The organism is Mucilaginibacter rigui (assembly GCF_014773275.1).
Classification (GTDB): Bacteria; Bacteroidota; Bacteroidia; order Sphingobacteriales; family Sphingobacteriaceae; genus Mucilaginibacter; species Mucilaginibacter rigui_A.
Map to the genome: position 1 here is coordinate 57,672 of NZ_JACWMW010000005.1, position 57,671 is coordinate 115,342.

Annotated in this window: 55 protein-coding genes and 2 tRNA genes (2 of these 57 cut by a window edge); 20 read left to right on the forward strand and 37 right to left on the reverse strand. The window is 42.8% G+C overall.

The window, feature by feature from the left end:
* The 4 genes in view from fbp to IDJ75_RS18730 are tightly spaced (at most 30 nt apart) and all read right to left on the reverse strand, a layout consistent with a single transcriptional unit that may run on beyond the window.
* Window positions 1-237: the 5' portion of a class 1 fructose-bisphosphatase gene (gene fbp / locus IDJ75_RS18715; protein ID WP_191177188.1), read on the reverse strand. The gene continues 813 nt to the left of window position 1, outside the view; only the first 237 of its 1,050 coding nucleotides appear in the window; it begins with the start codon at window positions 235-237; the stop codon falls past the left edge of the window.
* Window positions 238-261: 24 nt separating this feature from the next.
* The gene (locus IDJ75_RS18720) at window positions 262-753 is read right to left on the reverse strand and encodes a metallophosphoesterase family protein (RefSeq protein ID WP_191177189.1); all 492 of its coding nucleotides are present in this window, start codon (window positions 751-753) and stop codon (window positions 262-264) included.
* Between the two features lie 30 nt (window positions 754-783).
* On the reverse strand, window positions 784-1,500 hold the full coding sequence (locus IDJ75_RS18725; protein ID WP_191177190.1) for a tRNA1(Val) (adenine(37)-N6)-methyltransferase: 717 nt from the start codon (window positions 1,498-1,500) through the stop codon (window positions 784-786).
* The gene (locus IDJ75_RS18730; protein ID WP_191177191.1) at window positions 1,500-2,225 is read right to left on the reverse strand and encodes a glycosyltransferase family 2 protein; all 726 of its coding nucleotides are present in this window, start codon (window positions 2,223-2,225) and stop codon (window positions 1,500-1,502) included. The genes IDJ75_RS18725 and IDJ75_RS18730 overlap by 1 nt, the downstream gene beginning before the upstream one ends.
* A 112-nt stretch (window positions 2,226-2,337) precedes the next feature.
* Between IDJ75_RS18730 and pbpC the strand changes: the two genes are divergently transcribed.
* The 3 genes from pbpC to IDJ75_RS18745 all read left to right on the forward strand — a co-directional run bounded on the left by pbpC (window position 2,338) and on the right by IDJ75_RS18745 (window position 5,727).
* Window positions 2,338-4,722 (forward strand): penicillin-binding protein 1C, encoded by a 2,385-nt coding sequence (gene pbpC / locus IDJ75_RS18735; RefSeq protein WP_191177192.1) that lies wholly within the window; start codon window positions 2,338-2,340, stop codon window positions 4,720-4,722.
* A gap of 9 nt (window positions 4,723-4,731) precedes the next feature.
* Window positions 4,732-5,442: a 3'-5' exonuclease gene (locus IDJ75_RS18740; RefSeq protein ID WP_191177193.1), complete on the forward strand. Its 711-nt coding sequence runs from the start codon at window positions 4,732-4,734 to the stop codon at window positions 5,440-5,442.
* Window positions 5,443-5,529: 87 nt separating this feature from the next.
* Window positions 5,530-5,727 (forward strand): hypothetical protein, encoded by a 198-nt coding sequence (locus tag IDJ75_RS18745; RefSeq protein ID WP_191177194.1) that lies wholly within the window; start codon window positions 5,530-5,532, stop codon window positions 5,725-5,727.
* Between the two features lie 138 nt (window positions 5,728-5,865).
* On the opposite strand, the gene IDJ75_RS18750 is transcribed toward IDJ75_RS18745, so the two are convergent.
* Both IDJ75_RS18750 and IDJ75_RS18755 read right to left on the reverse strand, forming a co-directional pair.
* The gene (locus IDJ75_RS18750; RefSeq protein WP_191177195.1) at window positions 5,866-6,888 is read right to left on the reverse strand and encodes an LLM class flavin-dependent oxidoreductase; all 1,023 of its coding nucleotides are present in this window, start codon (window positions 6,886-6,888) and stop codon (window positions 5,866-5,868) included.
* A gap of 88 nt (window positions 6,889-6,976) precedes the next feature.
* Entirely contained in the window at window positions 6,977-7,669 is a 693-nt protein-coding gene (locus IDJ75_RS18755; RefSeq protein ID WP_191177196.1) for an adenylate/guanylate cyclase domain-containing protein, read from the reverse strand.
* Between the two features lie 204 nt (window positions 7,670-7,873).
* Here IDJ75_RS18755 and IDJ75_RS18760 point away from each other — a divergent pair, with 204 nt between their 5' ends.
* Both IDJ75_RS18760 and IDJ75_RS18765 read left to right on the forward strand, forming a co-directional pair.
* Window positions 7,874-8,131: a CHC2 zinc finger domain-containing protein gene (locus IDJ75_RS18760; RefSeq protein WP_191177197.1), complete on the forward strand. Its 258-nt coding sequence runs from the start codon at window positions 7,874-7,876 to the stop codon at window positions 8,129-8,131.
* A 94-nt stretch (window positions 8,132-8,225) separates the two neighbouring features.
* Entirely contained in the window at window positions 8,226-8,861 is a 636-nt protein-coding gene (locus IDJ75_RS18765; RefSeq protein WP_191177198.1) for a hypothetical protein, read from the forward strand.
* A 175-nt stretch (window positions 8,862-9,036) separates the two neighbouring features.
* Here the strand turns inward: IDJ75_RS18765 and IDJ75_RS18770 are convergent, their stop codons facing one another.
* The 4 genes from IDJ75_RS18770 to IDJ75_RS18785 all read right to left on the reverse strand — a co-directional run bounded on the left by IDJ75_RS18770 (window position 9,037) and on the right by IDJ75_RS18785 (window position 12,190).
* Window positions 9,037-9,852 carry a helix-turn-helix domain-containing protein gene (locus tag IDJ75_RS18770; RefSeq protein WP_191177199.1) on the reverse strand — a complete coding sequence of 272 codons (816 nt, stop codon included), beginning with the start codon at window positions 9,850-9,852 and terminating at the stop codon, window positions 9,037-9,039.
* Between the two features lie 54 nt (window positions 9,853-9,906).
* Entirely contained in the window at window positions 9,907-10,941 is a 1,035-nt protein-coding gene (locus IDJ75_RS18775) for an SDR family NAD(P)-dependent oxidoreductase (protein WP_191177200.1), read from the reverse strand.
* 296 nt (window positions 10,942-11,237) lie between these two features.
* A tRNA-Leu gene (locus tag IDJ75_RS18780) sits at window positions 11,238-11,319 on the reverse strand.
* Between the two features lie 82 nt (window positions 11,320-11,401).
* Window positions 11,402-12,190 (reverse strand): cobalamin-binding protein, encoded by a 789-nt coding sequence (locus IDJ75_RS18785; RefSeq protein ID WP_191177201.1) that lies wholly within the window; start codon window positions 12,188-12,190, stop codon window positions 11,402-11,404.
* A 62-nt stretch (window positions 12,191-12,252) separates the two neighbouring features.
* Between IDJ75_RS18785 and hscB the strand changes: the two genes are divergently transcribed.
* Window positions 12,253-12,777 carry a Fe-S protein assembly co-chaperone HscB gene (gene hscB / locus IDJ75_RS18790; RefSeq protein ID WP_191177202.1) on the forward strand — a complete coding sequence of 175 codons (525 nt, stop codon included), beginning with the start codon at window positions 12,253-12,255 and terminating at the stop codon, window positions 12,775-12,777.
* 22 nt (window positions 12,778-12,799) lie between these two features.
* Window positions 12,800-12,879: transfer RNA gene (locus tag IDJ75_RS18795), tRNA-Leu, on the forward strand.
* A 469-nt stretch (window positions 12,880-13,348) separates the two neighbouring features.
* On the opposite strand, the gene map is transcribed toward IDJ75_RS18795, so the two are convergent.
* Window positions 13,349-14,110 carry a type I methionyl aminopeptidase gene (map, locus tag IDJ75_RS18800; protein WP_191177203.1) on the reverse strand — a complete coding sequence of 254 codons (762 nt, stop codon included), beginning with the start codon at window positions 14,108-14,110 and terminating at the stop codon, window positions 13,349-13,351.
* A gap of 96 nt (window positions 14,111-14,206) precedes the next feature.
* Here map and IDJ75_RS18805 point away from each other — a divergent pair, with 96 nt between their 5' ends.
* A complete protein-coding gene (locus tag IDJ75_RS18805) occupies window positions 14,207-15,049 on the forward strand; it encodes a helix-turn-helix domain-containing protein (RefSeq protein WP_191177204.1) in 843 nt (280 codons plus the stop codon).
* 91 nt (window positions 15,050-15,140) lie between these two features.
* Window positions 15,141-15,875 (forward strand): AAA family ATPase, encoded by a 735-nt coding sequence (locus IDJ75_RS18810; protein WP_191177205.1) that lies wholly within the window; start codon window positions 15,141-15,143, stop codon window positions 15,873-15,875.
* 46 nt (window positions 15,876-15,921) lie between these two features.
* On the opposite strand, the gene IDJ75_RS21555 is transcribed toward IDJ75_RS18810, so the two are convergent.
* From IDJ75_RS21555 to IDJ75_RS18820, 3 genes are all read right to left on the reverse strand, one after another.
* The gene (locus IDJ75_RS21555; RefSeq protein ID WP_449560059.1) at window positions 15,922-16,140 is read right to left on the reverse strand and encodes a bacteriocin-like protein; all 219 of its coding nucleotides are present in this window, start codon (window positions 16,138-16,140) and stop codon (window positions 15,922-15,924) included.
* Window positions 16,141-16,266: 126 nt separating this feature from the next.
* Window positions 16,267-17,061 (reverse strand): phosphatase PAP2 family protein, encoded by a 795-nt coding sequence (locus IDJ75_RS18815; RefSeq protein ID WP_191177206.1) that lies wholly within the window; start codon window positions 17,059-17,061, stop codon window positions 16,267-16,269.
* Between the two features lie 61 nt (window positions 17,062-17,122).
* The gene (locus IDJ75_RS18820; protein ID WP_191177207.1) at window positions 17,123-17,875 is read right to left on the reverse strand and encodes a DUF481 domain-containing protein; all 753 of its coding nucleotides are present in this window, start codon (window positions 17,873-17,875) and stop codon (window positions 17,123-17,125) included.
* Between the two features lie 159 nt (window positions 17,876-18,034).
* On the opposite strand from IDJ75_RS18820, the gene IDJ75_RS18825 reads away from it, so the two are divergent.
* Window positions 18,035-18,883 (forward strand): hypothetical protein, encoded by an 849-nt coding sequence (locus IDJ75_RS18825; protein WP_224746674.1) that lies wholly within the window; start codon window positions 18,035-18,037, stop codon window positions 18,881-18,883.
* Between the two features lie 85 nt (window positions 18,884-18,968).
* Here IDJ75_RS18825 and IDJ75_RS18830 read toward each other — a convergent pair whose 3' ends face one another.
* From IDJ75_RS18830 to IDJ75_RS18865, 8 genes are all read right to left on the reverse strand, one after another.
* Window positions 18,969-21,440: a glutaminase family protein gene (locus IDJ75_RS18830; RefSeq protein ID WP_191177208.1), complete on the reverse strand. Its 2,472-nt coding sequence runs from the start codon at window positions 21,438-21,440 to the stop codon at window positions 18,969-18,971.
* 71 nt (window positions 21,441-21,511) lie between these two features.
* Window positions 21,512-22,927, reverse strand: coding sequence for a glycoside hydrolase family 125 protein (locus IDJ75_RS18835; RefSeq protein ID WP_191177209.1), 1,416 nt, complete (start codon window positions 22,925-22,927; stop codon window positions 21,512-21,514).
* A gap of 70 nt (window positions 22,928-22,997) precedes the next feature.
* Complete coding sequence (locus tag IDJ75_RS18840) at window positions 22,998-24,164, reverse strand: glycoside hydrolase family 76 protein (RefSeq protein ID WP_191177210.1); 1,167 nt, start codon at window positions 24,162-24,164, stop codon at window positions 22,998-23,000.
* A 68-nt stretch (window positions 24,165-24,232) separates the two neighbouring features.
* Window positions 24,233-25,369 carry a SusE domain-containing protein gene (locus IDJ75_RS18845; protein ID WP_191177211.1) on the reverse strand — a complete coding sequence of 379 codons (1,137 nt, stop codon included), beginning with the start codon at window positions 25,367-25,369 and terminating at the stop codon, window positions 24,233-24,235.
* 42 nt (window positions 25,370-25,411) lie between these two features.
* A complete protein-coding gene (locus IDJ75_RS18850) occupies window positions 25,412-27,052 on the reverse strand; it encodes a RagB/SusD family nutrient uptake outer membrane protein (protein WP_191177212.1) in 1,641 nt (546 codons plus the stop codon).
* A gap of 11 nt (window positions 27,053-27,063) precedes the next feature.
* On the reverse strand, window positions 27,064-30,414 hold the full coding sequence (locus IDJ75_RS18855; protein WP_191177213.1) for a TonB-dependent receptor: 3,351 nt from the start codon (window positions 30,412-30,414) through the stop codon (window positions 27,064-27,066).
* A gap of 263 nt (window positions 30,415-30,677) precedes the next feature.
* Window positions 30,678-31,628, reverse strand: a complete 951-nt coding sequence (locus tag IDJ75_RS18860) for a FecR family protein (protein ID WP_191177214.1) — start codon at window positions 31,626-31,628, stop codon at window positions 30,678-30,680.
* Between the two features lie 77 nt (window positions 31,629-31,705).
* Window positions 31,706-32,293, reverse strand: coding sequence for an RNA polymerase sigma-70 factor (locus tag IDJ75_RS18865; RefSeq protein ID WP_191177215.1), 588 nt, complete (start codon window positions 32,291-32,293; stop codon window positions 31,706-31,708).
* A 174-nt stretch (window positions 32,294-32,467) separates the two neighbouring features.
* Here IDJ75_RS18865 and IDJ75_RS18870 point away from each other — a divergent pair, with 174 nt between their 5' ends.
* Together IDJ75_RS18870 and IDJ75_RS18875 are read left to right on the forward strand one after the other, a co-directional pair.
* Complete coding sequence (locus IDJ75_RS18870; protein ID WP_191177216.1) at window positions 32,468-34,015, forward strand: DHA2 family efflux MFS transporter permease subunit; 1,548 nt, start codon at window positions 32,468-32,470, stop codon at window positions 34,013-34,015.
* An 86-nt stretch (window positions 34,016-34,101) separates the two neighbouring features.
* Window positions 34,102-35,025, forward strand: coding sequence for a hydroxypyruvate isomerase family protein (locus IDJ75_RS18875; RefSeq protein ID WP_191177217.1), 924 nt, complete (start codon window positions 34,102-34,104; stop codon window positions 35,023-35,025).
* A gap of 1 nt (window position 35,026) precedes the next feature.
* Here the strand turns inward: IDJ75_RS18875 and IDJ75_RS18880 are convergent, their stop codons facing one another.
* The 11 genes from IDJ75_RS18880 to IDJ75_RS18930 all read right to left on the reverse strand — a co-directional run bounded on the left by IDJ75_RS18880 (window position 35,027) and on the right by IDJ75_RS18930 (window position 49,149).
* Window positions 35,027-37,096 (reverse strand): T9SS type B sorting domain-containing protein, encoded by a 2,070-nt coding sequence (locus IDJ75_RS18880; protein WP_191177218.1) that lies wholly within the window; start codon window positions 37,094-37,096, stop codon window positions 35,027-35,029.
* A gap of 120 nt (window positions 37,097-37,216) precedes the next feature.
* Window positions 37,217-38,419 (reverse strand): hypothetical protein, encoded by a 1,203-nt coding sequence (locus IDJ75_RS18885; protein ID WP_224746675.1) that lies wholly within the window; start codon window positions 38,417-38,419, stop codon window positions 37,217-37,219.
* 73 nt (window positions 38,420-38,492) lie between these two features.
* Entirely contained in the window at window positions 38,493-39,299 is an 807-nt protein-coding gene (locus IDJ75_RS18890) for a helix-turn-helix domain-containing protein (RefSeq protein ID WP_191177219.1), read from the reverse strand.
* A 92-nt stretch (window positions 39,300-39,391) separates the two neighbouring features.
* Complete coding sequence (locus IDJ75_RS18895) at window positions 39,392-40,276, reverse strand: oxidoreductase (RefSeq protein WP_191177220.1); 885 nt, start codon at window positions 40,274-40,276, stop codon at window positions 39,392-39,394.
* Window positions 40,277-40,624: 348 nt separating this feature from the next.
* The gene (locus IDJ75_RS18900; protein WP_191177221.1) at window positions 40,625-42,793 is read right to left on the reverse strand and encodes an outer membrane protein assembly factor BamB family protein; all 2,169 of its coding nucleotides are present in this window, start codon (window positions 42,791-42,793) and stop codon (window positions 40,625-40,627) included.
* A gap of 276 nt (window positions 42,794-43,069) precedes the next feature.
* A complete protein-coding gene (locus IDJ75_RS18905; protein WP_191177222.1) occupies window positions 43,070-44,170 on the reverse strand; it encodes a hypothetical protein in 1,101 nt (366 codons plus the stop codon).
* A gap of 99 nt (window positions 44,171-44,269) precedes the next feature.
* Window positions 44,270-45,061 (reverse strand): hypothetical protein, encoded by a 792-nt coding sequence (locus IDJ75_RS18910; RefSeq protein ID WP_191177223.1) that lies wholly within the window; start codon window positions 45,059-45,061, stop codon window positions 44,270-44,272.
* Between the two features lie 13 nt (window positions 45,062-45,074).
* Window positions 45,075-46,628, reverse strand: coding sequence for a phosphatase PAP2 family protein (locus IDJ75_RS18915; protein WP_191177224.1), 1,554 nt, complete (start codon window positions 46,626-46,628; stop codon window positions 45,075-45,077).
* A 7-nt stretch (window positions 46,629-46,635) separates the two neighbouring features.
* The gene (locus tag IDJ75_RS18920) at window positions 46,636-47,577 is read right to left on the reverse strand and encodes a hypothetical protein (RefSeq protein ID WP_191177225.1); all 942 of its coding nucleotides are present in this window, start codon (window positions 47,575-47,577) and stop codon (window positions 46,636-46,638) included.
* A 182-nt stretch (window positions 47,578-47,759) separates the two neighbouring features.
* A complete protein-coding gene (locus IDJ75_RS18925; protein WP_191177226.1) occupies window positions 47,760-48,317 on the reverse strand; it encodes a hypothetical protein in 558 nt (185 codons plus the stop codon).
* A gap of 139 nt (window positions 48,318-48,456) precedes the next feature.
* The gene (locus IDJ75_RS18930; RefSeq protein ID WP_191177227.1) at window positions 48,457-49,149 is read right to left on the reverse strand and encodes a class I SAM-dependent methyltransferase; all 693 of its coding nucleotides are present in this window, start codon (window positions 49,147-49,149) and stop codon (window positions 48,457-48,459) included.
* 170 nt (window positions 49,150-49,319) lie between these two features.
* Here IDJ75_RS18930 and IDJ75_RS18935 point away from each other — a divergent pair, with 170 nt between their 5' ends.
* On the forward strand, window positions 49,320-49,700 hold the full coding sequence (locus IDJ75_RS18935) for a VOC family protein (protein WP_191177228.1): 381 nt from the start codon (window positions 49,320-49,322) through the stop codon (window positions 49,698-49,700).
* 176 nt (window positions 49,701-49,876) lie between these two features.
* On the opposite strand, the gene IDJ75_RS18940 is transcribed toward IDJ75_RS18935, so the two are convergent.
* Window positions 49,877-50,752 carry an SDR family oxidoreductase gene (locus tag IDJ75_RS18940; RefSeq protein ID WP_224746676.1) on the reverse strand — a complete coding sequence of 292 codons (876 nt, stop codon included), beginning with the start codon at window positions 50,750-50,752 and terminating at the stop codon, window positions 49,877-49,879.
* Window positions 50,743-51,906 carry a zinc-dependent alcohol dehydrogenase gene (locus tag IDJ75_RS18945; RefSeq protein ID WP_191177229.1) on the reverse strand — a complete coding sequence of 388 codons (1,164 nt, stop codon included), beginning with the start codon at window positions 51,904-51,906 and terminating at the stop codon, window positions 50,743-50,745. Before IDJ75_RS18945 ends, IDJ75_RS18940 begins: the two co-directional genes overlap by 10 nt.
* 244 nt (window positions 51,907-52,150) lie before the next feature.
* Here IDJ75_RS18945 and IDJ75_RS18950 point away from each other — a divergent pair, with 244 nt between their 5' ends.
* The gene (locus IDJ75_RS18950; RefSeq protein ID WP_191177230.1) at window positions 52,151-52,990 is read left to right on the forward strand and encodes an MBL fold metallo-hydrolase; all 840 of its coding nucleotides are present in this window, start codon (window positions 52,151-52,153) and stop codon (window positions 52,988-52,990) included.
* A 57-nt stretch (window positions 52,991-53,047) separates the two neighbouring features.
* On the opposite strand, the gene IDJ75_RS18955 is transcribed toward IDJ75_RS18950, so the two are convergent.
* Together IDJ75_RS18955 and IDJ75_RS18960 are read right to left on the reverse strand one after the other, a co-directional pair.
* A complete protein-coding gene (locus tag IDJ75_RS18955; protein WP_191177231.1) occupies window positions 53,048-53,251 on the reverse strand; it encodes a helix-turn-helix domain-containing protein in 204 nt (67 codons plus the stop codon).
* A gap of 2 nt (window positions 53,252-53,253) precedes the next feature.
* On the reverse strand, window positions 53,254-53,913 hold the full coding sequence (locus tag IDJ75_RS18960; protein WP_191177232.1) for a DUF2975 domain-containing protein: 660 nt from the start codon (window positions 53,911-53,913) through the stop codon (window positions 53,254-53,256).
* A gap of 221 nt (window positions 53,914-54,134) precedes the next feature.
* Between IDJ75_RS18960 and IDJ75_RS18965 the strand changes: the two genes are divergently transcribed.
* The 6 genes from IDJ75_RS18965 to smc form a co-directional block, all read left to right on the forward strand.
* Window positions 54,135-54,995, forward strand: coding sequence for a sigma-70 family RNA polymerase sigma factor (locus tag IDJ75_RS18965; protein ID WP_078348167.1), 861 nt, complete (start codon window positions 54,135-54,137; stop codon window positions 54,993-54,995).
* 63 nt (window positions 54,996-55,058) lie between these two features.
* On the forward strand, window positions 55,059-55,763 hold the full coding sequence (gene nfi / locus IDJ75_RS18970) for a deoxyribonuclease V (protein ID WP_191177233.1): 705 nt from the start codon (window positions 55,059-55,061) through the stop codon (window positions 55,761-55,763).
* 13 nt (window positions 55,764-55,776) lie between these two features.
* Complete coding sequence (locus IDJ75_RS18975) at window positions 55,777-56,118, forward strand: hypothetical protein (protein ID WP_191177234.1); 342 nt, start codon at window positions 55,777-55,779, stop codon at window positions 56,116-56,118.
* Window positions 56,096-56,752, forward strand: a complete 657-nt coding sequence (locus tag IDJ75_RS18980) for an ATP-binding cassette domain-containing protein (RefSeq protein ID WP_191177235.1) — start codon at window positions 56,096-56,098, stop codon at window positions 56,750-56,752. Before IDJ75_RS18975 ends, IDJ75_RS18980 begins: the two co-directional genes overlap by 23 nt.
* Window positions 56,753-56,764: 12 nt before the next feature.
* Window positions 56,765-57,556, forward strand: coding sequence for a PhzF family phenazine biosynthesis protein (locus IDJ75_RS18985; RefSeq protein ID WP_191177236.1), 792 nt, complete (start codon window positions 56,765-56,767; stop codon window positions 57,554-57,556).
* Window positions 57,557-57,667: 111 nt separating this feature from the next.
* Window positions 57,668-57,671 carry the start of a chromosome segregation protein SMC gene (gene smc / locus IDJ75_RS18990; protein WP_191177237.1) on the forward strand. Its footprint extends 3,539 nt past the window's final position, so the window shows 4 of its 3,543 coding nt (coding positions 1-4); it begins with the start codon at window positions 57,668-57,670; its stop codon lies off the right edge, out of view.

Here is a 57,671-nt window from a genome sequence, read left to right on the forward strand (position 1 = left end):
GGCAGATATAAATTGCTCATTGGCGTAAACGTCCAGTTTCTTTTGCCCTTCGCCCTGTATGTTCATGGTACCGGCATCTCCCAAAATGTCGGCAAGGCCGGCTTTGTTTACCTCGCGGTTCACAATTTTGGCGGCTATGCCAATGTCACGCAATAACCGCGACAACTCCCCTTTTGCGTATGGAAAATCGGCCTGTTTTTCAATAATAAATTGCCCTAAAGTTTTAACTGCCTTCATATAGCTTAGTGTAAAAACTACATATTATTTATGCAGTTCAATAACGTCTAAGGTATGAATTTTTTCATCAGTTATAGAAAATCTTATTAAAGTACGCACCTTGTGCCAACCCTGTTTGCCAGCTGCACCGGGGTTTAAATGCAAACAATTTATCTTTTTATCGTAAATCACTTTCAGGATATGTGAGTGCCCGCTAATAAATAACCCAGGAGGCTTAGTGTATATTTCACGCTTCACATCCGGCGCATATCTATCAGGATATCCGCCAATGTGCGTCATCCAAACATCTACCTTTTCGCACATAAAACGCAGGTGCTCCGGGTACACTTGTCGCACGTCAGCACCGTCGATATTGCCATATACACCCCTCAGTGGTTTAAAGGCCGCAAGCTTATCGGCCAGCCCAATGTTTCCAAAATCACCGGCATGCCAAATCTCGTCGCAATTCTCAAAATGTTTAAAAACGGCGTCGTCTAAAAAACCGTGGGTATCTGATATCAGGCCTATGCGGGTCATTTTTATTTCGAATATTAAATTTCGATTTTTTTAAAATATTGTCAGGAAATCGCCCAAAGCTAACTGGTACTCCAGTGAATAAACTTTTGGCGCATCATAAATTACAAACTCATCTTCAACAATACCTTTCTGCTCTTTGCCGAAGGTTAATATTTCGCGGTGCGGCACAGAATCGGCAAATGATTTTATAGAAATAACCCTTTGCAAATGCAGCTGATATTTGGGCAGCAGATCCTTCACTACCGATGCTGTTGGCAAAGGTAGTATCAACTGGCAGGTACCTGTATCCGTGAGGTATTCGTCTGTGCAGCGCAGCAGTTTCTTAAAAAAAGTGCCGTCGGTATGCCGCGCAAGTCGTTTTTGCTCATCGGCTGATGCAAGCGAATCTAAAAAGAACGGTGGGTTGGATACGATCAGGTCGTGCTTTTTCCAATGATAGTTTTTAAAATATCCCTCAAAAGTATTAAAGGTTGAGTATACCCTGTACAAAAATGGGGATGCTTTAAAATTCCTGTCGGCCACCTCTGCGGACTCCTCATCAATATCAACTCCATCAATATGGGCAACAGCAAACCTTTGGGCCAGCATCAGGGCAATTACGCCGGTGCCGGTACCAATATCAACAATACTTTGTGGGTTATTTGCAGTAGCCAATGCACCAAGCAAAACCCCGTCGGTATTTATCTTCATGGCGCAACCGCTTTGGTCAACCTCAAATTGTTTGAATTTAAAGATGTCTGCGCCCATTACCTGGTATTGAAAAGCCCATATTTAAGGATACAATAAATAGCGCGAACGCCATCCTTCCATCCTATTTTTTTACCATCATCATATGTACGGCCATAATATGAGATACCTACCTCATAGATGCGAATTTTGGGGATACGAGCAATTTTTTGAGTTATTTCCGGCTCAAAACCAAATCGCTGCTCACGTAATTTTATAGATTGCAGCAGTTTGGTATCAAACAGTTTATAGCAGGTTTCCATATCGGTAAGGTTAAGGTTGCTCATCATATTTGAGAGGAACGTTAACCACCTGTTACCTATTGTATGCCAAAAGAAAAGGATGCGGTGCGGGTTACTACCCATAAAGCGCGAACCGTAAACCACATCGGCAAAACCCTTGCAAATGGGCTTTAACAGGTCGTTGTATTCGGCAGGGTCATATTCCAGGTCGGCATCCTGGATGATGGTGTAGTCGCCTGTAGCCTGTGCAATACCTGTATGTAAAGCCGCCCCTTTTCCTAAATTGTGCGGGTGTTTAAAATACCTGATATCGATAGTAGTATTTTCTGCCTTATAATTAGCTACCGCTTGTTCGGTATTATCGGTAGAGCAGTCATCCACAATAATAATTTCCTTTTGGATGTCATCAATCAACTCAACAGCTTTTATCTTATTCAGAATGAGGTGAATGGTACTGCCTTCATTATATGCCGGGATAATTATTGATAATTTACCTATTTTCATCAGAATAATTTGTTTTTTTATGGTGATAAAGCAATCATGAGCCGTTTTATCATTCCGGTTTTGAGCTGGTTGCTCATGATGGTTTCATTGTGAATTATAAAATATCAATTTAATGCTATCGCGAATAAAGCAAGATCTTAAAAAGCCAAAAGTAATGATATTAACGGCTATTTTACTTGCTTTAGCGTTATGGTTTACCTTATGCCTGCCCAAACCACTGTTTAACACCCCAACATCGTTTGTTATTGACGATGATACCGGTCAGTTATTGGGGGCCTCCATAGCTACCGACGGACAATGGCGCTTCCCCTACAACGCGGAAGCCCCCTCAAAGTTCAGTAAATGTATTATTGCCTTTGAGGATAAACGCTTTGAAAGCCACTGGGGGTTTGACCCATTGGCATTTGGCAGGGCCATTAAACAAAACATCAAATCAAAAAGGGTAACCAGCGGGGGCAGCACGCTCACCATGCAGGTGATACGCCTGAGCACCCGCCACAACCGCACCGTTTGGAACAAACTGGGTGAAATATTCATGGCCCTGCGATTGGAGATCACCTACAGCAAAAAAGAAATAATGGCCCTGTACGCCAGTAACGCCCCATTCGGCAGTAACGTTATCGGGCTGGATGCGGCCTCATGGCGGTACTTTGGCCGCGGGCCCGAAAAGCTTTCATGGGGCGAAATGGCTGCGCTGGCTGTACTGCCCAACTCGCCATCATTAGTACACCCCGGCAAAAACAGGCAGATCCTTTTAAGAAAGCGCAACCTGCTGCTCGACAGGCTTTACAAACAGGGCACTATCGATAGCACCACCGCCGCGCTCGCCAAATTTGAGCCAGTGCCCGAAAAACCTATGCCTTTACCGCAGGCAGCGCCCCATCTTTTACAGCGCTTTAAAGCGGATTTTAAAAGTAATAAACAGGCTTTTACCCGCCTTAAAACGACCATAAAAAGTACGCTACAGGAACAGGTTGGCGATATACTGGAAAAGCACCACCAGGTTTTAAAAGCTAACGATATCAACAACATTGCGGCTGTAGTTTTAGATGTGGAAACCGGCGCTACGCTTGCCTATGCAGGCAACATAGCCCACCGCGAGGATCCTGAGATGGAAAGCGATGTAGACGTGGTGAATGCGCCGCGCAGCCCGGGTAGCACACTAAAGCCACTGCTTTACGCCAGTATCTTGCACGATGGCTTGATACTACCCAATAGTCTCATTCCCGATGTACCCACGCAGATAGCGGGTTACCATCCTGAGAATTTTGACCTGGGTTATGATGGCGCGGTGCCTGCTTCAAACGCTCTCTCTCGTTCGCTTAATGTGCCTGCGGTAAAACTGCTTCAGCAATACAAATACGAGCGCTTTTATGATAAGCTGCAAAAAATAGGCATCAGCACCCTGAAACAACCTGCCGACCATTATGGCCTATCACTCATACTGGGTGGCGGCGAAAACACCCTTTGGGAGCTTACCGGCGCATACGCAGATATGGCCCGTGTGCTAAACCACTATAACAAAAACGGGGGCAAATACAGCGTTGATGATTACCATTCGCCTGTGTACACTAAAACTACTGCGGAGAAACCCAAACTGGAGAAGAACGGCTTATTAGATGCGGGATCTATCTATTACACGCTGCAAGCCATGGAAGAAGTAATGCGCCCGGGCGAGGAAATGCTCTGGCAGCAGTTCAGCTCTACCCAGCGCATTGCCTGGAAAACCGGCACCAGCTTTGGCTTCAGGGATGGCTGGGCAATCGGCATTACCCCAAAATATGTGGTAGGTGTTTGGGTGGGTAATACTGATGGCGAAGGAAGGCCGGGTTTAACGGGAATCAGCACCGCCGCACCGGTATTGTTCGAGATCTTCCGCCTGCTGCCTGCCGCGCGCGAATGGTTTGATGAGCCTGCCGGCGAACTGGTTAAAATAAAGGTTTGCCGCGAAAGCGGTTACCGCGCCGGGCAATACTGCGATAATGCTGTGGAGCAATGGGTACCCAAAACAGGTTTAAAAGCGCCCGTATGTCCATGGCATAAGCTGGTGCATCTGTCTGCCGATCAGAAATACCAGATGACGGGTAACTGCACCTCGCCGGATAACATGGTCAATAAAAGCTGGTTTGTGCTGCCACCATCTATGGAATATTACTACAAGACCAAAAACTACCAGTATCACGTACTGCCCCCCTTTGCCCCGGGCTGCGATCAATCGGAAGCCAACCCGATGGAACTCATTTACCCAAAAGACGGCGCCAAAGTTTACGTACCACTGGAAGCCGACGGCAAGCGCGGTCGCATGATCTGTAACGCGGCGCATAGGCAGTCGGGCGCAAAGATATTCTGGCATCTGGATGGTAAGTATGTAGGCGAAAGCAGCGCGTTCCAGCAAATGGCGCTAAATCCGTCACCGGGTTTGCATAAACTTACTTTGGTTGATAACGCCGGCAACACCCTGCAAATAAATTTTGAGGTGCTGGATAAGAATAAATAACTTAGTGCTATGCTTGAACAATATGACCTGAGCAACCTGATGGTTTTAGATATTGAAACCGTACCGCAATACCCTACCTATGCCGAAGTGCCCGGGCACATGCAGGAACTTTGGGCTCAAAAAACCCGTAACGTACGCAACGAAGAAACCGCCGAGGCCTTTTATGAACGCGCCGGCATCTGGGCAGAATTTGGCAAGATAGTCTGCATCTCTGTAGGGATATTTACCAACAGCGGCGGCAACCACCCGGGGTTGCGTGTAAAATCATTCGCCGGGCATGATGAAAAGGAATTACTGGAAGATTTTAGCAGGATGCTGAGCGGCCAACCCCTAAGCCTGATCCTGTGCGCACATAACGGCAAGGAGTTCGATCTGCCCTACATTTGCCGCCGGATGCTGATTAACAGTGTACCGTTCCCGCCGCATTTACAGATCCAGGGTAAAAAGCCCTGGGAGATCCCCCATTTGGATACGATGGAACTTTGGAAATTCGGGGATTATAAAAACTACACCTCGCTGAGCCTGCTTACTGCAATTTTCAATATACCTACACCAAAAGATGACATAGACGGCAGCCAGGTTGGGCATGTTTACTGGGTAGATGATGCTTTAGAACGCATTTGCACCTATTGCCAAAAGGACGTGATCGCGACAGCGCAACTTATTCGCCGCTATCGCGGGGAGAGTTTGATTGAGGATGAATATGTGACGGTAGTTTAATTAATGCGCAGATAAAATAACAATCTGAAATATAGATTTCTTTTCCATTTTTAGTTAACTTGTGATAAACAATATAACTAAAAAATCATGAAAAAAATCAGTACCAAGTACAAGTTACTTACAAGAGAGGAAACAAAAAAAATTTTAGGTGGTAATCCAGTAGAACCACCCTGCCCGGACGGCAAAGTAAGGAAAAGTTGTTTTTCAGGTGGATACTTTGGTGGAATACCTGTTAATCACAACTACTGTCTATTGCCAGATGAGCCTTGTCCCCTAGGATCGTAACAGCCATAATTTTACAGCAGCTAAACTTCGCTTTATTAATAAGCGAAGTTTAGCTGCTGTTTCTGAGATTGCATTTCTTGCGAAGCTGTAATATTTACAGATTACTATAGGCGCAAAACTGACAATATTGTAATAACATTAATTCTTTTTAAGCAACGGAATCACCTTCGTACCGATCAGTTCTATCGAGCTCATCAGTTGCGCATGCGTTAACCCGGCATTATCCATCTGGAAGGTAAACCTGTCTACACCGCCTAAAGCCTCGCTGTGCCTTAATAACTTTTCGGCAACCTGCTGTGGCCCGCCAACAACTAAAACGCCTTTTGGCGCCACCAGGCTATCAAATTGCGGCCTGGTTACCGGCGGCCAACCCCGCTCCCGCCCTAATTTTGTCCATAGCTCGGCATAGCCGGGATAATAATCTGCAATGGCTTGTTCATCGGTAGCAGCTACATAGCCCGGAGAATGTAAACCTACCTTTAATTGGTCAGGCGTAAACCCTGCACGACTGCCAGCCTCACGGTAAATATCAACCAACGGGCGGAAGCGGTGAGTTTCGCCACCTATTACTGCTACCATTAAAGGTAAACCCAAGCTGCCCGCCCTCGCGAATGATTCAGGTGTACCGCCAACACCCAACCATATAGGCAATTTCTCTTGTAATGATCTTGGGTAAACAGGTTGGTTATCCAAAGGTGCCCTAAACCTGCCCGACCAGGTGATAAATTCGTTATCCCTTATATTGAGTAAAAGATCAAGCTTCTCCCGGAAAAGCGCGTCATAATCATTCAAACTAAAACCAAAAAGCGGATAGGCTTCCACAGACGAACCCCGGCCAACCACCATTTCGGCCCGGCCTTTAGAGATCAGATCCAGCGTTGCGAAGTTTTGATATGCCCGTACCGGGTCTGTCGCACTTAATACGGTAACTGCGCTGGTTAAACGGATGCGGCTGGTTTTAGCCGCTGCTGCTGCAAGAATAACATGCGGTGCCGAATCTAAAAACTCTTTTTTATGGTGCTCGCCTATACCAAAAACATCAAGGCCTACCTTATCAGCATGCTCTATCCTTTCTAATAACTGCGCCATAGCGTCAACACTGCTCAGCGAATTGCCTGTACCATACATGGCCGAAGCGAAACTATCAACTCCTACTTCCATATTTTTAATTTATATGTTTAAACATCAAATATCGGAAATTTGTTTCGCTTGTTATAACAGCTGTATATATTGTGACATTGAGGAAATATTAACCGGAAATGGCCAGCAGGTAATCCATATCCTGCCTTGTGCCTGAAATACTGTGGCCGGTGTTATATGGCTTACCGGCCAGGCGTACCTGCTGCCACTGAGTTATGCCCTGTAAGCGTACAGTTTGCTGTTCAAAAACGCCTTCATCATCAAGCAGGCGATAGGTATTTTCCGAAATCAACAGATCGTTGTTCAACTCTTTGGTTTTTAGCTGCAACCGTGACGCGATATTTACAGGTAAACCCATTACAGATAAGGCGGGTGGCCCATCAAGGGCAAATTCACCTACAAAAACCTTCCCGGTATTAATACCCACACCAATTTCAAGCGGGCCTCCGTAAAAAGGTTCGGCATAAGCGGTATTAAACAGGCCTACAGTTTTAAACATCATTTTAGCGGCCTGGTAAGCATTGTTTGCGGCCTCGCGCACGTTGGTTTGTAAGCCAAATACGGCATATAAATTATCACCGGCCATCTCTACTACTTTACCCTGGAAATTTTTTACGATTTGATTAAATGCTGTAAACAGGCGGCGGACTACCTGTATAACCGACTGACTCGACTGAACTTCCATCAGCCGGGTAAAATTGCGTATATCAAGAAATAAAACAGTTAGCTCCTGTTCGGTATCCGGTTTTATATCGGCTGCTATGGGGCAGCAAGTATTCAGCATCAGGTAATCGTTTTCCATAGTTGTAAAGTTTCTATAACGGTATAGACGACAAGGTGAGGAAAACATTTTAAACAAAATTCAAAAAATACAGTCGTGATAAATGGGTGACTTTATTTTAATCTCCGGATGACAATTTGGGCAAACATTCCCCTCCGCTATATACTTTTCCACAAGTGTTGCCCTTAAAAACGGCATTAGGTATGTTTGCGACCCAGATTTCATATGATGAACAGCTCGATGAACCTTGTTGATATTGCATCCAAATATATTTTACTGCAACCCAGCCGCAAAGCCTTAAAGGGCAAGTGCCCGTTTCATAAAGACGAGACTACCTCCCTGCTTATTATCCCGCAAAGCAATGTATTTAAATGTTTTGGCTGTGGCGCCGAAGGAGGGCCAATGGAGTTTTTGATGCGAATTGAAAATAAAAACCGCACTAAAGTAATTGCCGATATAGCAGAAAAGACTTTCCCGCAATAAGTGTTTGGATTATTCCCGGCAGTAGCACTATGCTTTAGTGTTTTTTAATAGTTTTATAAAGTACCTTAGATTCAAAAATTATTAAAAAACTCACATGGGAATATTTGACATCTTTAAAAAACAGAATAAGGACGTGTTAGAAAATTCGGTATACGAATTATTATTTTGCGACAACCCCGACCTTTATAAAAACAACAATCAGCAACCTGATAGTTATCCATGGAATATTTTATTTTCTGACACAACTGACAATGCTGACCTTGAAAAGATAATTGCAGATACCAACGCTGAATCGCGGGTTAAAATATTGGCTTATAACAAATTGCTTGATCGTGGCCAAAAGATTAATAAAAAAGAATTGCTTGGCGTAATTATAGAAATTGGACTTGATAACGGGCTTGATGTATTAGCTTCGTTCAGAGACGGGACTGCACGCTATATTAACCAGAGCGGGAAAATAATTATTTGGGAAACAACCGATACTACCTCAGCCAATTTAACTGACAAACTTTTTGATAATAGTTATGAAGTGGTTAATAAAATTGGCCCTTGGGATAAACCAAGGTTACCAAGACCGAAAAAAGGTGTTGTGCGTATTACCTTCTTGGTTTCGGATGGATTGTATTTTGGTGAAGGCCCAATAAATGTACTATTTAGTGACCCAATGGCAGCACCTGCATTATCATCGGCGGCAGAGTTAATGAAGTATTTAGTAGAAAAGGCTTCTTGAAACAGATACCTGTTGCATAAGTTTAAACCCAATCAAAATTTACCGGGTTTAAACTTATGCACCTAACGGTACAGAATTCGAACCATTTTTTAAAGGATCTAGCTATCCTATGCGAGTTATCTGCCATTTAAGAACTTTTAATAACACAAAGTATCCTAAGAACAGTTGTTTCAATTTATTTAGCTTTTGGCAATTTACTTGGCGTAAAACCAAATTGTTTTTTAAACGCATATGAAAAGTGCGAGAGGTTTTCAAAACCCGTTTCTAAATAAATTTCAGAAGGTTTGCGGTTCTTTTCAGCCAATTGGTATCGGGCAAGTTCAAGCCTTTTTTGTGTGAGCCATTTCTGAGGCGTTGTACCATACACTTTCTTAAAATCACGCTTAAAGGTCGTTAAACTTCGGCCTGTCAGATAACCGAATTTTTCTATGGGCATGTTAAACATATAGTTACGCTCCATAAACTCGACAAGGTTAATTTTATGCGGTTCAGAAAAATCGGACAAAATGTGATCTATATTGCTTTTTATAGATCTCAATATGGCTATCGCCTCCTGTATTTTCAACTCCGAAAGTTCGCGCGGCAATTTATACTCTAAGTCGAAGTAGGGAAGCATAGACGCGAAGAAACTATTCAGTAAAGGCCCTTTGGATAAAGGAATAATGACATCACTTTTATACCTTGTAACAGCATCAATTTTTTTATGCTCGTAAAACGCTTTCAGAACATCCTGGGTCAGCTTTACAATAATCGCCCTGTAGGGCAAACCGTCTTTTCCCGTTTTAATGAGCCGCGCTAACCGGTTCTTAGGGAATAAGAATGTTTCCCCTGATTCAAAGAAGTAAACTTTATTAGATTCGATTACTTTCAATTGACCTGATAAAACTCGAACTACAGAATGCTCTTCAGCAACCAGTTCACTATTTTGATGAACTGCTTCGCTACAGGTAAATACAATCTCTGCATAATTGTTTATTTGCCGTACTGCCATGCTACAAAAGTAAAAAATAAGGCCCAACAGTACAGGGCCCTACCTTTTTGTCTATTAAAAATTAAATTTTGTATTCGTCAGTTCCTCGCTCAAAGCCCAAAGCCTCTGTGCCGCATTCGGTTCCAGGGCAAATGGTGCCACACCGAATGTCCCGCCAGGGTTGCTCTTCCCTGCGTTACTATCATAGGCATCGGGATCGTAACCGGCAACTTCTACATCTTGCAAATAAACACCGCCTATATTTTGCAATTGTGGACTTGTTGCGGCCCATACTGTTGTGGCGGCGCCTTGCTCTTTAGTCTTAGACATTTTTTGCATTGCTGCCTGGGCTTCTTCATTTGGTGTGCCGTCAGCATTTACAGCACCCAGATTAACAAAATCTTCAAAGGTCAGGTGCCTGCTCAAATTGGTATCCAACATCAGACCGGGATGCAGTGAATAAGCGCGGACACCGAACGGACGTGCTTTTTTATCTAACTCTACAGTAAATAGCACGTTAGCTGTTTTAGATTGGCCGTAGGCCTCAAATTTGTTGTATTCTCTCGTATGATAATTAACATCATCAAAAAATACGGGAGAATAATGGTGTGCCGAAGAGGAAACCTTCACCACCCGTGCTCCTTCTGTCTTCTTAAGGGCTTCCCAAAGTTTTGCTGTCAGTTGAAAATGTCCTAAGTGGTTAGTAGAAAACTGTGCCTCATAACCTCGGCTGTCACGTTGTAAAGGTGTCCACATGATGCCCGCATTATTGATTAACATATGCAATTGCCTATCTGATGCCAGGAATTTTTCAGCAAACGAAGTAATAGAGGCAGGTTCCGTTAGGTTCATCGGCTCCACTTCTACATTGGCAACTCCATGAAGATTTAATTTTGCTTTTTCAATATCCCTGGCAGGTACAATTACTGTCGCACCTGCCTTAAACAACGTTTTGGTGATTTCCAGGCCAAGGCCTCCGTCGCCGCCTGTTACAATAGCAACTTTTCCATTAAGATCCACTCCTTTTATAACATCAGATGTTGTGGATGCTGCGTTGAAGCCTGAACCTACCGATTTTTGCAAAGCCCCATTATAATTATTTTGTTCCATTTTATTAAAATTTATGAAACCAAAATTAGCCGCTAAAGCATTAGGGTGTTTTGTTATAAAGGCCGAAAAACTTTGTTCAAAAGACCGTAAAGTTCCAATGTGATTTTTTAAGTCAGTGTGGGAGTAGAATTACGATTTATCAAAAAGATTTTTGAACTATTAGTAGTTGGGTTACCCGAAATCGAACCAATAAATCTCTAAAATACAACCATTTTAAAATGAAGCACTTTAAATAACAAATCTATCGAACCAAAAAGCCTTCAAAATCGTTGATTTTGAAGGCTTTTACTTTTAAGTGCGGAAGAAGGGACTCGAACCCCCACGCCTCGCGGCGCCAGATCCTAAGTCTGGTGCGGCTACCAATTACGCCACTTCCGCGTTTGGTTTTTAAGAGAGTGCAAAGATAGCTTTTAATAGCAAACTTTAAAACGGAATTTTACTTTTTTGTTTATCTGCCTCATTACTTTGCTGTTAATTTATCAATAAGTTTATTAAAGTACCCAGGCGAGTGCAATAACCTGCTCCCGTACCACGAAAACAGCTCACCATCTACTAATTCAATTTTTGCATCGGGCAGCATCTGTTTAAACTCATCAATGTGTTTTTGTGCGAATGGATAAGGTTCTGACGAAAGTAGTAATATATCGGGCTTTGCGGCTATTATTTCATCTACACTCAATTCAGGGTAGCGACCGGCCTGTATTACATTTTCAAAACCGCATAACTGCAGCATACTATCTATAAAAGTATGGTTACCTGCTGCCATATAGGGTTTGCGCCATATCAGATACATCACCCGCTGTTTAGGCTGTGCCGGTAATAACGATTGGAAATTGTTAGCAATTTTATCAACAAGCTCTTCTGCTTTACTTTCCGCACCCGTTATTTGCCCTACTTTAGTTATCATATCAAGCGCTGTAGGCAGGTTGTGGATGTTGCTTATCCAAACCGGGTAATGCTTTATCAGTTCTTCTACCTGGCTTTGCTCGTTCTCTTCTTTATTAGCGATGATCAGATCGGGCTGCAGGTTATGTATAGCTTCGATATTTAATTGCTTGGTGCCCCCTATTTTGGCTATGCGCTTTACCTTATCTGCCGGGTGGATGCAAAATTTGGTTACGCCTACCACACGTTCGTCCAAACCAAGGTAAAACAACAGTTCGGTTTGTGAGGGCACAACAGATATGATCCTTTTGGGCGTTTGCTGCACATGTACAGCCTTATTCATCTGATCGTAAAATACCGGCATACTTTATAGTTAGGCTAAGGTAAAGTAAATTTTGGCCACCAAAAATTCGTATTTTTGCACCGATGAATTATTTTGAATTTTACGGGATAGCCGAAACATTTAAGCCGGATGCTGCGCTGCTTAAAAAGCAATTCTACGCTTTCAGCAAGCAATATCATCCCGATTTTTTCGCCAATGAGGATGATGCCAAACAGCAGGAAATACTGGAGCTATCGACCCTGAACAATAAGGCCTACCAAACGCTTAGCGACCCAAATAAACTGCTCGATTATATTTTAAGGCTGCATAACCTGGTTAGCGAAGGTGCAAAACCACAGCTTCCGGCAGATTTTTTAATGGAGATGATGGACATTAACGAACGATTGATGGACATTGAAACTGCCGACCAATTTGGCCATATTGGCGCGGAAGTAGCTGCCATTGAGGGCGATATGACCGAAGAGCTTAACGCACTTACAAAAGATTACGAAACACTTAACGATACTGCTAAAGAAAGCAGGCTAAATGATATTGCAAATATTTATTACAGACAAAAATATCTGTTGCGAATTAAAGAGAGTTTAGATACATTTGCAGCCCGCTTCTAAGCAAATGTCGCTTAAATAGCATGCCCAGCTGGCGGAATTGGTAGACGCGCTGGTCTCAAACACCTGTGGGAAACCGTGCCGGTTCGACTCCGGCGCTGGGTACAAAGCCTGATACGAAAGTATCGGGCTTTGTTATTGTTTACTTTCCCGCTATGACGCAAAGTCATTAACCGATAAAAAGCCAACAGTAACTGAAATCCTGTCAAAACATGAAGGTAGTAAAGGAATGATATTTGGAATTTTAGAAGCTAATGATGGAAGTATTTGGTTTGGCACAATGGTGGATGGAGTGTGCCGTTATGATGGAAAGACCATTACAAACTTTAAAAGTAAAGAGGATCAGAAATAATATGTGTTGCAATTAGACCTTATCCTGCATTACCACGTATCTCAGGATCACTTAAAACAGCTGTACGCTTTAATCATCTATAAACTGGTTCGGCATTAGTGGGGCTTTGATATAAATATCAATCAAAAAAATACCTTACAATTTACCATCTTCCAGATAATTATTCCCAGATCAGTGTGAAGTTACTCAGCAGATTATTGTCCAACTTTATTTCAGCATCAGTTATATCGCATTAGCTGCAGTTAAAATTATTGGTTTGCCTGCTGTTATCAATATAGTGTGTTCATGCTGGGCTACAAATCCGCCTTTGCTGCCTGTTAACCCCCAATTATCTGCCGCCGTTTCAATAAATTCAGATTTGGTGGAGATAAACGTTTCAATAGCAACAACCGAGTCTTTTCTAAATCGCCGGGTTTTATCATAACGGTCGTAATAATTCATTATAGCCTCTGGCTCTTCATGTAAACTTTTCCCAACACCATGGCCGCCCAGATCTTTAATAACCGTATACCCCGCTTTTTTTGCTTTGGTTTCTATTAGTTTACCAATATCACAGATTCTTACACCCCCACTAATTTCAGAAATGGCATCAAGTAATATTTCTTTTGAAGTATCTATCAGGCGTTGTAAACCCTGTATATCTTCCCCAATAATAAACGAGCACCCATTATCAGCCCAAAAGCCACCTAATTCTGCTGATACATCAATGTTAATAATATCTCCATTTTTCAGGACTACTTTGTCTGAAGGAACGCCATGAGCAAACTCCTTGTTCACGCTAATACAGCTATAACCCGGGAAACCATAGGTTTCAAACGGGGCCGACTTTGCACCAAGCGTTTCCAGTAGCTCCCTTCCATATTCGTCTATATCTTTTGTGGACATGCCTATCTTGGTATATTCCCTCATTTTTTGTAAGGTAAGCGCAACAGCCTCACTTACCTTTTTCATCCCCAGCAACTCTTCTTCCGTTTTTATGATCATAATTGTGCAAAGCTATGGGTATCTAAATTGCGCCCATAGTAAATATTAGACATCTTAATATTCTCCTGCAATTAACAATTCCCATAAATTTGCAGCATGCCAATAAATTATCTGAAAAAGATACAGTTAGGTGAATTTAATGCAGACGGATACAGATTATCTCCTTCAAAAGAGCTTGAATCTGTTATAGAGGGATTTTATGTTTTCTCCCGAGACCCAAAAGATACTACACATCTTATTTTTAATGATGGGTTCCCGGTGCTTATATTTTTACAAAATTGCCAGGATACAGTAACTGTTACAGCCGAAAATGACACCTTCGAAATTAAAGCCGCATGGGCAAGTGCCGGTACCATTAAGAATGTTTATTTAAAGTATAATAGCCATACCAGCCCAATTTTTATAGTCCGTTTCTACCCTGGTGCTTTCTATCAGTTGTTTGGTTTAAACGTTCAGCATTTTAGATATAACCCGGTTACCCCATTTGAGTATATTGCTACTAACAACAATTTTAGTTTAGAAGAATTTTTTGGGCACAATTCTATTGAAGAAAAGATAGCATTTATCAGCACGTATGTTCAGAATTCCTCTACAGCAATAAGCCGCCCTCAAAGCTTACATAAAACACTGGATTACATCCATAAAATAAAAGGCAACAGCACTGTACGAAATGTAACCAATGATGCCGGCGTAAACTATAAATGGCTGGAAAGGAGTTTTTTGCAACACATTGGGCTTTTACCAAAGGAGTACATTCAACTGCAACGCTTTATGCACGCTTACCTTGAGTTGGTTAGAAGCAAGGATGTTGATTTGATGCAAATTGCAATATCAAACGGATATTATGATGCAAACCACTTTTTGAAAGACTTTAAGGCCTATACCGGTAAAACACCTATGGAATATATCAGGTTTCAATCACAGCCTTACAGCTGTTAAATAAGTTTAACGCAGGCTTTTAAGCTTCATTATTAAATTATACTGCCAAAAGCGCTATAAGAATTGTAAGTTCGTTTTAAAACAATTACTTATGCCATTTTTATCAGGCGTACTACTCCCCCCTTTGCAGGATAACAGTTACCTGCAGCACATCCCAAGCCTTAACAAGGGTTTACAACTCACATTAACAAGTAATGTGACATTTTTTGTTGGCGAGAACGGATCAGGCAAATCTACTTTGTTGGAAGGAATTGCGGAACAGTGCGGTTTTAGCCTGCGCGGAGGTAACCGCAACCATAACCTCAATACCGGGTACAGGTTTAATGGCTATGAATCTGCATTGGCATCACATATACAGCTATCATGGACACCCAGAAGAGTAAACGAAGGATTTTTTATGCGTGCCGAAAGTTTTTTCAACTTCGCTTCTTATATTGATGAGCTGGCCACAGAAGATAGCCGCATTTTAAAAGCATACGGCGGACGCTCGCTTCATGAGCAATCGCACGGGGAATCGTTTCTCGCATTATTTAATAATCAGTTTGAATCGGGCATTTATATTCTTGACGAGCCTGAAGCAGCCCTCTCACCTGCCCGTATCCTGGCTTTCATATCGGTTATACACCAGCTTGAACAAAGCGGCAGGGCCCAGTTCCTGATAGCCACTCATTCGCCTATGCTGATCTGTTATCCCGGTGCTACTATTTACCAGTTTGATGAAGATGGCGTGCGCGAAACCGGTTATGAGGATACCGAGCATTTCCAGCTTACCAAATCATTTCTGGATAACCCTGCATTATATCTGCACCATTTGATGAGAGGCTAACAAAAAGCCCCTGAAAATTCAGAGGCTTCCTGTTAAATTATTTATTTTAGTTCAGCGGATGAGGAACGCCGCAATCTGCAGCGGTACCACCCGGAGGAAGGGAGTCTACACCTGGGATAGCACCATCAGGACAAAAAGTACTACACGAGTGGCTGGACTTAACAGCACCAATAACACAAAAGCAACTACAACCCGCAGGTGGTATTTTTGTTCCGCCTTTAATGTTTTTCAAATCTTGCCTTGATAGCTTTTGAAAATTTTTCATAAATATTTGTTTTTAGGTTAATAATTTAGCTCGTGTATTTAATATACACTTAAATCAAATATATCAAAAACAAATAATTATAAATAATCTATCATAAATTAATCTAAAGTTAATTAACCAAACAATCTACAACTGTTTTGTAAATGCAAACCCAACAGTACCGTTGCCAAAGCTTGGCATCAGGGAGGTAGTTTTATTGGAATTTTTATCGTGGAAAAGTTTATTCCTGAATAAGGGATAAATAAGATAAGCCGCCTTTGTTGACAAAATACCGAACCCCGCCCCTGCTATAATATCGCTGAACCAGTGGTCGCGGTTGTACACACGCAATATAGCTGTTGCTGTTGCAAACGAATAACCGGCAATACCATACCAGGGCGATTTTTCGCTGTACTCCTGTGCCATAAACTCGGCCGCTGCAAAAGCATTACCCGTATGGCCTGATGGGAAAGAGTAACGATTAGAGCCATCGGGCCTGAGCCTGTGGGTTACCTTTTTAAGCGAGAAAGTGGTTAACGCCATTATCCCTTCAGACATGCCGTATAATATAGTCCTGTCTATAAATGTATTTTTACCGTGTACTCCCGCTAAATTCAACCCATAAACCATTACCGCCGGGGCGTACTGAAGGTAATTTTCGATATGGTAATTAAAGTTTGGGTGATCTTCCATCATGTCCTCATATACATGGATATCAATATTGCGAATAGCTTTAACCTTTAGCGATAGCAACCCATAGGTAACGAATACGGCCGGGGCAATGTACGATGCGGTCTTACTTTGCAGGTGGCGAACGGTATCGGGCAAGGCCAAAATACTGGATGAATCTACTTTTGCAGTGTATTTTTTAGCAGTATCTGCATTTTGTGCGTGAGTTGTAAACCAGGTAATACAAAAAAGCAGGGCGAGTAATTTCTTCAATTGATCTTATTAAATATTAAGATACTGTAACGTTTATATTTAAATAAAGTTATTTTAATATTTAAAACCATTTTTCGGCTGTTAATCCGTAAGTGAATAAAAGATTTTCGCTGTTGGTTCTGTTTACACGATTGTAATTGAGTGATGTAGTAAGGCTAAGCCATTTTTGCACTTTAAAAGACAGGTTGGTAACCGAGTGGATAATAAAATCGCTTTGCCGTTGCATGGAGTTTTGAAGAAAATTAGATCCATCTATCACTACCCTGTCTTTTATATTAAACCTGAACGACAGGCGTAACGAGTTGCGATAAGTTTCATATTTATCGCGTATGTTATTTGCCAGCATCAGGTCGCTGGAATCAAATAGTATACCATCGCTTATATTCAGATAGGTATTGGGGGTATCAAAAAAACTATAAGCAACGCCAGCTCCTGCCAGTAACTGGTTATTTATTTTTAACGAATAGCTGGTGTTGTAATTGGCCAGGCCCCAGTAAAAAAAGTGAGGAAAGGTTTTATAGAGGTTAAAATCAAGCGAGGTAGAAAAATCGTTATTGCTTACGTTACCGTTCTGTTTACCATAGATCCAGTTATTATTAAAGTTCAGGGAGATATCCTTCTTTTTAACATTAAACCTGAAGGCATTATTCAGCAGGTAAGCAGTACCGTCATTGGTTTTGTTGATCGATCCTGACGACTGAAAGGCAGTATGAAAAAAAGTAGTATCATTAAACTGCGAATACGCGCTACCCCATACACCGGTAAGTATTGCTGCTAATAGTAAACTTTTAATACAGGTCTGTATTTTCTTCATAGGCATTAAAATTCAACAAACTTTGTAGTTCCTGGTTTTAACAAACAATTTATCTCATCGGGCAGGCACTTTCGCTAACTCAAACGCACCGCTCACTCAGTGGGGCAAAACGGCAACTCTAAAGTCATCATATTGTGATCACTATCAAACAAAAACAATATGAAAGCTTTAAAACTATTTACAAAACCGTTACTGTTATTGGTAATAACAGGCGTAATGTTTGGCTCATGCTCAAAAGAAGCAGGCCCAAAAGGTGATACAGGTATACAGGGCGAACAGGGCAAACAAGGTATTGCCGGCCCCGACGGTAGCACGATATTGAACGGCACGGTTGAACCAGCTAATTCCCTGGGCAAAAATGGCGATTTTTATATCAACACCGCCACCAGCGTTATTTACGGGCCAAAAACTGCTGCAGGCTGGGGAGCCGGTAAATCTATATTGGGCGCTAAAGGCACTGCCGGTAGTAAAATATTAAGCGGTACGGTTACCCCTGCCGCTACTGTTGGCGCAGTAGGCGATTACTACCTTGATAAAACCAGCTATTCGCTGTACGGGCCAAAACTAAGCACCGGCTGGGGCACAGCTATATCCTTAAAAGGTACGGCAAATGTGATCTATTCAGGCTGGAATTATGCGGTAAACTTTAGGGATACCACAGCAGATAATTCGGCAGTGAAAGCCGCCGATCTCCTTGCCCCGACCCTTAGCACAGATATTTTAAACAAAGGTACGGTGCAGGTATATTTCGATTTTGGGGGTGGAGTGTACGCCTTACCATATACCAGCAATGCAGGTGGTAAATTAAACACTATGGCTTACTGGCCAAGGCTTAAACATTTTATTATTACCCGCTTTACCGCCGATAACTCAAACTCTGTAGCATTATCAAGCATTCTGCAATACCGTTATGTAATTATACCGGGTGGCACCGCAGTATCTGTTGCCAAAAAGGTTGACATCAACAATTATGAAGCGGTTAAAAGAGCCTACAATATTCCTGACTGATAGATCGGTTTGTGAGTTAATTAGAAAGCCCGGCGCTGTAATAGCGTCCGGGCTTTTCTTATTGATTTTTTGGGGGATTTGCTTTTTACTTCTTCAACCATTGCTGCTCAAGCACTTTCATAAAATAACCCCCAACCACGCTGCGTGCCTGGAAACCAACCTGCTTGCCGTTGGTAGTTTCGTGCCAGTCGCTGATAGGTACCCGAGACGAGGTTTCAGTAGCATATTTGTAAATCGGGTCGGTAAGGGCTTTAAAGTCGCTAGCATTATCGGCTAAGGTAGCTGTCCATATTATCCAGTCGGATTTTGTGTATGTTTTACGGCTATCCAACGGTAAACCAAATTCGTTTTGTTTGGTCAGGTAGTATTTAATCTCCTTCTCATAAACCGATTTCGGGAACAGGTTAAGGCCTAATAATTTATCCCAAACCAGGTTATATTTCTGGCTCCAGGTATCAGGTTTTTCAAATACTAATGAGTAATGGTCGCCGGCATCAGCCATTTGCATCCATTTAGCAACAAAATCTTTTGCTACGGTGTGGTATTTTGTTGCGGTTACTTTGTCGCCCAGCATATCTGCCAGCATAGCGTAAGCACCAATGCCGTTTATAGCTTTTAAAGATAAGTTAGCATTACGCGCCAGGTGGCCCGCAAAATCATCTGTACAAAGCTGGTTGGCCGGGTCAAGGCCTTCTTTTATAAGGTAGTTTGTCCAGGTTGTTAAGGTTTCCCAATGCTTTTTAGCAAAGTTTGCGTTACCCTCAGCTTTCGCGATAGCAGCTACAAGCAACAGCATATTACCCGATTCTTCAACCGGCATACCTTCGCCATAAGTTTGGCCGTTGGCAAACGGATAGGTACCCAGATCGTGCGCAGCAAACGGGTGTTTGAACTTGCCAGTTTCGCTAAACTCGAAAATACCATTCAGCATACCTTCGGCAAGTTTTGGGTTGTAAATTAAAAACAAAGGTGCCGATGGGTAAGTCACATCAACTGTGTTGATGAAGCCACCGCTAAAGTTCTCTTTTGATAACCACAGGATCTCGCCTTTAGGGCTCTGAGCTAAAATATGGGCCGCTATAGCCTGGCGATAAGCAATAGCGCAAAGTTTTGCATATTCCAAACCACCCGCTGCTGATGTTTTAACATTCATGGCATCATCAAACGCTTTACATTTAGCAATGATGCTTTTGTAATCGGTAGCGGCTTGTTTCAATTCGCCAACAATAGTTTTGTTACCGTCTTTATTCCACCATGGCCGTAGGTTTTTACCAAAATACTGTACCGAATAGCCTTCATCGTATCCTACTTCAATAAACTTCTCTACAGCGGCATTACCAATTTTACCAAAAGGGATAACGGTATTTAAAAACGCAGCCTCGCCACCGGCTGTAGTAGCCGGTGTTGGCGCGCCTGTAAATGAACCAACTGCCTGGCTGTTGTTACTAATAAATTGTGTTGCTTTAGCAGATGCCGGTGCAGCTACATACAGGTAACCCCAATCTATCCGCAGGTCATCACCCTTCTTTTGTAATAAGGGTTGTTCTTTTGTACCAACCTTTAAAATAGATAGCTGGTTCTGTATATATTTTTGAGCGATAACGGGCTGGTTTGATTTATTACGCGCCAAATCTGCCGATGCGCCAAAGTAAACCTTTACATCGTGCGTTTTACTATCGTTCGCTTTTACGCTGTAACTGATATAAGTAACCGGCCTTGATAACAAGTTAAGGTTATCCATCAGCAAGGGCGATGTAAATGTTACCTGCAAGTCGGTTTTACCTGCGGTAAAATTATAGATGGTTTGCGTAGCGTTAATAGTAACCCCAGTTTGTTTGGCCAATTTAAGGCCCTTGTTTATAACCGGTTTTAACTCATCAGCAAAGCCTGCATCCAGCCAGGCGCCACCACCAGTATTTACGCAATGCATGGCCAGTACGTTCTCGCCATCTTTTAGCTTTTCTGCAACATCTCCTTTTATTTCAACAGGCAGTAAGTCGCCGTTAGCACCAGAACTAACATTTATTTTCTCGCCGTTCAGGTAAACTTCCGCGTCATCATCATGATGCAGCTTTAAGATCAGTTTATTTATGGGTGTTGATTTTTTGTAAGTGAAAGTTCGGCGAACCCAAAGGTCGCGGCTTTTCCAAACTGTTTTAACCATTTTGGGGTCATCGCCAAACGGTGCGGTACCAGTTTTCCAGCCTTTATCATTAAAGTTTGCTGCTTGCCAACCATCGGCAGGTTTGGTTTCGCTGTATTTTACGGTATAAGGTTTGGTTTCACCATCGGCCACTACTGTACGGTAGGTAACGGGCTCTTTTCCCATAAAGCGGTATGTTTCGCCATCTACTTTGATCAATCCTAACAAGGATTGGTTTTTACCTGTCCAGTGGCGGGTGGTAGATTCATTCAGATCATCAGAAAACGACCATACGCTAAAATAGGTATTATGCGTAATCAGCGGGTAAGCAGGTGCCTTGGTAGCCTGTGCATTAGCCAGGCTATTAGCAAACACCCCTGCCAGCAGGCAAGCTGTTTTTAAAATGTTTTTCATGGATAGATGTTAAAATTACAGTTATAAAAATTCAGGTAAATATACAAACTAAACCAATTTAGCATGCCAAATTAGCCTAATAATTGGGGTTTTTGTGTATATGTTTCCCAAAGTAATTCGCCAAACAGGGTATTAGCCCAGGCAAACCATTTACGCGTAAATTTCGTCGGGTCGTTTTTATGGAAGGACTCGTGCATAAAGCCCGTACCCCCATGTGTTTTTCTAAGCGTTTCTATACATTCTTTTATCTCGGCATCATCATTACTGGTGATAGCACGAATAATGATACTGATTGGCCATATCATATCCTTACCAATATGCGGGCCGCCTATGCCCTCGCCTGCTGTACCTTTAAAAAAGAACGGGTTATTTAACGATAAAAGCATTTTACGGGTGTTTATGTAAACAGGGTCAGTATTTTTTACGGCATCAAGGTAAGGCATACCTAACAGGCTGGGCACGTTGGCATCGTCCATCAGGTTAAAACTACCGAAACCGTTAACCTCGTAAGCGTAAACCTTGCCATAATCGGCATGGTCAATTACCGCGTGTTTTTGCAAGGCGGCATCAACCTCATTGGCTAACGCAAGCAATTCAGCAGCTAAAGCATCATCCTTAACAATTGTTTTTACCATTTCTGATACCTGCTTTAAGCTGGTCACGGCAAAAAAGTTAGACGGGATGAGGTACGAATAAATAGTGGCGTCATCACTCGGGCGGAAGGCCGAGCAGATCAACCCTACCGGTTTTATCGGGTAGCCAAAGCCGTTCATAGGTACACCATCGGTAGCCCAGGCGGTTTTGCGCTGGAAGGAGTACGGCCCGTCGTTTTCTTTACGTTGTTGTTCTTTAAATGTTTTCAGGATGTTTTGTACAGCGGCTTTCCACTGTGCATCAAACGGTGATGTATCGCCGGTAAGTTTCCAGTATTTATAAGCCAAACGGATAGGGTAGCAAAGCGAATCTATCTCCCATTTGCGTTCGTGCAGGCCGGGTTTCATATCGGTAACATCGTCCTTCCACTCGCCTACTTTGTTTGGGTCATCATAAAATGCATTGGCGTATGGGTCGCGCAGGATACAAACCACCTGGCGGTTTATTACGCCGGCTACCAGTTTTTTCAGGTCAGCATCTTTATTAATAAAGGCAATGTACGGCCAAACCTGCGCGCTGCTGTCGCGCAGCCACATGGCGTCAATATCACCGGTTATAACGTAAGTATCAGGCTTGTTATTGGTTAGCTTATAGGTAACGGTGGTATCAAGCGTGTTAGGGAAACAGTTCTCGAAAAGCCAGCCCAGTTCAGGGTTCTTTACTTTCGATTTAAATTCGGCTATCGCTTTCTCAACCGATACACTTTTAAACTTTCGCTCCGCTAAAGGTACCCTTACTACAGGAAAAGTGGGTTTAGCCGCTAACGAAAATTTACTCATCAAAACTCCTGCACCTAATAGTGTGGTGCTGCCAATAAATTGCCTTCTCTTCATACTCTTAAATAGGTAAATAAAAAAAAATCTTCCGGGCAAATATAACCCGGAAGATCCATCTCTCAAATGTTTAAAATTTGCCGGCTGCTTTTAACGTGGCTGCGGCTTCCAGCGTAGTTAACCCGCTTATTTGCGTGGTTAGGTCGGTGCCATTGTTTGCTTTTGGCATTGTTTTCCAATCCGGACCAACAACAAAGTCGGGCCTGAGGATACCTTTAGCGAACAAAGTTTCGGCGTTATATTTTAAGAACTTGGCGTAAGCGTCACGATCTGTTGATGATACATCTTCTTTTAGGGTTAAAAGCGTTAGGTACCTAACTAAAATCCCTTTAAATAAGCCACCATCACCATCGCCTTCGCTTTTTAATAAGCCACCCGGCGATATGTCCAGATCTTTTATAGTAGCTGATGCTGTGCGTACTGCATCGGCCAGGTAACCGGCATCACCCGTAGCATTATAAAGTTCAAGCGCGGCACCAATAAATGTGCCCTGGTTGTATGTGAATTTATTGTAGCTTATTTTACCATCACCATCGCCGTTTATACCATCATAAACAATACCGCTTGATGGGTCAACAAGTTTACCTTTTAACCATGTGTACAATTCTTTCGCCAATGTTAAATCGGCTTCATTTTTTTGCAGGATATAAAGGCGCGCAGCGAAAATTATTGCAGGTGCGTTTGCCGGGGTGTTCTTATAATCCAGTTGTGATTTGCGCCAGGCTATACCACCGCCCTGGTTGCTGTTTACGCCCGTTTTGATATCCGTCCATAGCGTATTGACTGCCGTAAGGTAATCGGCATCGTTTGTTGCCTGGTATGCGCGCAAAGTAGCTAAAGCCAGCCACTCCATATCATCATAGTATTCGTTTTGCAATTTATTGCCGTTTGATATGCGGGTACCATTTAATAACGATTTCATGCGTTGTTTATAGATATCGTTTTTAGTGCGCAGGTAAGCATCTATAAATGCATCCATGGTATGCGCCTGCGGCCAATAATTGTAGTTGGTACTGCCGGTGTTGTTTTGTTTAAAATAGTTGCCGTTGGCTGATATAAAGGCGGCGTAGGTTTTTTCCTGCATTGTATCGGCTGTGGCAGCAAAAGTGTAATTTATTACTGCCGATGGTTTGTTACCATAAAGCGGGAAAGGGTTATCCTTAAAACATGCGGTAAGCATAACAGGGATAAGCCCCGCCAATGCCACCTTTTTTATATGTTGGGTTATGCTGTTCATAAACTAAAGTTTGATGATTTAAAGTTTGCAAAACCTTATAAGGCTTTGCAAACCAATGTTAACGCAAGTTAGTTAGCTGTTACAGTGTGCGTATATTCAGGCACTGTTGAATTAAACATCACTTTTATATCAGCCGATTTGTTATCGAAATCGTGATTGAACTTAAAGCAAAAGTCGTACTGCGAATCATTCTGCGGATACATATAAAAATACGACGGATCGGTACTTCCGTTAGCAGCATTATTATCTGAGTTTTTGCTACCGTAGAATTGAACAGTTGTTTTACCTGCTGCATCCTTAAACGTAAATTTAAATTTGTAACGCTCGTCGCGTCCCCATGATTCCTGGTGGAATACGATAGGTTTAACACCTGATTCCCATGTACCATTGCTGGTGTAAGGCAAATCAAACCAGATCTTGTTATCTGCCGCAAACCATAAACCTACCGATGTAACCTCAGTTGTTTTAAATAAGGCATCAGCGAAGCTCACATTTATCTTTACAACCTTTTTATCGCCGGTAACAGTGGTTTGGCCACCTTCAACCAGTTTGGTACCATCGTAAGAAAATACTAAAAGGTTACCGGTTGTGCCATCAACAAGGTGGTACGTACCAGCTTTTAATGAAGTGAATATCTCAAATTTACCATCGGCTGTTTTTTTGAACTTAACCGCTTTAGTTATATCATCACCGCCTTCAGTTGCGCTACCTGTAAGGTAAACCGCATCCGGCACTTCAAAACCTGCAGGGCGTTCAACTTCAAATACACGTACGAGGTCGGTTTTTTGCACGTTAACGCCTTTTGATGACATAACTGTCCACTTAATTTTGCCCGATTCCTGCGGTTTGATGCCATTAAGAGTTGCTATCTTATTCAGGTCGCTATACGATAGGGTAAGTTTATTGTATAAACCGTTACCATCTGACGGTATCGAATAAAGAGGCTTTGAAAAATCGCCGCCCTCTTTATCAAATACCACTTCATATAAAACCAACCCATTATCCTCGGCACGTGCCTGCTCCCATTCAAAAGAAAGAGAACCTGATGCACCCGAAGGGATCTTAACGTACTTGCCATCCTCTGGCAAAAACAAATTAGTAACAGGCGACACTTTTGTGCTACCTAATGTTTTATCCTTTTTGCAGCCTGTTATTACAACCAGCGCTACGATACCTGCAAGCAGGCTATAAAAAATATTTTTCATGATCTTAATTGATTATAATTTTTTTATAAATAATTAGTGCTTTTACCAACCGGGGTTTTGTGAAAGGTTAGGGTTAATAGCCCTCTCATCCCTTGGTATTGGCCATAAATAATTTTTGCTTTTATCAAACGTGCGCAGGTTGGCGCGTATGTAACCACCATCAACACTGGCATCGGCAAATTTGGCGCCATGTGCCCAGCCGCTTAATACAGTTTCGGCAGTTTTCCAACGGCGGATATCAAATATACGCAGGCCTTCCATAGCAAATTCGGTGCGGCGTTCGTTACGTACTATTTCGCGCATATCAGTTACACCAACTGCCGGGAAGTTAAGCGCGGCTGCATCAGTAAAACCTGCGCGGCTGCGTATTGGCCTGATTGTTTGGCCCCATACGGTAGCATCCATCTGGCCTAATTCCATTTTGGCTTCAGCATACATCAATAACACATCTGCATAACGTATCAGTATCAGGTTTAAGCCCGAACCAAAATCAGCAACGTTAGAAGTTGGATCGAAATATTTACGTGTGTAATACCCTGTTGGCGATGATGTAGCACCAGGTGCATACTCATCAAAACGAGAGTCATTAGGGTCAGTACCCGGTTTGGTGTAAATAACTTTGATGCTGTTATCCCGCTGTTTCCAATTGTACAAATGGTAAACCACTGTATTAGTTAAACGTGGGTCGCGGTTAACATATGGGTTATTCTCATCATAGCCAGATCCGGTATCGCCGGGCTTTTTACCATTCAACATCAGATAACTATCAACAAGCTCTTGTGTTGGGGCAATAGCGTTAAGCCTGCCACCTACAGATATTGGCGCCATGTCCCTAAAGTCGGAATACGACCTGCTGCCAGCTGAAGGCGGTAAGTATTCAAGATCAAGCATTACCTCACTGTTGTACTCGTTCTGCGGCAAAAATAAACCCTCGTACGAGTTAAAAAGCGCATAGGTGCCATAGTCGGTTTTACCAATGAGTTTCTCACATTCGGTAACTACATCGCCCCATCTGTTATCATTAAGTAATACCCTTGCCTTTAATGCGATAGCGGCACCTTTAGTAATACGCCCGCGGTCGGCATCAGCTAAAGCAGTGTTTACCGGCAAAGCAGCGGCAGCTTCATCAAGCTCACTTAAAATAAAAGCCACTACTTCGGCCTTAGGACTACGTGCTATTACCTTGGCTTCATCAATCGTCAGATCTTTTTTCACTAATGGCACATCGCCCCACCAGGTTTCTAACAAAAAATAATGCCATGCACGTATAAACTTCGCTTCGGCTTTCATCCGGGCTTTTAATGTGGCATCCATAGAAGTAACCTTATCAACATTCTCTAAAAAGATGTTACAAGTTTTTATACCCGAATAATGATCGCGCCACTCTTGCTTAAAGCGCCCCAAGGATGGGTCATAAGTACCGGCTGCAATTGACGCTGCACCGTTGTTATCTCCACGGCCATTGTAAGCGTTATCTGAAAGCGCTTCCTGCGAAAAGAAGTAACCGCTATTTGATATCTGCTGGTATGCCCTGTTTAAAACCGTATTTGCTTTTTCAGTTGTTGTCCAATAGTTGCCATCAGTGAAAGCATCAGTTGGATATAGGTCGAGCTTTTTACAGGCCGATAACGCCAGGAGCATTACCAGCGCAAAAGCCGATTTTTTGATATTATTTTTTTTCATGTCCGTGTAGATTAAAGTGATATATCAATACCAAAACCATAATAAATTGGCAACGGGTATGACCTTGCGCTATTTGCACCGCCACCATTCGGGATGTTTGAACTACCGTTTAGCTCGGATGATTCAGGATCGATAAACTTCATGGGCGAAAAAGTAAGTATGTTTTGCCCTGTGAGATAAACCCTTACTTTGCGCATACCTGCCTTTTTGGAAATATCTGTAGGTATTGTATAGCCTATCTGTAAGTTTTTTACCCTTAGATATTTGCCATCGAAAATATACATATCAGACCCCTTACGGAAGTTGTTTGTGTTAGACTGGCTACCACTTGCTGCAAGGCGTGGGAATCGTGCGTTAGGGTTCTCCGGCGTCCAATAATCTAACTGGTGCTGATATATAACCTGCGAATAGTTTACGTGGAACGGTTCAACCTGCTCGCCGCGTACATACATATCGCGTTTACCCACGCCCTGTAAAAACAAACTCAGGTCAAAGTTTTTTACGTTTAGGTTATAGTTGAAGCCAAATGTTAAGCGAGGGAAACCGCTGCCAAAAACAAAAAGGTCGTTATCGTCAATGATGCCGTCTTTGTTAACGTCAACATAACGGTTATCACCGGGCTGTACATTTATACCTGCCGGTTTAGGCCCATTGGTCACATCATCCAGATTTTGGAAATAACCATCACGTTTTAAACCAACATACGAACCAATTGGCAACCCAACTTTATTTAAAAGCTGCATCTCGTCAAATGATCTTAGCTGATCGCCCCCCTCAAGTTTAAGTACCTTGTTTTTGGTATCGCCAACGTTAAAACCGAATGTATGATTAAACGCGCCTGTTCTTAAGCGATAATTAACATTTAACTCCCAGCCGCGGTTTTGTACTTCGCCCGCGTTATAATCTGATGCTGATGCACCATAAACACCCGGCACAACCGGCGGCAACAATATATCCCTGGTTATTTTGTTAAAGTAATCTACACTAACGGTTAAAGCGCTCTTGAAGAAATTAAGATCGGCACCAACGTTAAAGGTAGATGCGCGTTCCCAACGGATATCGGGGTTGGCAAATTGTATATCAATTACGCTGACTTGCTGGTTGTTAAAACCATAATAATCATTCTGAGAAACCCGGTAGTTGTTGAGAAACTGGTAGTTACCTACGTTTTGGTTACCCAAAATACCGTATGAAGCGCGTAGCTTTACGTCGCCCACCTTGTCGCGGTAGTTTTGCATAAAACCCTCTTCTGTAAGGCGGTAACCGGCGGTTAATGATGGAAAGAAAGCATTGCGGTTGTTTTTAGCAAACTTTGATGATGCATCTATCCTGAAATCGGCCTCGCCATAATACTTGTTTTTATACGAATACGAGGCCCTGCCAAATACAGAGTTAAGGCTGCTCTCCTGGGTGTGGCTGTTAGTACCTGTAGATGATGTTTCAATCACCGTACCTGTTATAGGCGTACCCAACTCCGGATCGGTATATTTTAAACGTAAATAATTTTGCTCATCGGTGCTCGACTCATTTGCTACGCCAATTAATATGTCTACGTTATGGTTTTTAGCAAATGTTTTGGTGTATTGCGCTAAAAATTGTGTGTTAACAAAAAGGTTCTTAACATTTTCGTCATTTGTGTTCCTGTCTGAGCCATAAGAGCCTTTAGGCAAAAAGTTAACCTGTATAACACGCCCAAACATATGGTCAGATCGCAGCGTACCACCAAATACACCTTTTATTTTAAAATCTTTTGTGATACCTAACTCGGCAGTAAGGTTACCGAATATATTATCATTATCGCGCTTGCGGTAACCACCTTTTTCAAGTATACCAAGCGGATTGAACTCGGCCAGTACATCATTGGTTAAATAATTACCCTGATCGTCTTTAATCTTATAATAAGTTGGCGTTCTGCCGGCATCTACTATTAGCGTACCGGTATTAAAAGAATGTTCTTTTATCTCGGTTCGTGAGTATGCCAGTATGCTGGTTAACTTCAATTTACCAAACTCGCTGCTCAGGTTCATACGGTAGTTATAACGCCTTAAACCATAGTTGGGGCCAACCAGGTTGTTACGTTGGTCCGTAACACCCGCCGATACCAAATATGTTGAAGTATTACTGCCACCAGATAAGCTTAGGTTATGATTTTGCTGTACCGCGTTTTGCAATATGGCATCCAAAAACCATTGCTGATCGCCCTGATCCTGGAATTGCCTTATTTGCGCGGGGCTGTAAATGGGTGTTAAACCTGAATTTACAACAGCTTCGTTACGTAAAATAGCATTCTCATATGCATGAACCGGCTTATAACCCACATGCGGTACCTGCACGCCGCCCTGCCCGTTATAAGTAAGCACGGCGCCAGCGTTTTTGCTACCTTTTTTGGTAGTAACTAATATTACCCCGTTTGCCGAACGCGACCCGTATATGGCTGCGCTACCAGCATCCTTTAATACAGATACACTTTCGATATCCTGAGGGTTTAACAAGTTAAGATCCCCCCCTGTAATACCATCAATTACAATAAGCGGACTGTTATTACCAAATGTACTCACACCACGGATGTTAACCGTTTGATAAGCCCCCGGCTCGTTGCTGGTTTGCTGGATAATTAAATTTGGCGATGTACCCTGTAAAGCCTGTGTAAGGTTCACAGCGGGCTTGCCCTCAATAGCTTTTGAAGTTACCTGGTCAATAGCGCCAATTACGTTTACACGTTTTTGCGTACCATAACCCACTACTACAACTTCGTTAAGCGAGCTTTGCATAGGCACCAACTGTACATTAATACCGCTGGTTTGGCCGTTAAGCGGCACTTCTTTTGGGGTAAAGCCAATAAAGCTGAACACCAAAGTGCCATCGGCAGCAGGCAGGTCTATCACAAATTTACCGTTAACATCCGTAACAGTACCCAGGTTAGTTCCTTTTAACTTTACGTTTACGCCCGGTAATGGTATATTGGTATCATCAACTACGGTACCTGTTACCTTTACAGCTTGCGCGGCTGTTTGTCTGGTACTGGTGAGGGTTGTAGCTTCGGCCCTTTCGCTGATAACTATAACATCATCAATAATTTTGTAATCAAGGTTAAATGGAGTTAAAACCTCATCAAGCACCTCTTTGATGCTTTTGTTACTTACATTTAAGTTTACCCTGAATGACGGCTTCAGTAAATTATCTGCATAGGCAAATTTCACTCTGTTATTGGCCGATAATTTATCAAGCGTTTCGGTAAGTTTCTGATTTTTCAGCTTAAGCGTTACCTGTTGCTCTAAAAATTTCTGGCCATAAGAATTGTTTGCAACAGCAGTAAAGCACATTAAGCAAACAATAAAGCAGGCAAGCGAGGTATATTTCATTAATATTAATACATAACGAACTACTCCATTTGAAAATAGAGATATATTCATAGATTTGAATAAATTAAAGTGTTTGAAATTCAAGTGCAGCGTTCTCTGAATTCGACCTCTGAAACGTACACTTAATAATAACCCGGCATTTTAATCGCCCTGTTTCAAATCCCATTGAACAGGGTTTTTTATGTATTTATGTTCTCATATATCTTTTAATTTAGGTTAGTTGATAATTGGTTATCTATTTAAAATTGGTTTCTTATTTTTATTTAACAGCCTTTGCCTTTTAGCTGGTAGTCGGTGCCATCGGGCGTTACTTTACCCTTTACCAGTTTGGCTATTATCTTCATAATATTCTGCAGGGATACATTGGTAAAATTGGCAGATATAGAGCACTTGGTTAAGTTGGCATCAGCCTTTATCAGCACATTAAAGCGGTGCTTAACAGCATTCAGCACTTCGGGCAAAGGCATGTTCTTCACAATAAAATCGCCATCTTTCCAGCCGCTAAGCGCGGCAACATCAATACTTTTAGCTATAATAGCGCTGTGGTTTTTCTTAACAATGGTAACCCCCTGGGCAGGTGTTAAAAAAACTGTAGGGGCAGCTGATGAAACAACACCAACTTTACCCGTAACTACATCAACCTTTACAAAGCTGTCTTCAGGGTAAGCCTTTACATTAAAGCTTGTACCCAATACCTGTGTGCGAATATTGCCTGTGTGTACAATGAATGCTTTTGTAGCATTATGTGCTACGTCTAAAAATGCCTCACCTGTTAAGGTTATCTCTCTTTTATCGCCACGGAAAGCCTCAGGATAACTTAATTTACTACCTCCGTTCAGCCAAATCTTTGTACCATCGGCAAGGGTTAAGCTGGCAACCTGGCCGTTAACCGTACTAAATTGTTTTTGGGCAATGGGAGATACAATGTCCAATATCCTGATACGATTGTAAAAGCCTAATACCGATAAGGATGCAACAGCAAACAAAGAGGCAGCTACCATCCATTTTTTACCTGCCCCAACGCGCTTAACCGGCATTGCATCAATATTATTGATGATGCGGTTATAAACTTCCTTACTATCAAAACCTGCATTTTCGCCGGCCTCCGGCTGTTGGTTCAGCTGTAAGTCGTCAAAATAATGATGCACAAGTTTTTCCTGCAAAGCGCGGTCTTTGGCCTGTATTTTTTTTCTCAGAAAAGTAAACTTTCTCATGGTTTATATATGTAAGATGCAATTGTGAGTACTACCCCCCAAGTAAAATGAAAATATTTTTAAAGGACTACCCAGAATTAAAAAAGTGGGGTTAACAGGGCGGCAATTATCAACGGGAGGTAGTCGGTAAGACCGGTACGCAGGTAGCGCAGGGCAATGGTAATTTGGTTCTCAACTGTTTTAGTTGAAATATTTAAGCGGGATGCGATCTCTTTATTCGAAAGATATTCCTTACGGCTCAGTTTAAAGATCTGGCGGCATTTTTCGGGCAGGCGTTCAACATTGTTTTCCAGTATCGTGCTGATGTCGTTTTGCATCAGCTTGCTATCAGCAGTGTATTTTTCAGTAAGTGTTGCAATAGCGCTTAGGTCAAGCGTGGCTTTTTGAGTACGGATGTACATCAGCACACGGTTCTTTATAGCCACCTTTAGGTACCACTCCAGCGAGGTAATGTTCAAATGGTTTCTTTTTGCCCACAGATCAATAAATAACTCCTGTACCAGGTCCTCACAAACATCCCTATCCCTGAAAAGATTATAGGCAACCTGGTATATTTTGGATGAATATCTGTTGTACAGCAACTCAAACGCCTTACGGTCGTCTGCCCGCAACATGGCTATAAGCTCTGTATCGGGCCACATTTGGTATTCCTTATCTGGAAGCATAAATGAGACGGTAAATGGTTTGAATAATTGGTAGGGCATAATTACAAAGTTTATTTTAAATAAAAAACAATTACTTGCATTTCTATACACTAAGTAGGTTTAAACGCAACTATTACAAACCCATTATGGCATTAGCCGTTGGTTATTTGTAAGTTTACTTTATAAACCTATGGTATGGCAACAGTTGCGTTAGGCAGTAAGGCGGGCAAATGGATCATGGCATCCTCTATCATGGCATCGGCTATGGCATTTATTGATGCAACAGCATTGAATGTGGTGCTGCCATCGCTCCAAAAAAACCTCAATGCCAGCGGCACAGATCTCTTTTGGATCCTGAACGCCTACCTGCTGATGTTGGCCGCACTCATCCTTATTGGTGGTTCACTGGGCGATAAGCTTGGCCGCAAAAAGGTGTTTATGGTGGGGATACTCATTTTTATAGTAGGATCTGCCGCCTGCGGCTTTGCCTCGAGTGTTACCACGCTCGTTATGTTCCGGATGCTACAAGGCATCGGCGGGGCATTGATGATACCCGGCAGCTTGTCGCTCATCTCCTCTTCCATCAACCCAAATGAACGTGGAAAAGCCATTGGAACCTGGAGCGCATTTACCACCGTAGTTACCATGGGTGGCCCTGTTTTGGGTGGAGCCTTCGGCGATGCGGGCCTTTGGCGATACATATTTTTTATAAACATACCAATTGGTATCTTCGCACTCATCATCCTTGCGAAACAGGTAAAAGAGATCAAAGATGAAGACACTAAGCAAAGCCTTGACCTTGCCGGAGCTGTTGCCATAGCGCTTGGTTTGGCGGCCGTTACCTTTGGCTTTTTACGCACACCGGCGGTGGGTTTAAGCAGCTGGCAGGTATATACGTCATTAATTACCGGCGCATTGTTGTTAGTGGTTTTCGTAGTTATAGAAAAGAAGAGCAAATCGCCTATGATGCCCTTGCAACTTTTCAGCAACCTAACCTTTAGCGGCGCAAACCTTCTTACGTTTTTCCTGTATGCAGGGCTTGGCGCGGGTATGTTGTTTTTAGGGTTGAATATGGTGCAGGTACAGGGATACAGTCAGCTGCAGTCGGGCTTAACATTTTTGCCATTTACAGTATTAATGATCTCTATTGCCCGGTTCGCGGGCGCATTGGCAGATAAACACGGCCCGCGGCTATTATTAATTGCCGGGCCAGCACTGGCGGGTTTAGGCTTGCTGATACTATCATTCGTAAAACAAACCGCCGGGCCATCTGGCTACTGGACAACCTTTTTCCCGGGCATTGTGGTATTCGGACTTGGCATGTCGTTCACCGTAGCGCCGCTTACGGCAGCGGTTATGGGTTCGGTAAGTGATCATTTTTCAGGAACCGCATCGGGCGTTAACAACGCACTTACACGCATAGCCAATGTTTTTGCTAATGCGATATTGGGTGCATTGGCGGTACTGTTCTTCACCGGAGCCTTGCAGGGCGAGATCAAAAACATAAAACTGAACAATAAGCAAAAGCAGGAAGTTATAAAACAAAGCGTAAACCTGGGCAACGCCAAAGTGCCCGATACCCTCACCGGGCAGGATAAGATTACTATCCAAACAGCCTATAAAAACAGCTTTATAACCGCCTATGGTAAAATCATGCGCATCTCGGCTGGGTTGGGCTTTTTAGGTTCGTTAATGGCTGTGTTCTTCATCAAAAACAGTGCGGTAAAAAAAGGGAAAGGATAACCCATTCCCAATAAATCATATTACCGCCTTAATAATTACCGCAAAAAAATAAGATATTGCAGATTCCAATATCATAACCTATTACCATGAACAGAAACAGCTTTCTAAAAAACAGCTCATTATTAGCCGGTACCCTTTTAACCGGCACAGCAGTTATTGCCAATTCACAGCTTAAAAATACGGACAGTGCAGCAGGCAAGCCGTTTAACCTGAACTATGCCCCGCACGACGGGATGTTCAAGAACCTGGCCGGCAACAACTTCCTTGATCAGATCCAGTTCATGTACGACCAGGGTTTCCGCAGCATTGAAGATAACGGTATGGCTGGACGAAGTCCTGTCGAGCAGGAGAAAATAGGCAACCTGTTGGCTAAACTGGGCATGCAAATGGGTGTGTTTGTGGTTGATAAAGGCGGCAACGGTCAAAACACACTGACTGCAAACAAGCAGGAACATATCGACATATTTTTAAAGGGTTGCAAACAAGCCGTTGAGGTATCAAAACGCTGCGGCGGTAAACTGGCTACCGTGGTACCCGGAGATTTCACCCGTAACCTTCCGCTGGACATCCAGAACGCGAACGTAATAACCGCCCTACGCAAAGGCGCCGAAATATTAGAGCCTCACGGTATTGTAATGGTGCTTGAGCCCCTGAGCGATACGCCCGACCTGTACCTGCGTACATCGGCACAAACCTATATGATATGCAAAGGTGTTAACAGCCCAAGCTGCAAAATACTGTACGATATGTACCACATGGCCAAAAACGAGGGTAATATGATCAATAATATTAAACTTACGTGGGATGAGATAGCCTACTTCCAAATAGGTGATAACCCCGGCCGTAACGAGCCTACCACCGGCGAGGTGAACTACAAGAACATCTTTAAATTCCTGCACGAAAAAGGCTACAAGGGCGTTTTAGGTATGGAACACGGCAACTCCCGCCCAGGCAAAGAAGGCGAGCAACGCGTTATTGAAGCTTACAGGGAAAGCGATAATTTCTTGTAGATCATCTTAAAATTGTGACATTACCGCTTAAAACGGTACGATCATATAATGTAATAATATAATAATAAGTACCTACTGGCAATGGTTTGCCATTGCGGGTGCCGTTCCAGTTATTTTTATAATTTTTCATGCTGTAAACCCGGGCGCCGTTCCTGTTAAACACTTGTGTAAAGTTATCAAGCACATCCATGTTTTTAATTACCCAATAATCATTAACGCCGTCGGCATTAGGGGTAAATGTATTGGGCACCTTAATGTCCGATCGCACTATTATTTCAACAGCAGTTTCGGCTGTACAACCATCAGCATTTGTAACCACAAGCTTGTAAGTGGTATTTACAGCCGGTGTACTCATTACCGTTTTGGTATCGGTTGCGGTTAAAAAAGCTGTAGGGCTGCTCCATTGGTATAATTTTGCATCATTAGCGGTAAGAACAACAGTTTCGCCCTGATTAATAATTGTATTTGATGCGGTAATAAGAGCGGTAGCCTTGGCGTATTTAATATCTATTCGCACCCTCTCGCCTTCGCACCCTCCGTTACTTATAGCCACATAAAATGATGTACTGGCTGTTAAAACCGGAGTTTGATATATCCCATTGTTTGCTACTATAAAATTTTGGCTGGCATCATACCAGTTATAAACTCCGGCCCCGGCCGCACCATGCGCTATAATATTTACCACCCCGTCATCACACAATATTGGCTTATCGGCAGCGACATCATGCAGCGCACCGTCCGGAGAAGCAAAAATGTCTATTTGTTTAGTTTCGGTATTTATTATCCCATTATACAATGTAGTAACTTTAACAGTATACGTACCGGGCTGACTGAACTGATGCGAGGGATTACGTTGATCTGATACATTATCCGCCCCTGACGCGGGGTCTCCAAAGCCCCAGGTAATGCTGTCAAAATTATTGATAGGCGATACCAGATTAAACGATGTAGCCCCGCCAAAACAAATACCTGTAGTATTAATAGTTATACCGGTACTTGTAGTAACATAAGCAGGTGGCAAACCCAATTTGGCTCGTTTGCCATTAAGATAAACGGCTTCGGCAACAAAATCACAGCCTGGGCCTTCTGTATTGGGGGAATTTATAACATGCAGATAATTCTGGTCAAATTGGCTTAAATATATTTTATTATCTGGCGCCAACTGTAATGCGCCATATCCCGCAGATATAGATAAAACTATTCCCTTATCACTAACCTGCCCGTTAGTAAAAGGCAGTTTTACCTGGTAAAGTTTGCATCCTACAGATATTTGGTATTCGGTTATATACAGCAATTTACCATCAGGCGAAAACTCTATACCATAAGGGTTGGTATTGGATGTAAAGCCCCTTAAAGTATGCGCATTGCTTATATACCCCAGGCTGGTATCAAAACTAAAAGTTTCAACAAAGCCTTCATTTTCATCATAACTTGCCAATGCAAGGGTTTTCCCGTCGGGTGATGCTTTTAAGTAGCCAATCCCACTGGTTAAATCACCTTTATTAAGTGTACCAATTGATGTGGAAGACGAAGGGGTGGTAGGGATTCCATTAGCAGTAATTAACCACGTTACAAAAGTATTATTGTTTGCTTCGTGCGCTATTAACCAAATATCTTTACCATTGGCATGCCTTACAGCAGCAATTTTTTCTGTGGAAAAGGTTAATAAAAATTGATTTTTTTGAGTGATTTCCCCCAATCCCCCATCTTTTGCAATATCAACTGTTGAGTAATCTAACTCGCCGTTATTTGTTTTGGTAGTAAAAATATAGTAAATATCGTCACTCCCCGGCTTTTGCACTATAAGTGTTTGGGTAGCGGACACCTCGCCACTTAAACCGGAGCCATTAAGCATAATAGCATTTTGTTTATTCCAAACTGTTATGCCATCGGTATAAAATAAAATATTTCCATTATTATCGGCCACACTGGCGCAAGCTTCAATTGCAGATAATTGTCCATTAGTTAATGAAACGGGAGCTCCCTGGTTAAAGTCGAGCCCGGCATATTCACCAAAATACCATATATTATTGCTTTTTTGTGCAAACGATCTGTTAATGCATAACAGCATTACAATTGTTAGTAGTAATGTTTTAGTAAAAACGCAGAGGCATTTATAGTGCATTATAAGTCTATTCCGTAATACTACCAGAAATGAAGTTACTAAATTTGATTATAAAAGCAGGTTTTTTTATAACTTATTTAAAGGTTCATAAGCATATACCACATGATAGGGCGTATTTTTCAGCTTGGCAGACATCTGCCCGATGCCCAGATTTTCGGCCTGCGGGGTTGGCTCGCAAACGGAGTAGGTTTTGCCGTTATAAACAATTGGGTCGCCAATGGGTTTGCTAAATTCTACTGCCATAGTTATGTGGGTTGGATATAACAGGGCTATCATGGGTAGGTTATAGATCTCTTTCACCAGATAAAAGAATAAAGCGGCCCGGTCATCGCAGTCGCTATAGTTTGAGGCCAACGTTTCGCCCGGCGACAGACGTTTCTCCTTGCCGAAATTATCGTTATCGTTCTCATACAAAAAAGCATAACGCGTAAAACGCATCAGGTAATCCACACCTTTTTTCTCATCCATCCCTTTCATGTTCCTTTTTAACAATGGGATAAGTGAGCCATAGGTTTCTTTACTCAGTGGGATGTTAAAATACGTTTCAAAACTAACGCCCGGGTAATTGGTGAACGCCTTTTGCTGGTCGGTATTCAGTTTTACTTTAAAATGGTACTGTTTCCTGTCGTAAACAAATGATACGTCCTTTTCAATAGCATTCTCGGGTTTAAAGTCGGGCATTAAAGTAACCTTGTATGAAAATGCTTTTGTTGCCGCCGCAATGGGGATACTTACCGGCACCGGTGGGTCGTCGTTAAGGTTTGTGTTGGCGTAATCATGTATATTCAGGCATACAAACTGTTTACCATCTACCATAAAATAAGGGATATCGCTAATATCCTCGTTATTGTACACATAAAAAATAACCTTTTGGTGGGATATGGCCAACCGGGCATCATAACCCGATTTACTTAGCATAAACCATTTGTAAAAGGTGTATTGGCCGTAATTATCTTCCTTAGGGCTTATTTGCTGCGCCACCCTGCGGATAAGCTGGTAATACAGCCAGTCGTTAAGCTGATGCTCTGCCTTGTAGGCCAAAAGAGAATCGATAACAGGCTGATATTTTGCGGCGCTGAGATCTGTGTATCCCTTTTTAAAGCTTGCGGCGGTAAATTGCTGCGGTATATCAACAGCAACAGATCTATCAACCGTAACCAGGAATGGATCTTTATAAAAATCAACACGTACCTGTTGCCCCTGCCCTTTTACGGCAGTAAAACACACTGCAAAATACAGTGTAAGCAAAAAGCCGGAAAGCGCACGCATCAGCTTAACAATTTGGTTATATTAAATGTACGCATAATTAACGTTCAATTAACACAAAAAGTTATTTTTTTGCCTATAATTTTGATGGTGCAATGCCGTATTTATTCTTAAACGCGAAGGAAAAGTGCGACAGATCCTCAAAACCCAGTTCCAGGTAAACATCTGACGGGGCTTTGCCTTTTTCTTTTATCAAATAATGCGCTTCCTGTAACCTGCGCTGCTGTAACCAGCGGCTGGGTGTAAGTTTAAAAACCTTCTCAAAATCGCGCTTAAAGGTTGCCAGGCTGCGGCCGGTTAAGTAGGCAAACCTTTTTAGCTGCACATTAAAGTGGAAGTTTTTTTCCATAAAGCCTTCCAGGTCAATTTTACCGGGTTCGCTAAAATCAAAAAGGATGTCTTTTAGTTCGGGTTGCATCTGTAATAGCAATAATATGGCTTCGCGCAGCTTTAAGTCCTGCAGTTTATCGTTCATCACAACATCATCCTGCTGGTACGGCAGCAACGATTGCATAAAACTTTTATATAATCCGTTACTTTTAAGCATAATAACAGCATCGCCTTCATAATGCCCGGCAGCCTTGTAGCCATACTCTATACTAAAATTGCGCAGTGTTTGCTGGTCGAGATAAACAGATACGGATTTAAACTCGCCGTTTGTAGGTGGTTGTTTTACAAATTTAACCAACTGGTTGCGCCTGATAAACCTGAAATCCCCCTCATTAAAAACCATTTGTTTTTCACCCGCAGTCATCGTAAATACACCCGAAACCTGATAACTAAATACATGCTCGGGTACAAACTGCTCGCCCTCCCTGTTACGGGTAAAATAGCAAGAGTATGCTATTTTGGGCTTTTCGGATACATATGTTTTAAGGGGCATTGTTTTTTGGTTAGTAGTGAGTGGCTGATTGTGTGAGTAGTTGCCGCTTTTACATCTATTTAACCACTCACACAATCAACTATTCACCAAATTTACTTCTTCAAATTCAAATATCTTTTACCATGCTCGGTTTCCAGAAAATTCTCGGCATCGTCGGCATCTGTAGATATGCTGATGCTTTCCCATTTCTCCAACTCCCTAAGCTTAGCCGCTTCCGAATGTTTTACAATAGCAACGGCTTCGCTGCCCAACAGTAAATGCAAAGGCGGCTCGGGGTTGTTTACAATATCTATCATTACCTTGGCAGCTTTAGCGGGGTCGCCAATAGGTTTGAATGAGCCGCTTTTGAATGCGTTTACCCTTGTATCCACCGTAGTTTCGTAACCCTCAACCTGTGGCGCATAGGTCATCGAATCGCCGGCCCAATCGGTACGGAAACCACCCGGCTCAACACAAGTTACTTTGATGCCTAAGGAAGCAATCTCAACCGCCAAACCTTCGCTAAAGCCACTAAGGCCAAATTTAGCTGCCTGGTAAATGCTCACGCCACCGCTACCCACCCTTCCACCTATCGAACTGATCTGCAATATATGGCCATTGCGTCGCTTACGCATATAGGGTAATACAGCGCGGGTTATTTCTATCGGTGCATACAGGTTTGTTTCTAACTGACTGCGCACCTGCTCATCGGTGTAGGCTTCAACTGCACCGGTAATTCCAAAACCGGCGTTATTTACCAGTACATCAATCTTTCCAAAATGGTTAACGGTGTCGGCAATGGCCTTATGCACCTGTTTGTAATCGGTTACATCTAATTTTACCGGGTAAACCTGTCCGGGATATTTAGCAGCCAGTTCTTGTAAACTATCAGTATTACGGGCTGTTGCTGCTACTTTATCTCCAGTGGCAAGTACTGCTTCTGTAAGGCTGCGCCCTAATCCACGGGAACTGCCTGTTATAAACCAAACTTTTGTCATTGTTATATTGTTAATTTTTTATACAAAAGTAGTCTTGATTAATCACTTCCGCTTTGTTGAAAAGCTCAAGATACTTTGTTAAAACGTTCACTGGTTTATTATATTTCTTTCACCGTCCGGACATCCTACCCTGTTTACGACTATCTAAAAGCGCTTAAAGCTTTTAAACCGGTTTACATTTGCGACTCCCTGCCACTCCTTTAACATTAATATTTTGGTATTGAAAACAAAACGGGCAATAAGCTCCATTTCATCATTAACTTTAGTGAGCAGCCGCAGAGATCAACGTCGATGGCTTTGAGGCTAAATTGGTTATACCCGCAACACCCATCACCCGTAAAATAAGCCTTACTTTGACGGCAGCGCGAAAGCCACATAACTATCGCCCGATGGGGTATTCATTTTACCCCCGCCGCAGGCTATTACAATATACTGCCTGCAATTCAGCTCATAAACCGATGGTGTGGCGTAACCCGGTGCAGGCAAGGAAACTTCCCAAAGCAGTTTGCCGGTTTTTTTATTAAAAGCGCGGAATTTACCATCCTTTGTAGCCGCAATAAACAACAGCCCTCCTTTGGTTATTACAGATGCCCCATAGTTTTCAGTACCGGAGTCGTCCTTACCATGCGGAAACACCGGATCGTTACCCAGGGTTGTTCTCCAAACCAGTTTACCCGTATTCAGGTTAATAGCGTTCAGCGTTCCCCATGGTGGTGCAATTGCAGGATAGCCTTCCTTACTCAGGAATTTATTATAACCCACTATAGAATAAGGCACTTTAAACATGTCATCTTTATGGCTATCGGCATTTATAAACGGCTTTAGCTGTTCTGCGCTGATATTTAAAACATAGGATGCAATAGCCTTACGCTCAGCAGCTTTTAGCTGCCTGAATGCTGGCATCATCCGCCTGCCCGATTGCAACAGGGTATCAAACGCTGCCGGTTTATATTTCCTCTCGATGTTGATAAGCGATGGGAATGTACCCGATCCCTTACGGTCGGCCCCGTGACAGGTCATGCAATTGGCTTTAAACAAGCGCTGACCTGCCTGCAGGTTGGTTTCATTTGCTTTTTCCTTATTATTATTTAAGGGGATGGCCTGTATGATCCAGGCCGTTTGATTGGCATTAACATATAAAATGCCACTTTCAGGATCGTAGGACGGGCCACCCCATTCGGCACCGCCATCTAAACCCGGATATACTACCGTGCCCTGTAAGGATATGGAATTGAACATATGATCTGTCTTATAATTCCTGAACGCCTTTAACACCTGTTGTTTGGACGAATCGGGCAAATACGGGTTTATATCGCTCTCGTTAAAACGTTGGCTCATAAAAGGTGCTGGCAAGGTTGGATATGGCTGCGTTTTAGAAAGCTTCTCTCCTGCCAGGTCGGTAAAAGTGGGTACAGGTTTTTCTACAATGTCATATACAGGCTTACCGGTAACCCTGTCAAAAGTAAATATAAAGCCTGTTTTGGTGGCGATAGCCACAGCCTCAATATCCTTTCCATCCTTTTTTATGGTAACCAGCGCCGGTGCCGATGGGATATCTTTATCCCAAACATCATGATGGATATCCTGAAAATGCCATATCAGTTTCCCGGTTTTGGCATCAAGCGCCAGCAGGCAATCGGCATAAAGGTTATTGCCCAAACGGTTGCCGCCATACCAATCGTAGCTGGCAGAGCCTGTGCAACCGTAAACTATACCCCGTTTTTCATCCAAACTAAAGCCGCTCCAAACATTAGCGCCGCCAATAAATTTATAGGCGTTGGGGTCTTCCCATGTTTCATAACCCGGTTCGCCGGGATGCGGGATGGTATGGAAGATCCAAAACTGTTTACCGGTGCGTACGTTATAGGCACGGATATGCCCGGGTGCTGCATGCGAACCTTCGTCAACCCGGGTGCCCATGATCATGATATCGCCATAAATAATAGGTGGAGAACTGGCCGTAACAAACAGATCTGCAACATCACGGCCAAGGCCATCGTGCAGATCAATTTTACCCTTATCCCCAAAGCTGTTAACCGTTTTACCGGTGGCAGCATTAATACAATACAAATATGGCCCTGCCGCGTAAAACACCCGTTTATCATCCCCACTACTCCAATAAGCCACCCCTCTTGAGTTGTTCATAATAAAAAACATACGCTTATCGCTGGCCAATGAATCAAAGGGGTTAAACTGCCACTTCTCATGCCCGGTAGCGGCATCAATAGCAAAAAGTTTCATTTTTGGCGTGGTGCCATACATCACGCCGTCTATTACGATGGGGTTGCACTGGATCTGCGAATGGTTTGCCGAATCAGCATCACGGGTGTGGTACGTCCAAGCTACCTGCAATTGCTTTACATTGCTGGTATCTACCTGTTTTAATGATGAGTAATGGATGTTCTCGTTAGAGCCTTTATACTGCGGCCAGCCTTTGTAGTCCTTTTTTTGAGTACAGCCAAAGGTAAATATGGCAACAACAGCCACCAATGTTGATCCGGCGAATATCTTCCTCATGTATAATTGGTTGAGGCATTTAAGTTACGCCATTATTTTCTTTTTATGCAATTACTGCGGACAGATCGCTTTTAAAATATTTGGATATAACGAGGCTTCGATGGATACTGCTATTATAACATATGGATTTTCAGCTTCAGCAAAGCCATCTAACGATCCTCCTAATTTTAAAACGCTCTTGTCTCTGCGGCTCTCTGTTAAAAACTCCGTCACCTCTGTGGTTAAATGATAAAGGCCGGGAACCACCCCGACCTTCACTTACATAACCATTATATATTAAAGCTTAAACGATACACCTACGTTTACGGCGTAATCTGCAAAGGCAGCATCGCCCTGGGTGTAAACGCCCGTTAACTGTGTGCTGATCTTATCAGGAGTGCTCTGGATCCTGTCGCGTACCATGGCGATAGGCACGTAAGTATAAACCGAGAATCTCTTTAACCTGTATGTTACGCCCGGCTCGGCAGATATGATATAACCAGGCCTGCGGAAACCATTGCTGCCGCCTATCAGATCTTTTGCGGGCAGGCACTCTTCGCGTACACCTGCCGAGAAGTTGAATTTGCCCACGCCATAGTTGGCGCCAACCCTTATCATAAACTGATCGGGCACGCTCATCACATCGCTGCCGTTTGCAATGGATTTAGCTGATGGCACGCCGCCACGTGCAGACGATACACCGTTTTGCTCGCGCGGGTTCATCATGTAGTAAAACGTACCATACAAACCAAAGTTGTGTGTAAAGTTGTAGTACCCGTTCAATTCAGTGATGATACCTGTACCGCCATCACCCAATTGGATAGACTGATCTACAGGGCCTAATAGCTTTGTACCGCCCGGGCCGGTATTCTGAAAATAATCCTGGTAGTTGTAGCTGCCTGTAGGCAATTTTAAACCTAAGCCGGCCTGTATATTTCCTTTACGTGCTTTTTCGGGATTTAACAACCATGCATATACTTTAACACTCACATCGCCAATGCCGAACGATTTTGTTTCGTGCCTTTCTTTACCACCATGCTCATATAATGATGAACGGGTGTTGTTTAGTACAGGCACATCTACCGCAAACGACCAGCGGTTATTGAATATACGGGTAAGGGTAAAATCCTGCGCGAAGGAGTGGTTGATAACATTGGTACCTAAGGCAATACGTTGTTTTTGTTCTTCTTTCCCTACAAAGTGCTTGTATGAACGGTAATACCTGCTGTTGGCGTTAAAAAGCCATGCACCGCCTGATGTAGTGCTATCAGGGTGTTCGTCCATAGCGCACAGGCCACCGGTACTGCGAATAGCCACGCAGCCTTGTGCGTTAACTGTTGTATTATTAAAAAGCAGGTATATAGCAATACTGATAAGGAATTTGTAAGTAAATTTCATGTTTGTGTGATATGTTATAAGTAAATATTTAATACAGCTAACCTTTCGGTTAGCTAACCTGTAACACAGGGTTTATAATTGGTTGAAAGCCTCTTCTGATTAATGTGTTTTTTGGAACGACTGTATAGTGATATTTGAGGATACTTGCTTAATTGCGAACCACAATGCTATAAGGGTGCCGTAGCTACCGCCACGTTCTATAAATTCAAACACCTCATAATGCGGATACAGTAACTCGCTTGCAATTTTCCAGATGATGAATATGAGCAGCACGCTACGGATAGGTTTGATCAATACAACCAGAGCTGATGCAATTTCAAAAACACCAATAAATTGGGCAACCCTGCCAGGGTTTGAAAACCCGACAGATGCATACTGACCAAGCAAACCTTTCTTCTGGATAAGGTTTAACCAGCCATGGCCCATTAGTAGTAAAAAACCTACAACCTTTAAACAAGTAAATACATTTTTAATGGTTTTGGCGTCGACTGCCGCATTAGGATCAATGCGCGCAAACAACTGCCTGAAGTTTTTAATACCGCCCGAAAGGATAAGCATGGCAAGCGGGGCACCAAAGTTACCCGCACGCTCAATAAATTCAGCAAATGGCTCGCCTGATGCCGGGCGTAAAAATGCTGTAACAGCACCCCACATAACCAGCCATAAAGCAATAGCGCGCATAGGGTAAGCAAGCATTATAATGCCCAGCAAAATATCAGCCATACCAACCCATGGCATTAAACTATAGGCCGTATCAGTATCAATTCCAAACACGGCGAAGTAATTGCACCATATTTGTTTGGTAATGATGCCAAACATACCATGCCCTATAAAGCACATAGCTATTGCTATACGCAAAACGTAATGTATTTTTTGTTCGGTCTTAAGCATAATCCATCGCCTCTTAGTTTCCTGCCCCGTCTGCTTTACCCCTGTTAACGGCATATTCGCCAACCTTTATACCTGTTTGCAAACCAACTTCACAATCGCTGCGGTAGTGGATAGCGCCGTACAAACGCGACATAGCCGCTTCATTTGCCATGTCCATAAAGGCTTTCGCTTTTTCGGGCACTATGTACCCCAAAACAGTTGCCGCAGCACCGCTAAAGTTTGAGTGGCCCGATGTGTACGACGGGAAGTTAGGTATGCCTGTTAATGTTTTTATATTCATTACCATTTGTGTTGGGCGCGGGTTAAAGTAAAAGTACTTGGCATCCCAGCATACAATAGCGGCGTCCATTTCGGCCATGTTTAATAAGGCAAGGTTACGCGCCCAGCGTACTTCGCTGTAGTTGTGTTTAACAAACTCATCGGCGGCAATATTATTCCAGTGTCCCGGAGGGGTTACTGTACCAACGCCATCAGCCCAAAACGCAACAATGCGCTCATGCTCGCGGCTATGATCATTGCTCATGGCCAACACCTCGTCAGATTCTTTTTTAAATTCAGGGGTGTTAGTTCCGTATGGCGGTGCCGGGCGTAAAGCCACTACGGTTGCCGTTGGGAACAGAAATGGGGTAACCTTTGTAAACAATGGCAACATTGGCGGGCGTTTTGGTAGTTCAAGGCTTATCCATGGGGTGTTGCCCGCTGCTGCGGTGTTATCCTCTAATGCTTTCCAGTCTTCAGGTTTGCCAATAGCTGCGCCTGCCTTATCGGCACGGGCGCGTGCTAAAAACACGTCAGCTACCTGCCTGCCTAATGATTCGCCTGCATCCATATCCGAGCGGGTATTGGCACCTGCCATTATACGGTACAGTTTTTCTTCAGCAGCTTTTTGGCGGATGTAATCCAGGTCGCCGGGGAATAGTAATTCCATCATTTTAGTGGTAACGCCGGCTACTACAGCATCTTCACTCGGATATGCGGGCAGCTCTGATTTAGGTACAAGCGCCTGTATTGCCGCATCTGTTTTGTATGGTGCCGGGCGGTTAAACTGTTTTTTGAACTTCCAGGCCTGTACAAGTGCATCGTACTGCGCCGCACTCACATAAGCATAAGCACGCGCAGCATAGGGCGGGTTTGAAAATGGGAACAGCGGATAAGCAAGCGGGTTAGCCGCACTTGGTGCGGGGTATGTTCCGTCATCATTTTGATATGGCGGCAGGTTATGCTTAGCCACAAGCTCGCGTAAGATCTCGTTCCACCTTAATACCGAACCTGCGCTCCAATATTTAATAATATTTTTCTGCTCGCTGGTAAGATTACGCTGATAGCTTTTTATCTCGTTCAGGTCGGCAAGGTAATTCGGTGTTATAACTGCATCCGGTGTAGCAACAGTAAATGTACTCGAGGCCGTTAATACAGGTGTCCAGGTATCAGCGTTCAAATCAATATTGGTTGGCGCCAGCGCAGGGTAGTTCTGGTTACGCTCCTGGATGTCTTTTTTACATGATGAATTGAAAACCGATACGGCGATCATCATGGCAGGTAATATATAGGATATACTTTTTTTCATCACTTTCTTATTTATCAGATTTATCCTTTTTAACAGAAAATACATAGTACACGCCGCCAAAAACCGATAGATTTTGGCCAACGTTACGGCCTTTTAACACATAGTTACCACCGGCAGTAAGCTCAAGGCCGGCGATAGACTGAAACATGTACTTAAATACACCACCGGCCAGTGTAACATCCATGTTGTTACTTGGGAACGGCATGTTGTTTTTGGTGATATCAAAGCCACCAATGGTATTTACTTTGGTTAATGTGGCCTCGGCATTAAACTTTAAGCTGCGGTAACCTGTGCTAAACAAAAAGTTTGTAGCGTTTGGCATGGCCACCTGGTTGGTGTAATGCATTTCGGTAGTATAGTAAGAGTCGCGGTCAATAGTAATATTGTCCTTGCGCACGTACTGGCCGGCACCGGCAACAAAAAACCTGCCTACCTGGTAGTTTACCAATCCGCGGAGGGCAATGCTTTTGGTCTGCATCCCTAATGATAGTGGCAGGAAATCGGCCTGGTAGTTGCCAACCGGAATAACACCCGATACTATTGCATGTAAACTTAATAAGCCACGGCCTACTTCCTGTTTAACAGCTAACCATTTAACGGCAAGGCTAATATCCTGCACACCGCTTTCCCCCCTGAGGGTACCGGCAGATGCGTTTGTTTTGATGTAAGGTATCATAAACAACACGTTAATACGGTTACTTAAACCGTAGTTACCACCTACTGCGTAAATATTACTGCTGATTGTTCCTAAATTCAGGTTTTCGCGTTTAAAAGTACCTTCCCAGTAATGATCCCAACTGTTGTGGGTATATATACCGGCGGCGCAGAAATAGTTTTTAGGTATCATTAAAGCATCTGTTTCGGTTTGCGCGTTTACTTTTTGGGAGAAAACAGCACAAACTAAAAATGCCATACAATACCTGGTTATATATTGTAAATATCTTTTCATGTAATGGTTAATAATTAGAAAAAGGAATATTAGCGTAAGCACCAGCTGCTAAAAATCTCACAAATTAGTAGCTGGTGCTTAATTTATCTTAAAGCCATTGTAAACATCCTGGCTGTTTACGACAAAACGCACCTGGCTGGGTTACCGGATTAAGAAATAATAAGTTTATTGAAATATATTAATCAGCCGATGTGGTTTGGCGGTTTGCCCGGTGATTCAATATAAGGATGGGATAATTTGGAAGATGCAGGGTTCTCTCTCCTGTCAATAGAATTTTCAAAGCTTAAAAAAGCATAATTAACCTCGGGGTTGTTATACTCTGATATTGGAGATGAAGAAGTTTTTTTTGCCGGAGCCTCCTGCCCTTTTTTGGTTAAGGGGGCATCGCTCACATTTTTAGCGAGAATTATATTGGCGTTAAAAAGTTTGGTTTTAACACTATTGGCCACACAAACCAAAAACATGGTGTCGCGGGTCATTTTAACACCAACATAATTGTAAAAACCATCCTTTAGCTGTACTTGCCCCTGCACACGTTCGTAATCGGGCCAATCGGTCATCCCGGGATTGTTTACCGGTATTTTTACCTGTACAAGCTGTGTGGCATCTACTTTATTTTCGTAAATTTCTTTTGTGATCTGTAATTCGGAACGATGAATGAAATATTGGAAGACGAGGCTATAGCCACCCGTATTAAACAGGTGTACACTTAAAAGCAATATAGCCAGAAATCTTCTCACCAATGGTTAGTATTAGGTACTATAGGCTTGTAAATTTATATAATAAATTGATTATCACAAAAAAATTACAAAAAAAATAAAACAAATTAGTTTTGGCTGTTTTTTATAGATTTCTTGGGTAAGCGGTGTTAGCCTGCTCCTAATTCACCAAGGTAAGCCTGGCTAAATACTGATCAAACCCATCGTTAAATAAAACCTCCGTTACCCAACCCTCTTCAGCTGCAACAATTGTTAATGTTTCCTGATCGATATAAAGCCATTTGAACCAATCTGTTTTTTGGCCTTTGTAAACATACTGGTAAGATAACTCCCCGTAGTAATCATCACTATCCGGCAGTTCACCTTCATACAAATAAACAATATCGGATGAATCGAAGATGAGGCGCCCACCCTCATTTAGCAAAGTTTTGGCATGCTGCAAAAATACACGCAGATGTGCAATAGTACCGCAAAGCCCTATCCCGTTCATCAATAATAATAAGGTATCGTATTTTTCTGTGTGATAATCAAAAATATCCTTAGCTATAGCATGCTTTACACCACGCTGCAACATAATGGTTACGGCCAGTTCTGATATATCCAGCGCAGTTACATCTAATCCAGATTCCTGCAATATTAAGGCGTGACTGCCCGCACCTGCGCCTATATCCAGTACCTTTCCGTAGCAACTCTTCAAAGCCATAATTTCGAGGTCGGGCAGTTCATCTTCGGTACGGAAATACACATCCAATGGCATCTCCTCTTTTGGGCCGTAGGTATTGTTTATCCAAAGTTTATGCTTACTGTTTTGTTTAAAATAATCAAACAGGGCGTTACCAAATATATCTTTCAAGTGGTTGATAGTTTATAGGGCAAAGAAAAGCATTGCGTATTAAAGTTGGTAACAATTTTTACCCACAACAGTAATAACAGATTTGGTAATATCCGAAAATAGATGGAAATTGCCCCAAGGGTTATTTACATAAAAATCATATCTTTCTAAATCGTAAAACACATATAAAAATGAAAAAAGTAACGGGCCTGGGCGGCATATTCTTTAAATGCGACAATCCGCAGAGTATGAACGAATGGTACGCCAAAAACCTTGGACTGGGTACGAGCGAATACGGGACAACCTTTGAGTGGCGGCAGGCCGACGATCCGTCGAAAACAGGATCTACATCCTGGTGTACTTTTCCACAGGATACCAAATATTTCAATCCGTCGGCTAAGCCATTTATGATTAATTACCGGGTAGAAAATATAGTTGAGCTGGTGGATGAACTAAGGAAGGGAGATGTAACCATCGTTGATGAAATTGCGGAATATGATTATGGTAAATTTGTTCATGTGCTGGACCCCGAGGGGAATATTATTGAACTTTGGGAGCCCAAGGATGAATAAAGCAACGTAGCTAACAGCGTAAGTTACCTATGCAAATATTTTTTGTTAGAACTTAAAAGGCCCTCCTAACAATGTTAAGGGGGCCTCACATATTAACATGAAAAAAAATTGTTATTGGTAAAACCCAACAGGTTTATATAAATACATTATCCTTTTTACCTGTTTACAGTGGTTTATTATCCGTTTACTACTTCGCCGCCGTTGATGTGGATTACCTGCCCCGTTATAAATGAGGCATCATCTGAAGCGAGAAACACATAAGCAGGGCCCAGTTCTGATGGTTGCCCGGCACGTTTCATGGCCGTTTCGCTACCAAAATCTTTTATCTTTTCCTCATCAAAGGTTGATACGATGAGTGGCGTCCATACCGGGCCGGGGGCAACCGCGTTTACACGAATGTTCTTTTTTACCAGGTTTGTTGCCAGAGATCGCGTAAATGTGGTAATAGCACCTTTTGTTGATGAATAATCTATGAGATTTGGTGATGAGCGATAAGCCGTAACCGAAGTAGTGTTGATAATAGTGTCTCCGGCTTTCAGGTGATCCAATGCCGCCGTGGCGAAATGAAAATAGGCGAAGATGTTGGTTTTAAATGTGGTTTCCAGCTGCTCTTCGGTAATATCTTTAAATTCCTTTTGGGGCGTTTGTACGCCGGCGTTGTTCACCAAAATATTCAGCTTACCTAATCCGGCCACCGTTTCTTCTACGGCGCTACGGCAAAAATCACGGTCTTTCACATCGCCTTGTATCAGTAGGCACTGCCTTCCTTCGGCTTGCACAAGCCTTTGTGTTTCTTCAGCATCTTGGTTCTCTTCCAAATATACAATTGCCACATCAGCCCCTTCGCGCGCGTAATGCACCGCAATGGCCCGGCCAATGCCACTGTCGCCACCGGTTATCAAGGCAACTTTATCATGTAGTTTCCCGGCAGCTTTGTAGTTTGATTTGATATACTCAGGCCGCGGGTCCATTTCGGCTTCTATTCCTGGCTGATGGCCTTGCTTTTCAGGCACCTGTATTCCTTCTTTATTTTCCATATTGATTACTCCCATGGTTTTAAAACAACCTTTACGCAGTCGTCTTCTTTTTTGTCAAACATTTCATAACCTTTTGCTACCTCGCTTAGCGGTAAGGTGTGACTGATGATATCATCCAGCACAACCTTTTCTTCTTTAACAAGGTCAATAAGGTGGTCTATATAATTTAGTACCGGCGCCTGCCCCTGCCTGATGGTTAACCCCTTATCAAACATTCGGTGCATCGGGAAGTTGTCGTAAGTGGAACCATAAACACCCATAATGGTCACAGTACCACTTCTGCGCACAGCTTTAAAGGCCATATCCAATACTTTCATGCTGCCTACTTCAAAATTCACTAATGCTTTGGCTTTATCAAGAAGTGTGCGTTCGGGCTCAAAGCCTACGGCATCAACACAAACATCAGCCCCGCGCCCCCCTGTCATTTCACGGATGGCTTCTACCACATCAACCTCATCGGGATTAAGCGTATCTACGTTGTTTACCGCGCGTGCTTTTTCTAAGCGGTAATTTAATGGGTCGATAGCGATAACCCGGCTTGCACCGTTTATCCAGGCGGCCTTTTGGGCCATCAGTCCAACCGGACCCGATCCAAAAATGGCCACTACCTCTCCGCCCTTAAGTTGCGCCCAGTCAATAGCCGACCACCCTGTTGGGAATATATCCGTCAGGAAAAGCACTTGCTCATCGGTCATATTGTCGGGTACTATCCTTGGGCTGATATCTGCATAAGGTACGCGTACATATTCGGCTTGTCCGCCGCTGTAGCCGCCATACAGGTCGGTGTAACCAAATAAGGCAGCGCCTTTTTGATCCATCATATCCCCATTGGGGCCGTAATGTTTATAGTTGGAGTTTTCGCAGCTTGGCGAAGCGCCGTGGTTACAAAAAAAACAATGCCCGCAAGCTATCGGGAATGGTACAACCACGCGATCACCTTTTTTAAGGTTGGTAATGGCCGAGCCTACCTCTTCTACAATACCCATAAACTCGTGGCCCATAATCATATCACTGGTTTGTGGTACGCCCCCGCTTAGGATATGCAGATCGGATCCGCAAATGGCTGTTGATGTTACTTTTAGAATAACATCCCTCGGGTCTTCAATACGCGGGTCATCAACGGTGTCGTAGCTAATGTCGCCTGGTTTGTGAAATACTGCTGCTTTCATGAGTTTTTATTTTACAAGTTGTTAGTTAATCATACAACACCCACAATCAAATTATAGTTTTAAGAAATAAAATATTGTTTTACGGTATTTAAATTTCTTACAGATTAGTGTTTAAGGCAATTAAAAAATCAGTAATTACCGCATTTTTTAAGGTTTAATTAACATACGCATCTTCATATAAAAAAACGATGCGAATGATTTGGTTAAACCCTTAACTTCACGCCCAATTATATGCTTAAATACTATGAAGCTACACACTATTGATACCGGCTTTTTTAAACTCGATGGCGGCGCAATGTTTGGCGTTGTACCAAAATCGCTGTGGAATAAAACTAACCCTGCTGATGCTAACAACCTTTGTACCTGGGCCATGCGTTGCCTGCTGATAGAAGACGGCAAACGCCTGATACTGGTTGATACCGGCATAGGCAACAAACAGGATGAGAAGTTTTTTAGTCATTATTACCTGCATGGCGATGCCACAATGGATAGCTCATTGGCTGCCAAAGGCTTCCACCGTGATGATGTAACCGATGTTTTTTTAACCCACCTGCATTTTGACCATGTTGGCGGCGCGGTTATACGTAGCGGCGAAAAACTACTCCCGGCTTTTAAAAACGCCACATATTGGAGCAACCCCCAGCATTGGGACTGGGCCGTGAACCCAAACGACCGTGAGAAAGCATCGTTTTTGAAAGATAATATTTTGCCGATACAACAAAGCGGCCAGCTTAAGTTTATTGACGCTATAGATGGCGTAACTTTTACCGACGATATTAGCATACGGTTTGCTTATGGCCATACTGATGCCATGATGCTGCCGCAGATCAGTTATAAAGGCAAACAGGTTTTATATATGGCCGATCTGCTGCCATCTACCGGGCACCTGCCCCTGCCTTATGTGATGGCTTATGATATGTTCCCGCTGAAAACATTGACGGAAAGAAAAGCCTACTGGAACGAGGCTGTTGAAAAAGGATACATCCTTTACCTGGAGCACGATCCAATAAACGAGTGCTGCACACTTCAACAAACTGAGAAAGGCATTAAGGTGAAGGAAACGTTTAGGTTAGATGAGATATAGGTGAACCTCTAAATGCTAAATTTTAGCGGATACTGTTAAAAAATTAGGTTTTAAAGTTTAGGGTTTATATTCTAATATATCCCCGGGCTGGCAATCCAAAGCTGTGCAAATAGCTTCTAAAGTTTCTATACGGATGGCTTTGGCTTTCCCGGTTTTTAGAATAGACAGGTTAGAAATGGTGATACCCACTTTGTCGCTCAATTCGTTTAGCGACATTTTACGCCGCGCCATCATTACATCAAGGTTAATTATTATGGGCATGGCTATATGGTTAACTCCTGTTCTTCCTTTAATTTGCCACCTTGTTCAAAAGCTCCGGCCAGGATAAATATCAGCATAGCGCCAAGCAGCAAACCCCAATTAAATGTTACGGTATTGATCACATTTAAAGGCGCATGTATTAATATGGTTTGTTTAATATAATCAGTCCATTGGTAGGCAAAATCGGCAATGGCATAAATAATCAATCTTATCCCAATTTTCCGGATCAGCTTAATACATTGGGGGTCAAACATTCTCCCGTTATAAATATCTACTATTACCCTATTACAAAACGATGCCATGTATAATAATATGCGTATCATGAGGAAAGCTAATAATACCCGGCAAACCTTTAACCACTCGGGCGTTTTACCGCTTGCATCCACCACACGTATGTTTGCCGTTACATTTATATCCCTCAATAAATAATCTTTACCTATTTGCAGCGTATCATTTTTTGTACCCGGGATGATATTACCCTGTAATACAGCATCTAAGGCCGGGCCCGATGGTGTATGGGCATTTAACTCATCATTTGTGCTGCTAAATGAGTCGGCCCAACCATCGGCAAACCCTCTGTAAAGGCTTGGCGCATAGGTTTGCAGAAAAAACAATGCAAAAGTGATGTAAACAAGAATTTGCAACGTGCGTATTTTTTTCATTATTGCTAAATAGATGGATGCAAATAAAATTAATATTCATCAAAAAACAAAATATATTTATTGAATTACAATAAATATTAATCTCAAATCAACCAATCATTCATATTGTTCATTTTATAGTAAAATACTGGCTTTGTTAGGTAGAAAGTATTATTTTTAGAAACAAATTTGTAGCTTTGCACGTTCAATTCTAAATTAAAGAATCGAGGTTAATAAAATAAATGAGACAACTCAAAATAACTCAATCCATAACCAACCGTGAGTCGCAGTCCCTCGACAAATATCTTCACGAAATTGGTAAAGTTGACCTAATAACTGCCGAAGAGGAAGTAATCTTAGCACAGAAAATTAGAGAAGGCGACCAGGCTGCATTAGAACGCTTAACAAAAACGAACCTCCGTTTTGTAGTATCGGTAGCTAAACAATATCAAAACCAGGGGCTTACCCTTGGCGACCTTATAAACGAAGGTAACCTGGGCCTTATTAAAGCTGCAAAACGCTTTGACGAGACCAAGGGTTTCAAATTCATATCATACGCCGTTTGGTGGATCCGTCAATCAATATTACAGGCTATTGCCGAGCAAAGCCGTATTGTGCGTTTGCCGTTGAACCAGGTGGGCTCGTTAAGTAAAATAAGTAAGGCATTCTCTAAACTGGAGCAGGAATACGAGCGCGAGCCCTCTCCTGAAGAACTTGCCGATATACTGGAAACCACCGTTGATAAAATATCTGACACGCTAAGCAACAGCGGCCGCCATGTATCAATGGATGCGCCGTTTGTACAGGGTGAAGAAAATACGTTATTAGATGTACTGGAAAACCAGGAGCCGAATACCGATTCTATCCTGATCAACGAGTCGTTATCTGAAGAGATCAAGCGTTCTTTATCAACCCTTACCGAACGCGAACGCGAGATAATTGTTCTGTTCTTTGGCCTGGGTAGTAACCACCCGTTATCACTGGAAGAAATTGGCGAAAAATTCAATTTAACCCGTGAGCGTGTACGGCAGATAAAAGATAAGGCGCTGCAAAGGTTACGCCATACATCAAGAAGCAAGATCCTGAAATCATATTTAGGATAACTAATAGTTAAAAAATGAAAGCCTCCGTTTAAACAAGCGGGGGCTTTTTTTTGTTATAAAGATATGGATCCATCTGGCTACGAACACCTCACCCCTGCCGAAGCAATTAACTACCAGAACGAACTGCGTAGCAGGATACAGATACGCGAACTGCAAAAACCCATTAAAACCATAGCCGGAGCCGATATATCTTTTAACAAAAATTCAGAACTATTGTATGCGGGCATCGTAATGTTCAGCTATCCCGATATGCAGGTGATCGCTACCTCTACGGCTATATCGCACACATCCTTCCCATACATATCCGGCCTGCTTGCTTTTAGGGAAGTACCGGCCCTGTTTACCGCATGGAACAACCTGTATGCAAAACCCGATGTGCTGGTGTTAGACGGGCAGGGCATTGCCCACGAGCGCCGCATGGGTATTGCCACACATTTTGGCTTATTAACCGGCGCCCCTACTATAGGCAGCGCCAAAAGCAGGCTTTATGGCAGGTATGAAGAACCGGCCGATAAAATATTTGCCGAAAGCCCCATGCACGACAAAGGTGAGCTGATAGGCATCGCCCTGCGCAGTAAAGAACATTGCAACCCAATTTACATTTCGCCGGGCCACAATATCAGTATACAACAAAGCGTTGATGTGATAAAAAAATGCATTCGTGGCTACCGCATACCTGAACCTACAAGGCAGGCGCACCTCTTAGTGAACAAAATAAGGATAGAGAACGGAGAAGATAAAACTAAGCAGTTGGGGTTGTTCGATTGAGCTTAAACCATACATGGCAAACATCCGCACCTTAACGTGGTATTTTTATAAACCCATATTAGCCTGGAATATCGGTTTCAGCATTTCTGCTATTTTCTACATTTTAGTATACGGGCCAAGGGTAACCGGTTTTATGTTTTTCTGGAAAGCCGTTGGCTATGCATCAACCATATTTCTGCAAAGTTACAGCGCAAAAAACGTGTATATGTATTACCGTAATGCGGGTTATAGCATAAAACGCATGTACACTTATGCCCTGGCTTTTGATATTGCCATTTTTATACTGATGCTGTTTATTTTATTCACCGCTCTCCACTTTTTTGCCCCACATTATGTATACACTAAGGGCCGATAGTATTGAACTGACTTTTGATGGCCGGAAGATATTACAGGATGTTCATTTATCATGCAAACAGGGTGAAGTGATTGGCCTGCTGGGCCGTAACGGTTGCGGCAAATCATCCTTGCTGAAAATCATCTTCGGTACGCTGAACGCCGCCCATAGATATGTAGGTATTGATGATAAATTTATACATAAGGGATACCATAACAACCGCATAGCTTATTTACCACAGCATAACTATTTACCCACTAATATCCGGATAGATAAACTAGCCAGGCTGCTGGTTGATCCACTATCGTGGGATGATTTTGCCGGGCTACCCATCTATCAGCGTTACTTCAATAAAACTGCCGGGCAGGTATCGGGGGGCGAACTGCGCCAGTTGGAAACAATGATGATCATCCACAGCAGGGCCGATTTTATTCTACTGGATGAGCCGTTCACCCACATCTCTCCCATCCAGGCCGATGAGTTTAAACCTGTGATACGCGCCTGCGCCAAACGCAAGGGCATTATTGTAACCGACCACCAGTATTACAACATATTAGAGGTAAGCGATAAGGTGATCCTGTTAAAAGATGGCTGCACAAAACACATCACCAATAACGAGGAATTAATTACTTACGGTTATATTAGCGGTATATAATTGATAAACAACATGACTATCCCAATTTATCAGGCCGATGCTTTTACCGACAAGTTGTTTGGTGGTAACCCAGCCGCTGTTTGTCCGCTAACCAATTGGCTGCCGGATGCTACCATGCAAAAGATAGCATTGGAAAATAACCTTGCCGAAACCGCCTTTTTTGTAAAGAACGGTAACAGCTATTTACTGCGCTGGTTTACGCCCGAACTGGAGATAGACCTTTGCGGCCACGCTACCCTGGCATCGGCACATATATTATTTACCGAATTGGGGTACGATCAAGACACTATTTACTTTGATACCGTAAAAGCCGGCACACTGGTAGTAAAGCGCGACGGCGATAAATATTCAATGGATTTCCCTTCGCGCCCGCCATTTGCTGCTGATAAACCTGAAGGACTAATTGAAGCACTTGGCGGTAAAAAGCCAAAAGAGATATTGCGCAGCCGCGATTACTTTTTGGTTTACGATACCGAGGAAGATATTCTGGATATGAAACCCGACCATTCCGCTTTGGCTAAGATAGACACCCTGGGTGTTATTGTAACAGCACCCGGCAAGGATGTTGATTTTGTATCGCGCTTTTTTGCCCCTGCGGCAGGCGTACCCGAAGACCCGGTTACCGGATCGGCACATTGCAACCTGATACCTTACTGGGCGGGTAAACTTGGCAAAAGTGCGTTGCATGCCTGGCAGGTAAGCGCCCGCAAAGGCGAGCTTTGGTGCGAACTAAAAGGAGACAGGGTTGTAATGGCCGGTAAAGCGGTAACATATCTTAAGGGCTCTATTGAGGTAAAAGCATAAAGCGGAAAACATAAAGTTTAGGGCAAGAAAGCTCTGTGCTTTTACCTTTCAGCTTTCACCTAAAATCACTATTTTCCGACCTCTATTTTTTAAGACGACGGGCACCCATTAATGC

What these genes read in the sequence shown, in the direction of transcription:
- IDJ75_RS18720 (WP_191177189.1), bottom strand. Translation starts at nt 753, where the DNA reads ATGACCCGCATAGGCCTGATATCAGATACCCACGGTTTTTTAGACGAC.
- IDJ75_RS18725 (WP_191177190.1), bottom strand. Translation starts at nt 1,500, where the DNA reads ATGGGCGCAGACATCTTTAAATTCAAACAATTTGAGGTTGACCAAAGC.
- IDJ75_RS18730 (WP_191177191.1), bottom strand. Translation starts at nt 2,225, where the DNA reads ATGAAAATAGGTAAATTATCAATAATTATCCCGGCATATAATGAAGGC.
- pbpC (WP_191177192.1), top strand. Translation starts at nt 2,338, where the DNA reads ATGCTATCGCGAATAAAGCAAGATCTTAAAAAGCCAAAAGTAATGATA.
- IDJ75_RS18740 (WP_191177193.1), top strand. Translation starts at nt 4,732, where the DNA reads ATGCTTGAACAATATGACCTGAGCAACCTGATGGTTTTAGATATTGAA.
- IDJ75_RS18745 (WP_191177194.1), top strand. Translation starts at nt 5,530, where the DNA reads ATGAAAAAAATCAGTACCAAGTACAAGTTACTTACAAGAGAGGAAACA.
- IDJ75_RS18750 (WP_191177195.1), bottom strand. Translation starts at nt 6,888, where the DNA reads ATGGAAGTAGGAGTTGATAGTTTCGCTTCGGCCATGTATGGTACAGGC.
- IDJ75_RS18755 (WP_191177196.1), bottom strand. Translation starts at nt 7,669, where the DNA reads ATGGAAAACGATTACCTGATGCTGAATACTTGCTGCCCCATAGCAGCC.
- IDJ75_RS18760 (WP_191177197.1), top strand. Translation starts at nt 7,874, where the DNA reads ATGATGAACAGCTCGATGAACCTTGTTGATATTGCATCCAAATATATT.
- IDJ75_RS18765 (WP_191177198.1), top strand. Translation starts at nt 8,226, where the DNA reads ATGGGAATATTTGACATCTTTAAAAAACAGAATAAGGACGTGTTAGAA.
- IDJ75_RS18770 (WP_191177199.1), bottom strand. Translation starts at nt 9,852, where the DNA reads ATGGCAGTACGGCAAATAAACAATTATGCAGAGATTGTATTTACCTGT.
- IDJ75_RS18775 (WP_191177200.1), bottom strand. Translation starts at nt 10,941, where the DNA reads ATGGAACAAAATAATTATAATGGGGCTTTGCAAAAATCGGTAGGTTCA.
- IDJ75_RS18785 (WP_191177201.1), bottom strand. Translation starts at nt 12,190, where the DNA reads ATGCCGGTATTTTACGATCAGATGAATAAGGCTGTACATGTGCAGCAA.
- hscB (WP_191177202.1), top strand. Translation starts at nt 12,253, where the DNA reads ATGAATTATTTTGAATTTTACGGGATAGCCGAAACATTTAAGCCGGAT.
- map (WP_191177203.1), bottom strand. Translation starts at nt 14,110, where the DNA reads ATGATCATAAAAACGGAAGAAGAGTTGCTGGGGATGAAAAAGGTAAGT.
- IDJ75_RS18805 (WP_191177204.1), top strand. Translation starts at nt 14,207, where the DNA reads ATGCCAATAAATTATCTGAAAAAGATACAGTTAGGTGAATTTAATGCA.
- IDJ75_RS18810 (WP_191177205.1), top strand. Translation starts at nt 15,141, where the DNA reads ATGCCATTTTTATCAGGCGTACTACTCCCCCCTTTGCAGGATAACAGT.
- IDJ75_RS21555 (WP_449560059.1), bottom strand. Translation starts at nt 16,140, where the DNA reads ATGAAAAATTTTCAAAAGCTATCAAGGCAAGATTTGAAAAACATTAAA.
- IDJ75_RS18820 (WP_191177207.1), bottom strand. Translation starts at nt 17,875, where the DNA reads ATGAAGAAAATACAGACCTGTATTAAAAGTTTACTATTAGCAGCAATA.
- IDJ75_RS18825 (WP_224746674.1), top strand. Translation starts at nt 18,035, where the DNA reads ATGAAAGCTTTAAAACTATTTACAAAACCGTTACTGTTATTGGTAATA.
- IDJ75_RS18830 (WP_191177208.1), bottom strand. Translation starts at nt 21,440, where the DNA reads ATGAAAAACATTTTAAAAACAGCTTGCCTGCTGGCAGGGGTGTTTGCT.
- IDJ75_RS18835 (WP_191177209.1), bottom strand. Translation starts at nt 22,927, where the DNA reads ATGAAGAGAAGGCAATTTATTGGCAGCACCACACTATTAGGTGCAGGA.
- IDJ75_RS18840 (WP_191177210.1), bottom strand. Translation starts at nt 24,164, where the DNA reads ATGAACAGCATAACCCAACATATAAAAAAGGTGGCATTGGCGGGGCTT.
- IDJ75_RS18845 (WP_191177211.1), bottom strand. Translation starts at nt 25,369, where the DNA reads ATGAAAAATATTTTTTATAGCCTGCTTGCAGGTATCGTAGCGCTGGTT.
- IDJ75_RS18850 (WP_191177212.1), bottom strand. Translation starts at nt 27,052, where the DNA reads ATGAAAAAAAATAATATCAAAAAATCGGCTTTTGCGCTGGTAATGCTC.
- IDJ75_RS18855 (WP_191177213.1), bottom strand. Translation starts at nt 30,414, where the DNA reads ATGAAATATACCTCGCTTGCCTGCTTTATTGTTTGCTTAATGTGCTTT.
- IDJ75_RS18860 (WP_191177214.1), bottom strand. Translation starts at nt 31,628, where the DNA reads ATGAGAAAGTTTACTTTTCTGAGAAAAAAAATACAGGCCAAAGACCGC.
- IDJ75_RS18865 (WP_191177215.1), bottom strand. Translation starts at nt 32,293, where the DNA reads ATGCTTCCAGATAAGGAATACCAAATGTGGCCCGATACAGAGCTTATA.
- IDJ75_RS18870 (WP_191177216.1), top strand. Translation starts at nt 32,468, where the DNA reads ATGGCAACAGTTGCGTTAGGCAGTAAGGCGGGCAAATGGATCATGGCA.
- IDJ75_RS18875 (WP_191177217.1), top strand. Translation starts at nt 34,102, where the DNA reads ATGAACAGAAACAGCTTTCTAAAAAACAGCTCATTATTAGCCGGTACC.
- IDJ75_RS18880 (WP_191177218.1), bottom strand. Translation starts at nt 37,096, where the DNA reads ATGCTGTTATGCATTAACAGATCGTTTGCACAAAAAAGCAATAATATA.
- IDJ75_RS18885 (WP_224746675.1), bottom strand. Translation starts at nt 38,419, where the DNA reads ATGCGTGCGCTTTCCGGCTTTTTGCTTACACTGTATTTTGCAGTGTGT.
- IDJ75_RS18890 (WP_191177219.1), bottom strand. Translation starts at nt 39,299, where the DNA reads ATGCCCCTTAAAACATATGTATCCGAAAAGCCCAAAATAGCATACTCT.
- IDJ75_RS18895 (WP_191177220.1), bottom strand. Translation starts at nt 40,276, where the DNA reads ATGACAAAAGTTTGGTTTATAACAGGCAGTTCCCGTGGATTAGGGCGC.
- IDJ75_RS18900 (WP_191177221.1), bottom strand. Translation starts at nt 42,793, where the DNA reads ATGAGGAAGATATTCGCCGGATCAACATTGGTGGCTGTTGTTGCCATA.
- IDJ75_RS18905 (WP_191177222.1), bottom strand. Translation starts at nt 44,170, where the DNA reads ATGAAATTTACTTACAAATTCCTTATCAGTATTGCTATATACCTGCTT.
- IDJ75_RS18910 (WP_191177223.1), bottom strand. Translation starts at nt 45,061, where the DNA reads ATGCTTAAGACCGAACAAAAAATACATTACGTTTTGCGTATAGCAATA.
- IDJ75_RS18915 (WP_191177224.1), bottom strand. Translation starts at nt 46,628, where the DNA reads ATGAAAAAAAGTATATCCTATATATTACCTGCCATGATGATCGCCGTA.
- IDJ75_RS18920 (WP_191177225.1), bottom strand. Translation starts at nt 47,577, where the DNA reads ATGAAAAGATATTTACAATATATAACCAGGTATTGTATGGCATTTTTA.
- IDJ75_RS18935 (WP_191177228.1), top strand. Translation starts at nt 49,320, where the DNA reads ATGAAAAAAGTAACGGGCCTGGGCGGCATATTCTTTAAATGCGACAAT.
- IDJ75_RS18940 (WP_224746676.1), bottom strand. Translation starts at nt 50,752, where the DNA reads ATGGGAGTAATCAATATGGAAAATAAAGAAGGAATACAGGTGCCTGAA.
- IDJ75_RS18945 (WP_191177229.1), bottom strand. Translation starts at nt 51,906, where the DNA reads ATGAAAGCAGCAGTATTTCACAAACCAGGCGACATTAGCTACGACACC.
- IDJ75_RS18950 (WP_191177230.1), top strand. Translation starts at nt 52,151, where the DNA reads ATGAAGCTACACACTATTGATACCGGCTTTTTTAAACTCGATGGCGGC.
- IDJ75_RS18955 (WP_191177231.1), bottom strand. Translation starts at nt 53,251, where the DNA reads ATGCCCATAATAATTAACCTTGATGTAATGATGGCGCGGCGTAAAATG.
- IDJ75_RS18960 (WP_191177232.1), bottom strand. Translation starts at nt 53,913, where the DNA reads ATGAAAAAAATACGCACGTTGCAAATTCTTGTTTACATCACTTTTGCA.
- IDJ75_RS18965 (WP_078348167.1), top strand. Translation starts at nt 54,135, where the DNA reads ATGAGACAACTCAAAATAACTCAATCCATAACCAACCGTGAGTCGCAG.
- nfi (WP_191177233.1), top strand. Translation starts at nt 55,059, where the DNA reads ATGGATCCATCTGGCTACGAACACCTCACCCCTGCCGAAGCAATTAAC.
- IDJ75_RS18975 (WP_191177234.1), top strand. Translation starts at nt 55,777, where the DNA reads ATGGCAAACATCCGCACCTTAACGTGGTATTTTTATAAACCCATATTA.
- IDJ75_RS18980 (WP_191177235.1), top strand. Translation starts at nt 56,096, where the DNA reads ATGTATACACTAAGGGCCGATAGTATTGAACTGACTTTTGATGGCCGG.
- IDJ75_RS18985 (WP_191177236.1), top strand. Translation starts at nt 56,765, where the DNA reads ATGACTATCCCAATTTATCAGGCCGATGCTTTTACCGACAAGTTGTTT.